Source organism: Deltaproteobacteria bacterium (assembly GCA_020845895.1).
Taxonomy (GTDB): Bacteria; Lernaellota; Lernaellaia; order JACKCT01; family JACKCT01; genus JADLEX01.
The window spans coordinates 1-48,575 of record JADLEX010000040.1 but is presented as its reverse complement, the minus strand read 5'-3'; the positions used below and the strand labels follow the sequence as shown (position 1 = coordinate 48,575).

Below are 48,575 nucleotides of genomic sequence, written 5' to 3'. Positions count from 1 at the left end.
GCGGTCGCGTCGCCCGAGTCGATCCGCGCGGTGATGCTCTATCTCGCGATCTATCTCGCGATGAACCTCGGCGCGTTCGGCGCGGTGCTCGCGGTCCGGCATGTGACGGGATACGAGACCATCGGCGCGTACAAGGGACTCGGCGCACGCAGCCCGCTCCTCGCCGTGATGCTCGCCATCTTCCTGTTTTCACTGACGGGTGTGCCGCCCTTCGGCGGATTCATCGGCAAATTCTACCTGTTCGCCTCGGTCCTGCACGCGGGCACGCCGTTTTTCTACGCGCTCGCCATCATCGGCGTGCTGAACACGGCGGTTTCGCTTTACGCCTACGCCCGCGTGCTCAAGGCGATGTATTTCGAGTCGCTGCCCGGGGTCGAGCCGCCGCGCCCGCTCACCTTTGCGCACGGCGCGATGCTCGTTTCGCTCGCGATCCCCACGCTCGTGCTCGGCATCTGGTGGTCACCGCTGATCGAGGCGATCAAGCGCTCGTCGGCCATCATCCCCTGATCGGCCGCGTCACGGCGCGAGGGGATCGATGATCTCGCCCGTGCCGGTGTCGAGATTCGTCCGCAGAAAATGCAGGATCTGATCGCGGGCCGCAGCGCCGAGCGCGTCGTCGTCAAAGATGAGCGTGTGCTCCTCGGTGTCGAACTGGTAGAACGCCGAGCCCTCGTACGGGGCGGATGCGTGCGTCGCGCCGACATCCCACACGAAGGGTTCAAGCTGCGGCCATCCGCCGGAGCGGCACAGCCAGCCGCCGGGCGGCCCGCCGATCGTCTCATCGTACGCGCTGCCCTGCTGGAGAACGGTCGGCACGATCCCGCCCATCACGTCCAGAGGATCGTCCATCGCGCGCCGTGCGAAGTTCGCCCCATCCGCGGGATCGAGAATCGTCTGCATCACGTGCATGACGAGATGGAGAAAGTCGGTCACCGGTTCGCCCGGGGCGACAAGTCCTTCGATCGCGCGAATCGCCTCGAAATACGGCGCGGCCTCGCCCTCCAAGATGATCGACGCGAACTTGGCCCCCGACGCGGCGAGTACGTTTGCGTCGAGTTCGGGATCTAGCGCCAACACGGACCCCGCGACGATGGAACCGAACGACATACCCATATTGGTGATGTGCGTCGTGTCGAAATCCGGCGTCTCGTCTTCGTCGAGATCGGTGTCGCCCAGCGTACGCAATGCCCGCGCAATCCACAGGGTATCCGTCACCGTCTCACGGAAATTGTCGCGGATGACATCGGGACGCAGCAGGTTGAAGAAGCACAGGAACTGGCCGACTTCGCCCATGCCGGGCGGCAGCCGGTCGCCGTGACACACGCCGTCCGACGCCGCGATCGCGAAACCGGTTTGCGCGGCCTGCGTGGTGAAGGGCGCGCGCATCTCGTGTTTGTCGTTGAAGATGCCGTGCTCGAAAAACAGCATTGGCCACAGAGCGCCGTCCGGGTGCGCGCCCGGCGCGGGAAGTACGAAAAACACACGAACGGGCTCGAGGTGATCGATCGCGGGAACGCCGTTCGCGTCGTAGGTCCACGCGCCGTCGGCGCCCTGAAAGATCGGCACGTCCACCGTCGCGTGCGCGGTCGCCCAGATCTCCGGAGCGTCGTCTTCGACGATCTCCCAATCGGAAAAAGCGGGCGGATGATCTTCGGCGTATTCGGCCAGCACGCGTGCGGCGGCTTCCAGATCGCGTGTGGCGTGCATCGTCGTGAATGAGGAGAACGAAAGCACGTCCTCCGGCGGGATGCCGTGTTCGGCGAGCCGACCGAGCGTGTCGGCGAACTGCTCGCCCGCGCCGTCCTCGCTCTTGCCGTTCAGGACCGACCACGCGGCGCGCATGCTCGCGGAGGCGCGGTAACACTCGCCGCCGGTCGTGAGCGCACGGGTCGCGACGAGCGCGTAACGAGTGCGTTCGCGCAGCGGCCGCCACGGCGTGATGCGCAGATCCGGCGCGCGCCACTCGACGCGGATCGGGGCGAGTTCGCCGTCGTACTCGCTCGTCGAATCGTCCACCATCAAGAAGACGGCGTCGTCGGTCGATGGGTCGATTTCGTCGGGCAGCGTCGTGGCGTCGGGCTCCTCGCCGACGGGAAGGTACGCATCGGCGAGCGGCGAGTATCCGGTCGCTTGTTCATACGCACGCACGAGAAATCCCAACAGATTCGCGCGCGCGATCTTGCCGACGGGCAGCGGCGTCGTCGCATCGAGTCGCAGGCGCACGCCGCTCGGCGACGCGGGATCGGCGGCGACATAGAAGTCGCTGGGGTAGGGCGCGACGTTCGGCGACGCGGTCAGATCGAAGGTGAGTTCCGGGCCGTCCGCACACGTTTCGGGGTAGGGCGGCGCGGTATCGTCGTCGTCCACGTCGTCGTCCGACGACGAATCATCGTCCGCCGTATCGTCGTCGGACGGAGTTTCGGCGTCGGAATCATCATCGTCATCCGACGCACAGCCCCCGAGCGCAAGCGAGACCAATGCCAGCGCGATCAGGAGCACGCGTCGGGACCTTCGACGCGCGCACCGTCCGAAGCCAACCCCGTCAGCAACCGCAGCCATCATCGTCGTCATCGTCATCGCCGCCGTTGGGCGCGGTATCGTCGTCGCCCGCGTCATCGTCGCCGGTGGAGTCGTCGTCGCCCGTGTCGTCATCGGTCGGGTTCGTGTTCACGGTTTGAGGAACGCTGATCAGCGAATGATGACCAAGTTCATCGACGCTGCGAATCGCGAACCAAAACTCGGGCTCGTCCGAATCGAATTCGATCTGGACCGTCGTTCCGCCCGGAGCGGGTGATGGGATTCCCGGCACGGCAGTCGCCTGCGTGAACGCCTCGACGCCCTCAAGGTCCTCCTGGCTCGTCGCCACACGTATGTCGTACTCGGCGGCTGTGCCGCACATCCAGTCGTCGCCGGGTGCGGTGAACGAGAGACGATATCCGCTATCGGTTTCCTCGACCTCGATGTTGGTGGCGACGCTTGGCGGCAGCGTGTCGACATTCCAGAAACCGGTGTTGCGTTCGTCGTGATGGAATGACCACCAATCCGACGCGATGCCCGTTTCGGCGCACGCGTCTCCGGCCGACTTCCAACCCCACAGCCACCCTTCGAGCGTGTACTGGTACACCTCCAGTTTTCCGTCGAGATCCGTGTCGCCGATCGACGGCGACGAGGCCGACCACTGGTTCGTGAACTTCGGCCATGTGGGCGGCTGCGCGCCGTCGAAATCCACCGCGTCCACGGTGAAGCCGCCGGTGCCGGAAATCGCCTCGGCGCGCCCGTCGCCGGAGATGTCCGCGATGACGGGGTTCACGTACCAGTTGCTGTCGCGCTGTTCGCTCTCGAAGACCTGACCACCGATGTCGGAGAGCGACCACGCCGCGAGCACGGGGCGCAACAGCGAAATCCACCCGTCGATGATGTCGAAGACGCTGGAGAGCGGTAGGACGTACTCGGGCACGTCGTCGCCGTCCATGCGCCCGAACGCGCCGTGCGCGAGGGCGTTGAAGCCCGACGCCGAGAGCGTATGCACCTCGATGTCGCCGTTGTCCCATTCGAGCATTTGCGGGAACCAGATCGCCGAGCCGACGCCGATCCACGTCTTTCCGTCGTGGCGCGCCACGGCCGGGCTCGAGGTGATGCCGATGGTGACCGGCGGTAGCGGCAGCAGATCGCTGACCGGACCGAGAATCGGTACGGGGAAGCCGGGCAGGAAGGGCGAGCCCGACGCGTTTTCGTACCCATCATGAAAGACCGCGTAGAAGCGTGTTCCCTTCAGACCGATCAGGCCGTCTTCGCAGACCTCCGATGTGCCGACGAGGATCGACGGATACTCGGCGATGTCCTCGTTCGCGGAGTCCGGATCGAAGATGCCGACGGCGGGCGTGGTGATGATCTGCGGATCGAAAACCGAATCCTCGCGCACGCACTCCGCCGCCGGGCGCACCGCGCCGGGATCGGACTTGAGCAACACGGGGAAACCGGGCATCGGATCGGCGCGGCCGTCTTCGTCGGCATCGACGGGCTTCCACGCGTACACGCGACCGTCGTAGCTGCCCGCGACGATTTCGAGCATGCCATCGTTGTCCAGATCGGCGAGCACCGGAGACGTATTGAAGACGCGTCCGTGACCGAAATCATCGGTCGTCGCGTTGTCGGGCTCGTTCGCCCAGACCGGGAAGCCCGGCAGCAGCGGCGCGGGATCGCCGCCCTCGTCGAGGTGCGCCTTGCCGTTGCGATGGATTGCCAGCACCGCGCCCGCGTAAGTTGCGATCACGATCGCGGGCTCGCCGTCGCCGAACAGGTCCGCCACGGCGGGCGTGCTGAGCGTCACGTCGCTCGGGAAATCGAGTCCATTGTACTCCATGATGTCGATGGGAAAGCCGTCCATCATCTCCCACGCATCGGTCGCGAGGTTTTGCTTGAACACCATGACGCTCTGCGATCCGCTCGCCGCGACGATCATTTCCAGTCGCCCGTCCGTGTCGCCGTCGAGGTCATAGAATGTCACCGACGAACGCCCCGACGCGTCGAGGTCCATCGGGAACCCGGGCAGTAGCCCGTGCGCGTCGTCCTGGTCGCGGTGGATCGCCAGCGTGCGCCGGTCCTCGCCGCGAACCACGCCGATACCGGGTTGGTTGTAGCTCGCGCGCAGGCGCAGCGTGACCGTGAAGTCGAACGAGGTTTCCGGCGAGCTCTCGTATGTGGCGGGATCGAGCAGCGCGGAGATGTCGACCGACGCGATCGGGCCGTCAATCGCATCCTGCCCCGAACCCGAGGCCACGGTTTCGAACGCGCCGTCCAGCGGCTCCTTGCCCACGGCGACCTGCAACTGCCAGTCGAATTCGCGGTCGCGCGCGAACATGTACGCGTCCACGTCGATCGTCGGTGTCTCCTCGGGGTCGGCCACGGTGTACCACGCGGGGGCGCGGAATTTCACCTCTGCCGGAATATGCTGCGGCACGCCGAGCTCCGCATCGCCCAGCATGTCGAGCGCGGCGCGCGCGTTGGGTCGCCCGTATCCGAAGTGCGCGTCCCATCCCGGCTGGCAACCGCCGCCGGTCCACGTGAGGCAGAAGCGCGCGATGTCGTCGGCGCTCATCGTCACGATCTGTTTCACCTCATTGGCCGAAACGGACAGTCCAAGTTCGAGCGCTCTCGAGTAGATGAGCCCGACGAGCCCCGCCACGTTGCCCGCGGCTTCGGACGAGCACGCGCCCGAGCTGCCCGCGACGTGGACGTGCTCGCCCCACATCGTGCAGTACGACTCGGTGAAGCCGAAGATCTGCATCGGCAGGAAATCGAGAAATTCAATCGGCGGAATCGGCAGGATCGCCTTGACGTTGAGAATGTCGTCGAACGCGCCGGGGTAGGCGTGGTGGTAGCTGTCCTCGTCGCTGGCGACGCCGATCAGGGTCGTGCCCGCCTCGGAAATCTCGGTGAAGAGTCGGTTGATCTCGCCGGATTGATTGAGCGATTCGCTGGCGAACACGGCGACCTGCGCACCCATCTCATGCGCGTAAACGACCCCCGCCGCCAGCATGTTCGCCTCGGTCATGACCGAGTCGGAGATGCGCACGGGCAACATCGTGCAGTAGGGGCAGAATCCGGGTTTGTCGTCCTCGCCGTTGTCGCCGATGCCGACCGCGTCGCGCGCGCGGTCCTCGCCGTGGCCGCCCTCCGGGAAATCGACCACGCCCAGCGCTTCGTTGGCGTCGCGGAAAAAGTCCCACCCGCTGATGTCGTCCACGAAACCGTTGCCGTCGTTGTCCACGCTGTCCTCGAACGTGGCGAAGAGATCCGGAATCGTCACCGCATGGCCGAGCCCGGCGAACGCGGGGTCGTCGTCGTAGTCACGCACGTTGAACTTGCCGTCGCCGTTGCAGTCATAGGCGTCCGGGAAACACGGCGTGCCCGACACGGTCGGCTCGGGCAGTTCTCCGCGGTGGATGAAGTAGTTTTCCTCGAGTTCGTCGTAGTGGTACTTCTCGATTCCGTCGTCCACCACGGCGATGATGATCTGCGGCTGCCCGCCCGTCACCTTCCACGCCTCGGTCGCAGACATGCCGGGAATCTTCTCCGTGCGGGCCGGATCGGTGTTCTCGGGGTCCACCGGGTTGTAACCCACAAGCACGTTCGCGTTGGCGAATGCGTCGACGAAGTTGAAGGGATCGCCGGGATCCCATGCCTGCAGAATATCCATGTCATTGGGGATGTTCGCGGCGAACACATCGTCAAAAGGATAGCTGCCGTCGAACGGCGAATCGCCCGTGCTCTCCACCGCGCTCGTCATCTGAAGACGCAGCCGCCGCGCGAACGGCCACCGACCGTTCGCGGTCGCCGGATCGATCACGAGCGTGTCGTTCGAAACATTCGTGGTATCGAAAGAGAAGGAGAGCGGTACCGTGACCGAGTCGTCCTCGGCGTATTCGACGAAAACCGTCAAGGCGTTCACCGTTCCGGTATCGAGGCTTGCGTCAAAGACGATGCGCATCGGCTCGTAAGTGAAATTCTGGTATCGGCCGATGCGATGGCTCTGCGCCGTGATGGAGAGAGCGGTCGCGGGGCCGGCGGCGAGGACGAGGAACGCGGCGGAGAGAAGGACGATACGGCGCGGGCGCATGTCGGGCCTCCCAAACGACGAACTTCGAAAAGCGGTCACGAGGACGAAGCTAAGATAACTGACCCTACCGAAAATTCGAGCGGCGAACAATGTCGGGCTTCGGATTGGACAAGCGGGCGTGAAATCCGTAGCGTCGCAGACGGAAGAGGGGCGACTTTCGTGACGGGGAAATCCGACAAATCGGGGTCGGTGAGTTCGGCGGGTGCGCCGCCTTCGGACCGCGTCGGCACGGTGCGCGCGGGCGAGGAGTTCGACGTCGCCGCGCTCGACGCGTGGCTCAAGGCGCGCGTGCCGTCGCTTTCGGGTATGCCCCGCGTCACGCAGTTTTCCGGCGGAGCGTCGAACTGGACCTACCGGCTGGAATACGACCGCGACGATCTCGTACTGCGTCGCCCGCCCGCCGGCACCAAGGCGAAGTCGGCGCACGACATGTCGCGCGAGTACCGCGTGCAGAACGCGCTGCGCCCCGTTTTCCCCTATGTGCCCGAGATGATCGCGCACTGCGACGACGCCTCGGTGATCGGCAGCGAGTTCTACGTGATGCGCCGCATCGACGGGCTCATTCCGCGCGCGAGCCTGGGATTCGATCTCGACCCGGCGCGGACGCGCGCGCTGTGCGAACGCGTCGTGGACACCCTGGTCGAGCTGCATTCGATCGATCCGGCGGACGTGGGACTCGACGCAATGGATCGCGGCCCGGGATACGTGCGCCGTCAGGTCGAAGGCTGGAGCGATCGCTATCGCCGCGCGCGGACGTGGAACGTCCCGAAATTCGAGTCGGTGATGTCATGGCTCGCGAAAAACGGGCCAGACGACGGCCCGCACCGCGTGATCCACAACGACTTTCGTTTCGACAACGTGGTGCTCGACCGGACTGACCCCACGCGGGTGATCGGCGTGCTCGACTGGGAGATGGCGACGATCGGTGACGGCCTGATGGATCTCGGCAACAGCATGGCCTATTGGGTGCAGGCCGACGACGACCCGATCGGTCGCGCGTTGCGTCGCCAACCGACGCACCTGCCCGGCATGATGACGCGCCGCGAAGTCGTTGAGCGCTATTGCACGCGAATGGGCATCCGTCCGGACAATTGGGCGTTTTACGAAGTCTGCGGGGCGTTCCGGCTCGCCGTCATCATTCAGCAGATCTACTACCGCTTCCATCATCGGCAGACGCGCAATCCCGCATTTCGGCGGTTCTGGCTCGTCGCGCATTACCTGCACTGGCGTTGCCGGACGGCCATTCGAAAGAGCGGCGTCGCATGAGCGTGATCTACCTGATTCGGCACGGGCAGGCGTCGTTCGGCGATGGCGATTACGACCGGCTCTCCGATCTCGGCCACACGCAGGCCAAGCTGCTCGGTGCGGCGCTGGCGCCGCGCGTCGGCGAGATTGAAAAGGTTGTGGTGGGAACCATGCGCCGCCACCGCGAGACGATGGACGGGAGCCTGGCGGCGTTCGGCGCGACCCCGGAACCGATCGAGTCACCCGCGTTCGACGAGTACGATCACAAAGAGGTGATCGCGCGCTACGAGCCGCGTTACGCCGACGAGCGCGAGATCGCGAAGGACCTGGCGGCGGTCGCCGATCCGCTGCGCCATTTTCAGGAGTTCTTCTCCCGGGCGACCGCGCGGTGGGCGGACGGCGAACACGACAGCGACTACACCGAGCCCTGGCCGCGATTTCGCGCACGCGTACTCGCCGGATTCGAAGAACTGGCCGGTGCAATTTCCAAGTCCGGCACGGCGCTCGTTTTCACCTCGGGCGGCCCGATCGCGGTGCTGGCCGCCCATTTGTTGGGCGTGGACTCCGGTCGCGTTTTTTCGTTGCAGTGGCGTTTCGTCAACGCGGGCGTCACCAAGATCGTGACCGGGCGAAGCGGCCCGGCGGTCGTCTCGCTCAACGAGCACGCGCATCTGGAGACGCGCGGTCGCGAATTCGTGACCTATCGATAATTGCCGGGAGTGTAACCATGGATTTTTCGGAAGCGCCAAAAGTCGCCGCGATGCGAGAGATGCTGCGCGAGTTCATGACGAACGAGGTGTATCCCCTCGAAGGCGCGGTTCGCTTTCACGGGTTCCGCGAGTCGCTGCCCTCGCTGGCCGCCGCGCGGGAAAAGGCGAAGCAAACGGGTCTGTGGGCCGCATTCATCCCCGCGGAGCTGGGCGGCGGCGGACTGTCGCTCGTCGAGTTCGCGCACATGAGCGAGGAGCTGGGCCGCAGCCCGCTGGGGCACTACATTTTCAACTGCCAGGCGCCGGACGTCGGGACCATGGAGATCCTGATCGAGCACGGTACACCCGAGCAGAAGGAGCGTTTTCTCTTCCCGCTCATTCGCGGCGAGATCCGAAGCTGCTTCACGATGACGGAACCCGAGTTCGCGGGATCCAATCCGGTCTGGATGGGAACGACCGCGATCAAGGACGGCGAAGACTGGGTGATCCGCGGGCACAAGTGGTTCGCCACGGCGGCCGACGGGGCGGCGTTTGCAGTGTGCATGGCGGTGACGAACCCCGACGCCGAGACGTATGGCCGCGCGAGCATGATCCTCGTGCCGACCGACACGCCCGGGTTCGAACTGGTCGGCAACCTCTCGATCATGGGTGAGCGGGGCAGCGACTGGGCGAGCCACGCCGAGATCAGCTATCAGGGCGCGCGTGTTCCGCTGGCGAACATTCTTGGCTCGGAAGGCATGGGATTCGTGATCGCGCAGCAGCGGCTCGGCCCGGGGCGCATCCACCACTGCATGCGATGGATCGGCATCTGCGAACGCGCGCTCGACATTTTGTGTCGCCACGCCGCGACGCGCGAACTCGCGCCCGGCAAGCCTCTCGGTACGCGGCAGATGGTGCAACAGTGGATCGCCGAGAGTCGAGCCGAGATCAACTCGGCGCGCTTGATGGTGCTGCACGCGGCATGGAAGATCGAGCGTGAGGGCACGTACGGCGCGCGCGAGGAGATTTCCCTCATCAAGTTCACCGTGGCGCGGACGCTCCAGCGTGTGCTCGACCGGGCGATACAGGGCCTCGGCGGGCTCGGGATGACGGATGAGACCCCGCTCGCGTTCTGGTTTTCACACGAGCGCGCGGCGCGCATTTACGACGGCGCGGACGAAGTTCATATCGACATGGTGGCACGGAGAATTCTGCGAGCATATGGGATGAAGATCAGATAGTCGTGGGGCGAAAACGAAAGGGACGCCGTTTGACAGGCGTCCCCGTTGTCGGAAATTCCGTGCGCAACGGGGTGTGGCGTTCCGGAATTCCTGACGGCGACCGTGGCGCCCTTGTCCCGCGGAGGTCCGAGATCGGGAACAGGGTGTCATGACTTCGGGGGTCGCGGTCCTTGGGAACCACGGCCGTCGTCGATGTCGTAAGCTCGCAAACGACGTGCCAACTAAAAATAACCGGTTTTTCGTGGGATTTCGATCCGCTCGCCGCGTTGCCGCCTACGATTCGTAATCATCGACTTAAAACCGTAAAGGCGTGTTCGCGTTGATCGTGCGTCGACCGTCCCCTATCATCGCCGCATGACCACAGCATTTCGAATCGCGCGGATTGTGTGCGTGGCGGCGCTCGCCGTCGCAGCCGTCGGTTGCTTCGATCTCGAAACGGAGATCCGTTTGCTCTCGGACGGGTCCGGGATCGTGACCTCGTGGGTGCGCATCGACAAACGCGACGCGCGCATCGCGACGGAATTCGCCGGTAGCGGGCTCGAAGACGAGATCGCGTCGGCGCTGGCGCAATTGCGTGCGGCCGCCACCGGCATCGACGGCCTCGATCCCCTCGACGAAAGCGTTTACGAGGAAGCGGGCAAGATGGTGCTGCGTTATCGACTGGTCTTCGACCGGCTCGACGCCCTCAACCGCTTCTGGGCGTCGGAAGCGGTGCAGGCGCTCCCGTATGTCGTTTCGTCGTCCACCCTCAACATGAAGGCTCCGACCGGACTGTGCGGCGAATTCTTCACCGAGTTCGTCGGCGCGAAGCGCGATCCCGAAAAAGTGGTGCGTCTCGATGACTCCGCCCTGGGAGAACTCGGTGAGGACACGCGAAGGCTGCTCATCGAGCGCCTGCTCTCCGGTCGTTTTCGGCTGCGTCTGACGGTGCCGGGCATCACCACCACGCACAACGCGAGCCTCACGGACGTCGATGGTTTCGCCATTTACGAAACGACGCTGCTCGATGTCATCCACAACGGCTTGACGGCGCGTGTGAAGAGCCGCGTCGAATGCGGCGAGAGCCCCGAAAGTCTCGCGCCGAAGGACGTGACGTTGGGCCCCGCTCCCGATCCCGGGGAAGTCGCGGAGGTGCTGCGCGTCCTGCCGACGCTCGCGCAGCTCAGCGTTGAGTTCACGCAGGTTTCCCGGCACGAGGCGGATGTCCGTGTGCGCATCGACTCGACGCTGGAATCCGGCGAAGCCCTCCAAACCTACTTGCCGATCCTGCTGGCGTGTTTCCCGAACGCCGCGGCCGACATGACGATGGAGTCGGTCCGCACGCCGGAAGGCCGAGTGCGCTTCGAATTCGCCACGAAAAAACCCGTGAACTTCAAGAAGATGCCGAACAACCTCGTCTTCATGGGCCGCGACGGCGCGATCGACGTGTTTCGGATGAACCTGCCGGCGTCGGTGTACGCCGATCGATCGGCCGAAGGCGAGCGCTCGCGGCGTATCCTGACGGTCAAAGCGACGATGCCCGCGAAGATCGAGAAGACCAACGCCACGGAACACGGCGATCGCACGGCGATCTGGGTGATTACCGACAAAATGCTGAAGAACCCCGTGACGTTGGAGGCGGTTTCGTATTCGGGCCTTCTCCGGCCTTGACGCAAAGGGAAATCAAACCGTGATCGCGGGGAATTCGTCAGGAATACGGCAGCCAGGTGGAAAAAGCCTTTTCTTGACGGGTCGGGTGTGGTAAGAAGAAAGGGCTCATGCGCGAAAGCGCCAAGAACCGACAGATCAGACCGAAGATTCGACCGAGAAGTTTTCTCGAACGAGGGGCAAAGCTCGATATCCATTCCACTTTCGCCGGGCGGGAGGACAAGCACAGAACCGTTGCCGCGAACGGGTCTTCTTTCGTCTCTCTCTTCTATGGCCACTCCCGCCCGGTGATTCTTTTCCGCCCCGTCTCACCATTCCGCGATTGATCTCCCAAAGCCCCCGCGCCTAGAATCCGACATGGCGAAAAAGCGCGCCGATACCGACGAGTTCGAGTCGACCGTTCGGATTTTCATGGGCGCGGCGGCCGGATTCGGTATCGTCCTGTCTTCGTGTCTGATCCGTCTTCGAACGGAATGGAGCTGGCTCGCGAGCTTCGCGGTCGGTGCGACGGTCACGTTCGTCGCGTTCGCCTGCGTCGCGTTGGTGCTGCGGCTCCAGGGGAAAGCGATCGACGGGTTCTTCGGTCGTGGACGCGAGCCCGATCCCGGCGATGGTGAATGGGAGAGTCTTCGCGACGGCGCGAAACTGGCCGAGCGGGAGAAAGACTGGGCCGAGCTCGTCTTTCATTTGAAAGCCCAACTGACGCACCCCAAGGGGGTCGGCAGTCCGGTGACGGCGTATCGAATCGCCCAGATCTACGACGAAAAACTGGCCCGCCCGGTGGACGCTCTCTATTGGTTTCGCAAGACCGAGTCGTTGATCCGCGAGTCGAACCCGGAAAATCCGGAAACGCACCCGCTATGGGAACCCGTTCGGGCGGCGCTGGCCGAGGTCACGCGCATCCGCGACGCGCACGGCGAATATCTGGGAGGGGAACTGGAGTCGGCTCGAAGCGAAATCGAACGCGGCGAGTTCGAAGATGCCGTCGGTCGTCTCAAAGAACTTGTGCGTCGTTTTCCCGGCGATGCCGAATTGCAGTTTCTGCTCGGCGTGGCCGAGGCTCGGCTCGGCAGAAATTCGCTGGCGGCGGAGCGCTACCGTGAAGCCGTCCGGCTCGATGCCGATCACCTTCGCGCGTGGTTCAATCTCGGCGCGGCGAACTTCAATCTCGACCGGCTTCCCGAGGCGAGGGAGGCGTGGAACGCGTATCTCGAGCACGCGAGGGACCGCGAGGGCGAAGAGGAGTACACGGCCCAGGCCACAGAGATGCTGCGCCGCGTGGAGGACGAACTGAGACCGGAGATCGACGGTCCGTTTTCGCCCTGATTCCGTAAGCTACTTGGTCTTTTCCCCGCGCTCGTCGATGCATTCGTTCATGTCGCGGGCAAACTGCTCGGTGCACTTGTCGTATTCGAGCGGATACTCCGCAAGCTCGGTGTCTTCGTCCTTTTCGAGCTTGTCGCACCCGATCGCATTCAGGCACGCATAGAACCCGCCGAGCGCGCCGGACCCGCAGGTTTCGCCCCGCTCGGCCCAAGCGGCGTAGCCCTCGCAGGCGACCTGCGCCCGCTCGGTTGGCACCAACCCCGGTACGCAGCCCTGCGGTCCGAACAGATGCTCGAAGGCGTCCATGCACTTGCTCACGGCCTCGTCGGGGTCGACAAACTCATCTGCCTTGGCCGGCGACGGAGTGGCGACAGCCGGTTCCGCTTCCGAAGGAGCCGACTTTTCCGAGCAGGCTGTGAACGCCGCCGCCATCGCCACGAAAAAGATGATGAAGGAGATCCGAATCGAAACGCGCATACACGCGCCAGCCTGCTTTTGCATGGGAAGCGACTCCACTAGACGAAGGAACTGATGAACAATACGGCGGCGCTGGGTAGTTCCGCTTCCATCGAAGCGACATCCTCGGCGGAAAGTCCCAGAGCCGCGATCCACGGGTGGGTGGTCAGATCGACCGTCTCGATGGGCACACCGATTCCGAACTGATGGCACAGCAGATTGGCCGATGCGGTGAGTAGCGCGGACTCACGCGCGGACTGCGCCGCATCGGGATCGTGATGAAACACGATCGCCGCGAGCAATCGGTCCGGAAAGCGCCACTGCCGGCCCATGAGCCCGCCGACGGGTCCGTGATATTCCGCGAGCAATTCGTCCAGCAATTCGTCGGTGATCGCCTTGGCGACCTCCGGCTTGCGCTTGATCATCAGGGAGACCGTGTCGATCACGAGCGTCTTGCCGATATCGTGCAGAAGGCCGAACAGGAATGCGCTTTCCGTGTCTTTTCGCGCGCGTTTGGCGATCTGCTGGGCGAGAAACGCGCAACCGACGGAGTGTTCCCAGAGGCGGGTCATCCGCTCCTGAAAGTGGCGGGAGCGAAAGACCTTCGATTCGACCGAGAGCGAAAAGATCAGGTCGGAGACGGAACGCAGGCCGATGGTCAGGATCGCGCGATTGAGGTTGGTGATCTCGTTCAGGCCCCGGTAAACCGGGCTGTTGGCGATGTTGATGAGCTTGGCCGAAATGACCTGATCCTGCTCGACGAGCGTCGCGACGTCGCGGATGGCCGTGTTGGGGTTCTGCGCCAGCGTCATCGCCTGGGTGGCGATGTGCGGCAGCATCGGGATCTCGAGGTCGTTGTCGCGAAGGCGGCGCGCGATCTCGGAACGCAACGCGGCCTTTACCCCTTCCTTCACTGGATCGGCGCCGTTCGGCGTCGCGGTCGACATGCTGGACGCATCTCCTCGATGTTCGGGAAAGCCGATCCCAACTCGGCGACCCGATCGGATTGCGCGGTCGCGCTCATTTCTTTTCATCCGCGCGCCGATAGGTTAGCATAAGGGCTCGATATTGCCAGTGGCCGTGCCTGGAATGCCGTGTCTTCGGGTAGAGAACCGTTCGATTCAGGAGGTGTCATGCGTCTTCATGGATTCGGTCCCCGTCAGATCTGTTGGGTCGTTCTTTTCGTATTCGTCGTCGCGGGCCTCGGTGCGTGTTCGACCAAGAGCCTCAAGACCCTGGACGACGTCAAGAGCCTCAAACTGGGCAAGTTCGGACAGACGGTCAACGTCGACAAGGAAGATCTCTCGAAGGCCATCAAGACGCAGTGGGGGAATCTGAATCTGTCGGATTCCGACGTGAAGAAGATCAAGAAGCTGAAGAAGAACAAGACGAACCACCTGTCGTACAAAATCGGCGGCGACAAGGTGGAGATCGTCGTGACCTATCTGGGGTCCAAGCGCTACCAGTTCGGGATCGCCAAACTCTAGAATATTCCTGCGTTTTCGCTCGAAGCGCCGCGGTTTCGACCGCGGCGCTTTGCCGTTGCGCGGGTGGAAAACAGACCTTCTCGAAAAAAAAACGACCCGTCGCGGATTGACCCCCGGGGGGCACGTTGCTATAGTCCGCGCGCGCTCTACAGCGCTTTCCGGACGAGTTCCACGCGCACCACGAATCGTTTTGGCCGACGAGGCCGCGAAGGGCGGGCGCGCACGCTCGGGCCGCGCAAGACGGGGAAACGATGGCCGAAACCGCCGCCCGTTTGGTCATGGACGCGAGACGCGTCGACACCACCATCAAACGTATTGCCCATCAAATTGCCGAAGGCGCACCCGAGATCGACGATCTGGTTCTGGTTTCGGTCGGCCAGAGCGGTCTGCCCCTCGCACGCCGGTTGGATCTCGCCCTGCGGACCATCCTCGAACGCGAGATTCCGCTCGGCGTTCTGGACATCACGCTCTACCGCGACGATCTGACCATCAACTCGCAACCGCTGATCGGTGAAACGCGCCTCGAGTTCGGCATCGAAAAAAAGACCGTGATCCTGATCGATAAGGTCATCTTCACGGGACGTACGATCCGCGCGGCGCTCGACGCCTTGATGGAGTACGGGCGACCCGATCTGGTGCGCGCGGCGGTGCTGGTGGATCGCGGGCACCGGGAACTGCCGATACGGGCCGATTTCGTCGGTCTGTGGCTCGATACCGTGCACGACGATGCGGTGCGCGTCACGCTGGACCCGATGCCCTCGACGAGCGATCGGATCGAAGTGGTTCCGGGTTGGGCCAGGGGTCAATGATGTGGACACGCAAGGACGTCCTGGGGCTGGCCGATCTGTCGGTGGACGAGATTCAGACGATTCTCGACACGGCGGAGAGCTTCAAGGAAATCAACCGCCGCGAGATTAAAAAGGTCCCGACGCTGCGCGGCAAGACCGTCGTGAACCTGTTTTATGAGCCATCGACGCGCACGCGCACCAGCTTTGAGATCGCGGCGAAGCGACTTTCGGCCGACACCGTGAATTTCACGCCGAGCTCGAGCTCCGTGGGCAAGGGCGAGACCCTGCTCGACACGGTGCGCAACATCGAGGCGATGCACCCGGCGGTGATCGTCGTGCGTCACCCCAACGCGGGTACGCCGCACCTGCTGTCGCGGCGCGTCGGCATCAGCGTCGTCAACGCGGGCGACGGTGCGCACGAGCACCCGAGCCAGGCGCTTCTCGATATGCTGATGATTCGCGAGGCCAAGGGCCGCATCGAGGGGCTGACCATCTCCATCGTCGGCGACATCTCGCACTCGCGCGTCGCGCGCAGCAACATCCTCGGCCTGAAAAAGATGGGCGCGAACGTACGCATCTGCGGCCCCGCGACGATGATTCCGCCGGCAATCGACCGGCTCGGCGTCGAGGTCTTCCACGACATGGACGCGGCGATTCACGATGCCGACGTCATCATGATGCTGCGGATCCAGCTCGAACGGCAGACCGGCGCGCTGTTCCCCAGCAATCGGGAGTATGCACGTTTCTACGGCCTCAACGAGGCGCGTCTCGAGCGGGCAAAACCCGACGCGATCATCATGCACCCCGGCCCGATGAACCGGGGCGTCGAGATTTCGAGCGACGTGGCGGACAGCACGCGCAGCAAGATTCTGGATCAGGTCAGCAACGGCGTCGCGGTTCGCATGGCGATTCTGTATCTGCTGGCCGGAAGGAAGGCGGGCGATGAGGACGCTGATCGCGAAGTCGAGGGTCATTGATCCGGCGTCCGGGCTCGACGAGCCGCGGGACATCCTGATCGAGGACGGACGGATCCTCGATCTCGTGCGTCCGGGCGAAAAGGTCGCCGACGTGGCGGAGCGCATCGACGCGAAGGGTTGCATCGCGACGCCCGGTTTCGTCGATCTTCATGTCCACCTGCGCGAGCCGGGATACGAGCAGAAGGAAACCATCGCCACGGGCTGCATGGCCGCGGTGTCCGGCGGATTCACGTCGGTCTGCAGCATGGCCAACACGAATCCCGTCAACGACCACTCCTCGGTGACCGCGCTCATCCTTGCCAAGGCGAAGGAGGCGGATCTCGCCCGTGTTTACCCGATGGCGGCCGTCACCAAGGGTCTGGCGGGCGAGTCGCTCACGGAGATGGGCGAGCTTTACGAGCACGGCGTGATCGGGTTCACGGACGACGGACGGTGCGTGATGAACGCCGCCGTGATGCGCAACGCGCTCGTCTATGCCAACTCCTTCGGCGTGCCGGTCTCGGTACACGCGATCGACGAGCATCTGGCCGGCGACGCGCCGATGAATTCGGGATTTCATTCCATGCGGCTCGGGTTGCGGGGCGTGCCCGCGGCGGCCGAAGACACGATGGTCGCCCGCGACGTGGTGCTCTCGGCCCTGACGGGGGCGCGCCTGCACATTCAGCACATCTCGACAAAGGGCGCGATCGAGATCGTCCGAATGGCGAAAGCGCGCGGCGTGCCGGTCACCTGCGAAGCCGCGCCGCACCACTTCATGTTGATCGACGAAGACGTGGGCGAATACGACACGAATTTCAAGATGGCGCCGCCGCTGCGGGGCGTGGACGACCGCGAGGCCGTGCGAGAGGCGCTCGCCGACGGCACGATCGACGCCATCGCGACCGATCACGCGCCGCACGAAAAGCTCGTCAAGGATTGCGAGTTCGAGAAGGCCGCGAACGGGATCATCGGCCTTGAGACCGCGTTTTCCCTGACGTGGGAACTCGTCGAGGCCGGCGTCATCAGCGAGATGCGCGCGATCGAGCTGCTCACCGTCGCGCCGTGCAAGGCGTTCAATCTTCCCCACGGCACGCTGACCAAAGGCGCCTTGGCCGACATCACGATTTTCGATCCGAAGGCGACGTATACGTTCACGACGGACCGCATCTACTCGCTCTCCAAGAATTCGCCGTTCATCGGCCGCGCGATGAAGGCGGACGTGAAACGCACCCTGGTCGGCGGGCGAACCGTCTTCGCCCGGGACTGAACCGCCCGCGATGACCGCGCCGCTCTCCGACTATCTGGACCGTGTCGCGCAGTTCGCGCACGACCGCTACCGCATCGAAATGACCGAAGCCCGCCGATTCTATTTCGGCCAGATCGGCGTCAAGCCCGACAACGAGGACTACTACGAAGAAGTGATGAAAGGGTACCTCGACTGGTTTTTGTTCGAGCGTCCGCTCGACGATGTGGGCCGGACTCCTCTGGCGGTCTTCGTCGAGGAGATCGCCCGCGATCCCGCCGAGCGCGACCACGAAGTCTTCGCCGGCTTCCTCCAGTCCCGGCGGGGTCTCTTTCTCATCAAGCGCGTGCACGACGATCGAGTCGAATGCCGCGATCTGTTCACCGACGAGAAACTGGTCGTCGGCGAGGACAATCCGGTGTCCTTCATCAAGGGCGAGATCTTCGACGCGCGGGTATTGCCGTTCGAGGGAGAGCTGCGATTCGGCGATCTGATTCGGTTCCACCCGCGTCGTGCGAACAAGCTGATTCAAAACGTGGCGAAGGGCATCGCGGCGGGTGATCCCGATCACGCGCGCGACCTGTATATCCGTCTCGCCCAGTGCAAGATCAAGCAATATCAGTTTCCGCGCATCGATCCCCTTCAGTTCTACAAGGAACTCATGTAAGCCGAAGTTCGACTTGATCGCATCGCGCCCTTCGCGCACACTGTCTGTTCGCGCGAGGAACGGCGGCGCGATTCCCGGGAGCCCGAAACGATGGAAAACCTTCAGAATCTGATTACCGAACTCCGCGATCTCTACACCCAGGTGCGGGCGGATCGGACCAACAACCGTCCGATCGAGCGGGTGCAGACGATCATCCGCAACAAGGTCAAGGACCAGATCGCCCGCGCCGACCTGCGCATTCCCGTCGAGGTCGCGCTGACCGAGATTCTTCACGACTTCGACGGATTCGATTCCGCGGACCAGGAGGCTCAGGAGCAGGTCCTGGGCGATACCGAAAAGCTTCTGAATCGCATCGAGAGCCTGATCGAGACCGACAACGCGGTCACCGCGGATCGCATCGAAATGCCGCCGCCCCCGGCGCTCACCGCCGATCTGGTCGAGGCGGAGATGCGAGAGGTGCGTCGCCAGGAAGAGGAAGAAAAGCGACGCCGCGAGGCCGAATCGCGTCGCCACCAACCCAAGCCGCCGGTTCAGGACGAGCAACGGCGTTTCGACGGCGACCGAAATCGGCGTCCCCAGCCGCAGCACGGTCAGAAACCCCGTTCCGATCGTCCCGGTGGCGGCCCGAACGCGCCGCAGCAGAACCGTCCGCAGGGCGGTCCCCATCCCCAGAAGCCGCAAGCGGGACCGCAGCCGCAACGGACGCAGGGCGGACCACCCTCGAATCGTCCACAAGGCCCTCCGCCGCCCCAACGACCGCAGGGGGGACCGCCCCCGCAAGCACAGCGACCCCAAAACGCACCGGCGCCGCAAGGTGATGCAGGGGCCCCGGGCGGCGAGCCGCGCGACGAACTGAAATTCCAGCGCGACGAAAAGAACGACGCGCAGCGACGGCGTCGTCGCGGCCGAAGGCACTGACCGCCCCCGACCGGGTTTGCCGGACATGGAGCTGACACGTCTTCACGGCGTGGGACCCGCCGTCGCGAAGCGACTCGCCGCCGCCGGATACGAGCGCGTCGAAGACCTCATCACGATCGTTCCCCACGGCTATGTCGATCGAACCCGCATCACACCGATCGCGGTGCTTCGCGACGGCGAACCCGCTCATGTGATCGGAACGGCCACGAGCGCTGTTTCGTCGCGCGGCTGGGGCGGACGCGGCGCATTCGGCAAGGTCACCATCATGGATGACAGCGGCGAGATTCGCGCGCATTTTTTCGGCGCGACGGCGAAGGGACTGAGATCGAGCTTTCGCGACGGCCGCCGGATGTTGCTGTCGGGGATCGTGCGAACGCATCGCGATGAGCTCGCGTTCTCCCATCCCGACGTCGTGTTTCTCGACGATCCGGACGCGTCGTATCCCAAGTATCTTCCGAAGTATCCCGAAATCGAGGGCGTTTCCGCGAAACGGCTGGCGGAGTGGGTTCTCCAGGCCATCGACCTCGTGGAGGATCGATTGATTGACGCGTTGCCGCGCGACGAACTCGGCCTTGACCTGCCGACCCTCGCCGACGCACTGCGCGCGATTCACCGACCTTCCGACGAGACGGACCCGCTCGCGCTGGCAAGTCGGAACACGACTGCATACCGCCGATTGATCTTCGACGAGCTGTTTTTTCTGCAACTCGGTTTGCTGCTGCGCCGAAAAAATTCGGAAATCGGAAAAACGGCGCGGCTTCCGATGAAATCGTCGCTGGCCGACGCGATTTTGCATGATGTCGGGTTCGCCCTGACGCCGGCGCAGGCCGAGGCGCTCGCGACCATCCACGCGGATCTATCCGCCGACCGACCGATGCATCGCCTGCTCATGGGCGACGTGGGATGTGGAAAGACCATCGTCGCGATTCTCGCGGCGGCGCGCGTGATCGAGAGCGGATATCAGGCTGCGCTCATGGCGCCGACCGAAGTGCTGGCGAGGCAGCAATACGAGCGGTGGTCGCCGATTTTCGAGCGTCTCGGCGTGGGCGTGGGTCTATTCCTCGGCGAAGCTTCGGACGTCGTGCGTGAAAGCGCCCGGCGACTGGCCGGGGGCGAAATCGGCCTCGCGTTTGGAACGCACGCCCTGCTGGGAGCGCGCGCGAAATTCGATCGCCTGGGCTTCGTGGTCGTGGACGAGCAGCACCGTTTCGGGGTCGGTCAGCGCGCGCGCCTTTCGGACAAGGCGCTGACGCCGCACGTGCTCGTCATGTCCGCCACGCCGATCCCGCGCTCTCTCGCGCACACGGCTTTCGGCGACCTCGATCTGGGCGTGATCCGCGAGCGACCGCCGGGGCGCCAAGGCGGCGAGACGGTGTGGGTCGAAGACGAACGTGATCGCGCCTTCGGGCTTCTTGCGCCGACCCTGGCGCGCGGCGATCGCGTATTTGTTGTCTTTCCCGCCGTGGAAGAATCGGAGGCGTCCGACATCGCGAACGCGGTGGGATTCTTCCGAAAAGAGGCCGAGATGCGATTCGCCGGTATTCCGATCGGCCTCCTCCACGGGCAAATGTCCGGTGTCGACAAGGAGCGGGCGCTGCGGGACTTCGCGGAGGGGCGAACGCGGGTGCTCGTCGCGACGACCGTGATCGAGGTCGGTGTGGACGTGGCCGAGGCCGGCGCGGTGCTGATCGAGGATGCGCAGCGTTTCGGCCTCTCCTCCTTGCATCAGATCCGCGGCCGGGTGTGGCGGTCCGACCGCCCGGGCCTGTGCGTTCTGTGCAGTCGCGGTCCGCTGACCGAGACCGCGAAACGTCGGCTCCAGACGCTCGTCGACTGCGACGATGGCTTTCGCATCGCCGATGAGGACTTGGCAATCCGGGGGCCCGGCGATATGTTGGGTGCTCGCCAGCACGGCTTGCCGAGACTTCGTTTCGCCAGTCTGGCGCGCGACGTGGACACGTTGGAACAGGCCCGAAACGCGGCGCGGACGTGGTGGGGCAAGCGGACGGATCTTCGCGCCGACCCCGCCGTGGAGCGAATCCTCCGCCACCGTTTTGGAGACCGTCTCGAATTCGGAACGATCGGCTAGCATGGTCAAACACCACCCGCATCGCCTGCCCGAATGGGCGAAACCGCATATCCGATCGCTGGGCGCGGCCCACGACCTGAAGGTGCGGCTGCGTCAAGCCGGTCTGCATACCGTGTGCGAATCGGCGAAGTGCCCGAATATCGGCGAGTGCTTTCAACGTCCGACGGCGACCGTGATGATTATGGGTGACATCTGCACGCGCAATTGCTCGTTTTGCGCCATCGTGCGGGATCGCCCGGGCGAACTGAACCTCGAGGAGCCGCGCCGTCTCGCCGACATGATCGTGGAGGTCGGGTTGCGGCATGTGGTCATCACGTCGGTGGCGCGCGATGATTTGCCCGACGAAGGGGCGGCGCATTTCGCGGCGTGCGTTCGTGAACTCAAGTCGCGCGACGCATCCATCATCGTCGAGATTCTCACGCCGGATTTCCATGCGCGGCCCGAATTGCTCGAGATCGTCGCGGGTTCGCCGTACGACATCTTCAATCACAACATCGAAACCGTCCGGCGGTTGCAGCGCAAGGTTCGCCCACAAGCCGAGTACGACCGTTCGCTCGCCGTGCTCTCTTCGATGGCCGCTCGCCGCCCCGACGCGCTCGTGAAGAGTGGCATCATGGTCGGACTCGGCGAAACCAACGACGAAGTGCACGCGACGCTTGCCGACCTTTACGCGAACGGCGTTCGTGCGCTGACCATCGGTCAATATCTACGCCCGCGCGAGAGCAACCAACCGGTGCACCGCTACGTCACGCCCGCCGAATTCGACGAGTTCCGCGATCACGCCCGCTCGCTCGGATTTCGCTTCGTCGCGTCGGGCCCGCTGGTGCGTTCCAGCTACCTGGCCGACCGACAGGTCGACCTCTCAGCCGTATCCTGACCGCATCAGGCCACCCTCGGAGCTGTACCCATGAGAACCATCCGCGTCGGATTGATTGGCCTCGGAACGGTCGGCTCCGGCGTTCTGCACATCCTGCGAAACCACACGGCGGAACTCGAACGCCGAACGGGAACGTCCTTTCAAATCACGCGATTCGCGTCGCGTTCGCCGGAAAAGTGGGCCGAGCTCGGCATGGACGCATCGCGGGGCACAACCGACCCCGAAGCGGTCGCGGCGGCTTCGGATGTGGATTTGCTCGTTGAACTTATGGGCGGCGTGGAGATTCCGCGTCGCGTGCTCCTGCGCGCGTTCGAGACCGGCAAGAACGTCGTCACCGCCAACAAAGCTCTGCTGTCGGAATGCGGAGACGAAATCTTCGCCGCAGCCACGCGGACCGGACGAAAGATCGGATTCGAAGCCAGCGTTTGCGGCGGCGTGCCGATCATTCAACTTCTGAAGACGGGTTTCGCGTCGGAAAACATCCGGCGAGTCGTCGGTATCGTGAACGGCACGTGCAATTTCATTCTCACCGAGATGACGCAACGGCGTGCGCCGCTCGCCGAGACGCTTGCCGAGGCGCAGCGGCGGGGTTTCGCCGAGGTCGATCCTACGCTCGACGTGAACGGCATGGATTCGGCGCATAAGCTCACGCTCCTGGCGATGCTGGCGTGGGGCGTTCGGGTGTCCGCGTCAGATGTGCGTGCGCAGGGGATCGAGGCGATCGCGACGGAAGACATCGCTTACGCCGACGAGATGGGGATGACGATCAAGCTGCTCGCCGTGGCGCGCCGGGACGAAGCGGACCGGATCGGGCTTTCGGTCGATCCCACGCTCGTACCCTCGTCCTCGGTGATCGGGCAGGTGCACGGCGCGGTCAACGCCGTGCTGATCGACGGCGAGCATGTCGGCCCGCTCGTCATGACCGGCGCGGGGGCGGGACAGATGCCGACCGCAAATGCGGTCGTCGCGGACATGATCGAAATCGCGCGCGTTGCCACGAGTACCGCCCCGTGCGACGAGTTTCCGACGGGCGTGCCGGAAGAAAGCCGCGCGCGCGCCGACATCCTGCCCCAGGACGAGATTCCGGCCGAGTATTATCTGCGTTTCACCGCGCTCGACCGCCCGGGCGTGCTCGCGAATATCGCGACGCACCTGGCGCAGCACGGCATCAGCATTGCCCAGGTGGTGCAGCACGGGCGCGATCGCCACGAGGCGGTGCCGGTCATCATTCTCACGCACGAGGCGACGACGGGAGCGATACGCGAGTCCATCGCGGAAATCGATGCGTCGCCCCACGTGACGCGCCCCACGGTCGTTATGAAAGTTCTTCGGGAGGTTCCGTGAAACCGTCGCATCACGCGTGGCCCGGTCTCATCCGCGCCTACCGCGAGTGGCTCGATGTCGCGCGCGACGAAGATGTCGTCACGCTGTTCGAAGGCAATACGCCGCTCATTCCCGCGCCGTCGATCGCGGCGGCGGTCGGGCGCGGCGTGCGCGTCCTCTGTAAGTTCGAGGGGCTCAATCCCACCGGGTCGTTCAAGGACCGCGGGATGACGATGGCGATCAGCAAGGCGAAGGAATCCGGCGCGCGCGCCGTGATCTGTGCCAGCACGGGCAACACGTCGGCATCGGCGGCAGCCTACGCGTCGCGCGCGGGCATGCGGTCGTACGTTCTCATCCCCGACGGCAAGATCGCGCTCGGTAAACTCTCGCAGGCGATGATGCACGGCGCGACGGTGCTGCAGGTGCAGGGCAACTTTGACGACGCATTGCGTCTCGTGGTCGAGGTCAGCGAGAAGTATCCCGTCACGCTGGTCAATTCGATCAACCCGCATCGAATCCAGGGCCAGAAGACGGCGAGTTTCGAAATCATCGAGGCGCTCGGCGGGCGCGCGCCGGATTACCACTTTCTGCCGGTGGGCAACGCGGGCAACATCACCGCGTATTGGCTCGGCTACACGCAGTGGTTCGAGCGCGGGCTGGTCGGCGAGCGACCGAAGATGATGGGCTTTCAGGCAGCCGGGTCCGCGCCCATCGTGCTTGGGCATCCGGTCGCGAATCCCGAGACGATCGCGACGGCGATCCGCATCGGCAACCCGGCGAGTTGGAAACAGGCCGTCGCCGCGCGCGACGAGTCGGGCGGTACGATCGACATGGTGACCGACGACGAGATTCTCGCCGCATATCGACGCCTCGCGGCGGAGGACGGCATCTTCTGTGAACCGGCGTCTGCGGCGTCCGTCGCGGGTTTGCTCAAATACGCCGACCGACTCGACCTCTCCGGGGGGGAAACCATCGTGTGCACGCTGACGGGGCACGGACTCAAGGATCCCGATCGCGCCATCGCCGTGAGCGAACCACCGATCAAAATCGACGCGGACGAAGAATCGGTCGTTCGCGCGCTGGGTCTGACATGACGAAGTACGTGGTTTTGCTGGGCGACGGCATGGCCGACGAGCCGCACGAGGCGTTCGGCGGCCTGACCGTGATGCAGGCGGCGAATACGCCGGTGATGGATGCGCTGGCGAGGCGCGGCGAACTTGGACTCGTGAATACGATTCCGCCCGGCATGTCGCCGGGTTCCGACGTCGCCAATCTCTCCGCCATCGGTTACGCGCCGGAGCGGGTGTACTCGGGCCGCGCGCCGCTCGAGGCGGCCAGCATCGGCGTGCGCCTTGCGCCCGACGAAACCGCCCTGCGCACGAATCTCGTCACGCTGCGACAAGCCGAGGGCGGCGCGCTCGTGATGGACGACTACTCCGCCGGGCACATTTCGTCGGACGACGCCCGCCCGCTGATTGAGGCGCTCAACGACGCGTTCGCGGGCGACGGGGTCAAGTTTTACCCGGGAGTCGGTTATCGGCATCTCGGCGTTGCACGGGGATTCGACGATTCGCTGAAGACGCGCGCGCCGCACGACATCATGGGCGAGCGCATTGACGGTCACCTGCCGCGCGGCACCGGAGCCGATCTCCTCAACTCGCTGATGGAACGGTCGCGCGACGTATTCGCGAATCTGCCCGAAAACACCCGGCTCAAGACGCCGGTCACGCAGATCTGGTTTTGGGGGCAGGGAAAGGCCCCGACGATTCCCACGATGCGCGAGCAATACGGGCTCGACGGTGCGGTGGTGTCGGCGGTCGATTTGGTGCGCGGGATCGGGGTTTATCTCGGGCTCAAGGTCCTTCACGTCGAGGGCGCGACGGGTTGGCTCGACACGAACTACGCGGGAAAGGTCGCGGCCGCGGTCGAGTTTCTGGAGTCGGGCGGCGACTTCGTCTTCGTCCACGTCGAAGCGCCGGACGAGTGCGGCCACGTCGGCAAGCCTGAATTGAAAAAACAGGCGATCGAAGACTTCGACACGAATGTCGTCGCGCCGATGCTCGATTACCTGCGGACGCAGCCGTCGTATCGACTCTTGATCTTGCCCGATCACCCCACGCCGCTCGCCCTGCGTACGCACACCAATTCGCCGGTGCCGTACGTGCTCGCGGGATCGACGGACGTCGGCGACGCGACGGGGCGCGGTTACAATGAATTCGACGCCGCTGCGACGGGGCTCGTGATTCCGAGCGGGCCGGACCTTTTCCGAAGGTTCCTCGCGCGTTCGTGACCGTTCGCGCTGTCCGGCTCGCGGGTCGATCAGTCGCCGACCCCGAGACACGGATTGCTGACGTACTGCAAGTCGAAGGGCTGCGGCATCTGAACGTGGCTCTGCGTGACCCACGCGGGCCACAGGAACCATTCGCCGATCCGCACGTCCTCGTCGTCCGTGTCGTCCCACGCCCATGGCGGCCGCCCGCCGCGTCGAACGCCGCCGGAACTCGCGAACCGCTCGGGATATTCGCATCCGGTCTCCATGCGAAACGTGTCCACGAACAACGGGCTTCGCTCCCCGGCCCCGCGCATTTTCCAAAGCGTGTCGAACGTCGAAACGAGACGATACGACGCGTTGCGGTCGTTCGGGCTTTCCGGTTCGCGGGCTTCGTCCGCCGCCCGATACACCACGCCGTCACCGCCGAGAAAGTTGCCGCCTGGCTCGCCCGTGAATTCGCCGATCACGATATCGGAGGAAATCAGGCAGCCGTGCCGGCCGGCTTCGAGGAACACCCGAGGATGCGTTCGGTCCTCGAACGGGACAACGCCATCGATATTTTCGGAGCGCGGAAGGATTCGCGCGTCACCCGAATACTGGAGAAACTGCCCGTCGACGTAAGTCTCGACGAAAATCGGCGGGCGGTCGGGTGCGGAACGGTCCGCCACGACGAGCAGGCCGGTCATGTTGTTTTCCGTGAACTCCGACGTTCCGTCGAGCAGGAATCCGTAGTTGACGGGATGGAAGACGGCATAGACGACGAAGACGTGCGTCGATGTCTCGACGACCGAATAATACACCGTCCCCACGAGCGGCCAAGCGTCGAGATTCTCGCGGTTGTCGCGCGCGTCCAGGTTGTCGTCGAAATCGATGGCCGCCAGAAAGTCCGCGCGCGGCGAACGGCCGACGTCCTGGTAAAAGACGGGGGCGTAGCGCCGGGCGATCGCGTCCGCCCGGGTGCGATCGATCTCCTCCGTTTCACGCGCGCAGGGAGCGACGATGTCGAATCCCACGGCTTTGGGAAAGACCCGAGACCCGAGCGATATGGCGCAGGTCGCCCGACGTGCGTCGAGCCGGGGCTCGACCCAGAAACGGTATCGGCCCCTGCGCACGGGCTGCCCGTCACCACGCGGGTTCGCTCCGCGGCACCCGATGCGAACGGGTGCGTCCAGGCTCATCGGCGATCCATCATTCCCGACCAACGCGAGTGCGATCTCGACGTCCGCGCCCGGATATGCGGGGACACTCGTTCGCAACGCCCGCGCGAACGAGCGATCGAAGTCGATCGGCGCGTCGTCCGTAGCCGGCGATCGTCCGCATCCGACCATCGCGACGAGCGCGAACACCATGATCCGAAACCGCATCGATGTATCTTCGGGCGCTCCCGCGAGCGCGTCAAATCGCGTATGCAGAGACTCCCGACGCGGCGGTCCTGTGTGACCGACGGTACGAAGGAGGCCGATGGCGTTGAAGGACCACCCCCAATCTGTTAATGAATTTCCTATCGACGGATTCGACTCCGCGCATCCGGGTGCGACGGGCACAGGCCGCTCGCTGGGGTCCGCTTTGGTCTTGGCAACCGATCATTCCGATGACTTTCGCGGGCACGCATCCGCCATCGATGCGCTTGCCGCCGCGGGCTCGACGCCGGGTTCCGGCGCGCGCGGAGCCGAAACGAACGACTTCAGGATCGAACGCCGCGACGAGCGATCGCTCGTGCTCCGATGCACGAACTATCCCGCCCGGATCGATTCCGCGGTCATCGATCGGCTCCGGGAGATCGCGCGGGATCACGTCGGTCTGGATGTGCGATGGTGCCTTCACGATCACGTGAGCGATCCCCTGCAGGAGATGGTGATCGTCTTTTCGCGCGATGTTTATCATCCGCCGCATCGGCATTCGGATCGCGTCGAGAGCGTTCGCGCCGTGTCCGGACGCGGCATCGCGATCGGATTCGACGATCGGGGCGCCGTCGCGTGGTCGATTCGGTTGGATGCGGGCTCGACGCACGCCATCCGGTTCGAGTCCGCCCGTCACCACGCGATCATTCCGTTGTCGGATGATTTCATCACGCATGAGATCGCCAACGGTCCCTTCGTCGAAGGGATGTCGACCCAGTACGCAAAATGGGCGCCCGATCGGGCCGACCGCGAAAGGGGGATCGCCTACACGCGGCGCCTGCTGAACCAATTGGGCATCGGGGAGTCGGAATCATCCCGGCACGCATTTGGACTCGGCGCGTCCGTCGCGGGCGCGGAGTCGGGAGATTGATGGCGTCGCCTCTCGCCCATCGCGATACGCCTGGCGAATTGACCCCCGAGGTATTGCCCGCGCGGTTCAACTACGTCGGCGTGTTTCTGACGCTCGATTGCAACAAGAGCTGCTTCTACTGCATCAACACGGTCGGCAAATCCCGCGTCAGGCTGTGGAAAGGCACATTCGGACTGACGGGCTCGCAGTGGGTCGAGGGACTCAACCGACTGCGGCTGCCGGACGATCTTCCGGTCACGCTTCAAGGCGGCGAGCCGAGCTTGCATCCCGATTTTCTGGAAATCATTCTCGGTCTTCGTGACGACCTGCACATCGACATCCTGACGAATCTGTCCTTCGATGTGCGCCGATTCGTGAAGACCGTGCCCGCCGATCGCCTCCGGCGCAGGGCCCCGTACGCCTCCATCCGGGTGTCTTACCACCCCACGCAGAGCCGGTTGGACGACTTGCTCTCGTCGGTGCGAACGCTGATCGATGCCGGATTTCCGGTCGGCGTCTATGTGATCGACCATCCGGCGCATGCCGACGCGAATCGGCGCGCTTACGAGACATGCGCGAAGATGGCCATCGATATCCGCACGAAGGAATTTCTCGGGTCGCATCGCGGGCGGACACTCGGAACCTATCGATATGCGGACGCCATGACCGGCGAACGGCGTTCCGTGCGCTGCCGGCCGTCCGAGCTGTTGATTGATCCGAACGGCGACGTGTATCGTTGTCACGCGGATCTGTACGCCCGGCGCAATCCGCGCGGTCACATTCTCGATGCGGATCTTCGACTGTCCGATGCGTTCGCGCCTTGCGACGCCTTCGGTTCGTGCCACCCGTGCGATGTCAAGATCAAGACGAACCGCTTTCAGGAGTTCGGCCATACGTCCGTCGAAATCCGGGAGGTCGAGTGATGTCGTCGCGCGACGCGACCGCGCCGGTCCCGGCGGACGCTCGACCGGAACAGGGCCCGTCATTCGACACCGCTTTCGACGCGCAGCGCCTGAGCCTGTTCCCGGAGCGCGTCGCCGAGTGGCTCCGGACGGGTCGGACGCCCGCGCCGATCTACACCGAATTCGAACTGACGACGGCCTGCAACCACGCGTGTCGGTTTTGCGGGGTGGAACACCTCGTCAACAAACCGGCCCGATTCATGGATCGTGACCTCGCATCCCGCACGATCGACGAACTCGCATCGATGGGAAACCGTTCGATCATGTTCAGCGGGCACGGCGAGCCGGTTCTGCACCCGAACGCGGCGGAACTGATCGAGCGGGCGTCGAAGCGCATGAGCGCGTCGGTGACGACGAACGGCCGCCGCCTGCGCGACGCGGGGATCGGATTGATCGACGACCTGAAGTGGATCCGATTTTCGATCAACGGTTCACATCCGCTCGAATACGCCCGAATGCACCGGACGCGGCCGTCGGACTTCGCGAAGGTCATGGCGAACTTCGAGGCGGCCGTCGCGCGAAAGCGGTCGCTCGAACTGGCCGTGACGATCGGAGTCCAACTCGTCCTGCTCGACCAGAGACCGCACGACGTTGAACGTTTCGTCCTTCGCGCGCGCGAGTCGGGCGCGGATTATTTCAGTCTCAAACCTTACTCCGAACATCCGAAGTCCATGCGAGGAATCGCGACCGACCTCGAAGTGTTCGAAGAACTCGCGGCGCGGATCGCGCCGCTCGCGACCGAATCCTTTTCCGTCATCGCCCGCATCGAATCGGCTCGTCAGACCGGACGCGAGAAACCCTACGCCCAGTGCCACGGAACACACTTCCTGAACTTCGTCGGCGCGGACGGACGGGTGTGGGAGTGCAACGTGTTCGCGGGGGACAACGACTTTTTCGTCGGCGACCTGAACAGCCAGTCGATGTCCGCGATCTGGGAGTCCGATCGACGAAAGAACGTTGTGGATTTTGTCGAGAATCGACTGGACCTCGCGCGCTGCCGCGACGTCTGCCGGATGCACGCATCGAACCGGTACCTCTGGCGACTTCAGAATCCATTGGCGCACGATGATTTCATCTGAGATTTGTCGAGGCGACCGGTTCCGATTCGCCTCGGGGGACGCGTGTTGACGGGGGACGGAAAGCGAAGGCTGACCCGCCTCTCGCTCACGTTGCTGCTCTGGGTCGTCCCGGTTTTGCCGTGCTACCTCGGACTCGTCGCGATCAAGTATCCTTACGCCCGGGTGCTTTGCGGCGCTCTGGCCGTCGCCTGCGTGTTCTTCGCCGCGAGTTGCTTCTCCACGCGCGACGGTTGGAAAGTCGTACTTCCGTTCGTCGTGATGATCGTTCTGGCGTGGGGGCCCGTCATCGCGATCGCCTCGTGGCTGCGGCGATTCTTTCCCGGGGTCGAAATCGTGTTTCCCGTCGTCGCCGTTTCGCTCCTGATTTCGGGACGGCTGATTCGCAGTGGCGCCGGGTGGATGATCGACGGCGCCATCTGTCTCGCCGCATTCCTCGTGTCGCATGGATGTTTTCACGAGTTCTCTTGGTCGCTGATGTCCGTCGTGGCCCTGCTGCTGGCCACCGCATTGGGACTTCACCGGATTCTCGAAAACGCGCGCTCGTCACCGGCGCCGAGGTGGGCGCACCTCTCGATCATCGCGGGTCTGGGCGTGATCGGGACGTTGAGCATTCATTCGTATTCGGCGTCCCACCCCGAGGCGGCCGCCGAGATCGCTTCGCAGCCGGGCGTACGGCAACTCGCTTCCTTCGACCGACAGGATATCAATTTTTTCATCGACGACGGCGCGGGCAATGGTTGGCGCTTTTATCACCACATTGCGGACTTTTGTGCTTATCGGGCCGGCCGATCGGACGCCTGTCGGTCGGAAACGTATCGACCGTCGGACGAAGCCGTTTGGGATGCGGGCCGGCGCGCTTACTGGTTCTTTTCGGGTCCCAAGCTTTGGTTGATGCGAACGGCGGATGCGCAACCGGAGTTCGTGGCATCGTTCGAGCCGGAGTTTCGGCGAATGAATCCCACGTTCGCCGGCGGGAACATTCGTGGTTTTCCGGCCGGGAATCCGACGAAATTCCTGGCTCAGTTCGACGAGGCGTCCGGCGTCGTCTATTTCGATCTGGAACAACGCAGCGCCAAGGCGATCGAAGTCGGAAATCGAAACACCGACTGCATCTGGTCTCCGGATGGGAATTCCATCGTATTCTTGGGCTCGAACAAGGCGAGTCTGCGCCCGCTTCGAGGAAAGTTGACGAAGACGGATCTGGATGGTCGGGTCCTGCGGGAACGATACATCGACGACGTGGTTTCCTATATCACGCAGACGGATCGGTCCTATTTCTATATCAGCTATTATTCGCGGCATCGCGTGGAAAAGGTGTCGTATGATTCGCTGGAGACGATCGACTCCGTCGAAACCGATCGCTACCCGCGCTCCGCTTATCACGATTCCGCGCGTGATCTTCTCATCGTTCCGAGTTTTCTGGACGGAACCCTGGCGTTCCATCGGTCGGAACGACTGGAATTCCTGGCCCGGATCCGAATCGGAACGAGAGTCCGGGCCGTCACCCGATCGTTGAACGACGGCGAGATTCTGATCGCATCGTCCGCCGGTCAGTTCGCGGTCGATGTCGACGAGGTGCTGCGTCAGTCCGCGCAACCGGACCGACCTGGCGCGGTTGAGGCGGGAGAGCCCCTGTGACGTCGAATTCTCGCGATGCGGCGAAGTTCATTCGGGATCGCATCCTCGAGATGCACCGCATCGGTCCCAACGTCGGATCGGCGCTCTCGATCGCGGATATCGTCGCCGTTCTGCAATTCGCCGTCATGACCGGTGTCGGAAACGTCGGAGGCGATCGGTTGATCCTGAGCAAAGGGCATGGCGTGTCGGCGCTTTATGCCGCGCTCGCTCTTCGCGGGACGATTCCGGCCCGGCAGCTCGAAAACTACATGAAAGACGCGGGCTTGCCCGGCCATCCGACGGTCGGCACCGCGCCCGGCATCGAGTGGACGACGGGATCGCTGGGTCACGGTCTCGCCGTGGGAGCGGGGATCGCGTGGGCGATGACGAGGCGGGGGGAATCGGGCCGCGTCTTCGTCGTGCTCGGTGACGGGGAGTGTGGGGAAGGCACGGTCTGGGAGGCCGCGGCGCTGGCGGGACGGATGCGCATGGCGAATCTGGTCGCCGTCGTGGACGCCAACGGTTGGCAGGGGTACGACCGCGTCGCGAACGTGCTGCCGGGCGATTTCATCCATCGCGCGTTCGAGGCGGCGGCATGGACCGTGACACAGTGCGATGGCCACGACCACGCCGCGCTCACGTCCGCGTTCGAGGCGAACGCCGACGATTCGCCGAGGGTGGTTATCGCGCGCACGATCAAAGGTCGTGGAGTGCCCGAGCTCGAGGATCGGCTGGAATCACATTACTTTTCGATCACCCCCGCCATGTTGGACGCGCTCCGAATGGATAAGGATAAATCGTCGTGAGGACCGCGTTCGTCCGCGCATTTGAGCGACTGGCCGCGGCCGATCCGCGCTGGGTCCTGCTATCCGCGGATACCGGCTTTCGCGTGTTCGACGAATTCCGTGCGGAGCGACCCGGCCAATTCCTAAACGTCGGCGTTTCGGAGCAGGCCGCGATCGGCTTCGCAGCGGGCATGGCGTCGGAGGGCTTTCGCCCCGTGCTTTACGGCATCGTACCGTTCGTCACCGCCAGGTGTCTGGAGCAGATCCGCATCGATATCTGTCTGCACCATTTGCCCGTTCTGATCGTCGGCGTCGGCGCGGGTGTGACCTATGGCGCGGAAGGTCCGACGCACTACTCGCTGCACGACGTGGGGGCGATGTCCGCTTTGCCGGGAATGACCGTGCTCGCCCCCGGCGACCCGTTCGAGGTCGAGTCCCTGATGCACGCCATCGCCACGCATGACGGACCGGCGTATCTTCGACTCGCGAAGTCGGGCGAGCCGAGCGTGCACGAACGGACTCCCGAGGCGCTTCGAATCGGCGGACTGATTCGCATTCGCGAGGGAGAGAAGATCGCGTTGATCGGGACCGGACACATGGTGAAGACGGCCTTGGGTGCGTGTGAGCGACTCTCCGAGCGAGGGATTTCGGTCTCGTGTTTCAGCGCGCCGACGCCGAAGCCGATCGACCGGGATGCCGTCGCCGCAATCGCGTCGACGCACGCCATCATCGCAACGATCGAGGAACACGGCCCGTATGGAGGGCTTCACGCCATTGTCAGTCAGATCGTTGCCGAGTCGGGCATATCGTGCCGCGTCGTTCGTTTCTCGATGCCGGATGAGGCGAACCTTGGGATCGGGTCGGGTCCATGTCTGCGTGCGAGGCACGGCCTCGACGCCGAGTCCGTCGCGGAACGAATCGCCCGGATCGCGACCGACGCACGGCCGGTGAAAGCATGATGAACACGGCGAGAACGTCGATTTCGATCATCGTACCCGCGTTCAACGAGGAATCGAACGTCGGGGCGGCGGTGGAGACCGCCCGCGACGCGGCGTCGCGATGGTTCGACGATGTCGAGATCATCGTCGTGAACGACGGGAGTTCCGACCGCACCGGCGTCGTGATCGACGAACTGGCGCATCGGCTTCCCGGTGTGCGCGCGGTCCACCACGCTTCGCCGAGCGGTCTCGGCGGCGCGTTTCGGACGGGACTTCAGTTGGCGTCGATGAACTACGTGATGCGCGCGAACGGCTGCAACGACATGACCGAGTCGTCGCTCGACATCATTTTCGGCGCGGCTGAAGGGTCTGGAATTGTCATTCCCTTTACCGTCAATACGCGGGAGCGCTCCGCGTTTCGCCGCGTGATCTCCCGGATGTTCACGTTCATCATGAGCGCACTCTTCGGATACCGCCTTCGGTACTTCAACCACTCGGTCCTCATGCCGACGCACCTCGCGCGCGAGGCCGTCGACGGTTCGTCGAGTTACGCGTTTCAGGCCGCGATGCTCGTGCGTCTGCTTGATCGCGGTACGCCATTCGTCGAAGTCGGCGCCCTGGATCGCTTCGATCCGCGAAAACGCACCAAGGCGTTTCGCTGGGCGAATCTTGTCGGCGTGATTCGCGACATCGCGCGGCTGTACGTGCGTGAACGGCTCCATCGACGGCTGCGCGGAGACGGCGTGTGGGGTGCTTCGCGGCTGGCGACATGACGGTCGGCATTCGGCGCACAATTCCCTGGTGGTGGATCGATCTGGGACGCGAGGTCGCGGACGCAGCGCGGGATGCCGTCCTTTCGCGTCATGTATCCACGGGGCCTATCGTCGCAAGGCTTGAATCGGCGCTCGCGACATGGCTCGGCGTCCCCCACGTCGTGGCGGTCGGCAGCGGCGCGGCGGCTCTGACGACGGCCCTGCTCGCGCTCGGCGTCGGGCGTGGCGACGAGGTGATCGTGCCGGGATACACCTTCGTGGCGACGGCCAATGCGGTGCTCCTTGCCGGGGCGTCGCCGATCGTCGTGGATGTCGAATCGGGCGGTCGCTCGACCATCGCCCCGCGCGCGGTGAACCGCGCCATCACCGATCGAACGCGCGCGATCATCGCGGTGCATCCCAACGGGCGCTCCGCGAAAATGACGGAACTCGCCGGGATCGCGAAAACCCACGGAATCTCATTGGTCGAAGACGCCGCACAGGCGATGGGCTCGCAGGCCGCCGGGCAATATCTCGGGACGACCGGCGAAATCGGGTGCTTTTCGATGAGCATGACGAAGCTGATCGTGACGGGCGAGGGCGGTTTCTGCGCGACGAGCGACCCCGTGTTGGCTGAAGCGATGCGGCGGATTCGCAATCACGGCGCGACGAAGGTGTCGACCGGGCGTTTTCCGTTGTTCGGGTTCAACTTCCGGCTCACGGATGTCCAGGCGGCCATGGCGCTCGCGCAGGTCGACCGGATCGAATTGCGGAAAGAAGCCCTGTTGGCGCTCCATCGTCGTTACCGGATCGAAATGAAAGGGCTGACGTCGGTTTGCCTTCGCCGACCCAAGCTGGAGCGCGGCGAGTTGCCCATGTGGATCGAAGCCGAGTGCGAGCGCCGTGACGAATTGATCCGGCACCTGCGTCGGCGGGGGATTCAGGCGAAGCCGCTAGACCCTCCGCTCGACCGGATATCCCATCTGAAAGTGATGAATCCGTTGCCGAACGCGCGGCGTTTCGCGGAAACCGGGCTTATACTCCCCAGCGGACCCGACCGTACGGACGAGGAACTGGAGCGCGTGTTTCGTGCGCTTCGGGAGTTCGACGCGGCGGCCGCTCGGCGTGGCGATTGATGGCGGAGACGGCGTGAATCACTATTCGGCCCTGAAGTTTTTCCACTTCCCGGACAAGGTGCGGGACTGGCTGGCCGATCGCGTCACGCCGCCGATTCACGTGCGTCTCAAACCCACGAACCGCTGCAATCACGACTGCGCGTACTGCTGTTATCGAAACCCCGATCTCCCGATGTCGGAGCTGTTTCGCGAGCCCGACGAGATTCCGTGGCCGCGGATGGAATGTCTGCTGGATGAACTCGCCGAGGCCGGAGTGCGCTCGGTGACGTTCTCAGGTGGCGGCGATCCGCTCTGCTATCCGCGCATCGTCGACGCGGTGGAGCGGCTCGCGAGCCTCGGCGTGAGCGTCGCGTTGCTCACCAACGGCAGCGCGCTCGGCGGCGACATCGCCGATGTTCTCGGTCGCCGCGCAACGTGGGTGCGTGTCTCCATGGACGCGGGAGATCCCGCGACCTACGCAAAGACCCGGCGCATCGGGCTTGGCGTATTCGACCACGTGTGCGAGAACCTCGAACGGTTCGCGCGGACGAAGAGTCCCTCGTGCGAGCTCGGCATCAACTTCGTCGCGACTCGGGAGAATGCCGGAGAGCTGTACGACTTTCTCGCGCGGATGAAGCGCATCGGCGTCGCGCACGTGAAGGTCTCCGAGGCGGTGGTCAGCAGGGACGACGCAGCGAACGCGGCGTATCTGGACGAATTCGTCCGGGTGCTTCGTGAGCAGGTCGATCGGGCAAAACGCGATCTCGGGCCGGACGGGTTTGCGATCGTCGATCGCATCGGAACCCATGGGCAGGGGCCGGCGTTCCATACGACGCAGTCGACATGCCCCATGGTCCACTGGCTGGTCGCCATCGGCGCCGATCTCAACGTGTACACCTGTCAGGACAAGGCGTACACGACGTCCGGGCTGATCGGGAGCTTGCGCGACCGCTCGTTCGTCGATCTGTGGCGCGATACCGGCACCCATCGTCGCATCCTGTCGCACAATCCCGGCGTCGATTGTCGCCACCACTGCGCGCAGGACGCGAAGATCGCCACGCTCGTCGATTTCCGCGGCGCGGGGCATGCGCACACGGAATTCGTGTAGGATCGCCCAAACATGGCACGTCTCGACTTCATCACGGCGCTTCACACGCAGACGCGGCGCGACTATCGCGAGCGCGTGGCCGTGCACGACAAGGCCGAGTGCGCGCGTGTCGCCAAGCGTTTCGACGCCGACTACTGGGACGGCGCCCGCAGGTTCGGCTACGGCGGGTTTCGCGATGACGGGCGGTGGCAGGGCGTCGCGCGGCGGATCGCCAACCATTACGGTCTTCACGCCGGGCAAGCGGTGCTCGACATCGGCTGCGGAAAGGCGTTTCTGCTGAACGAACTCGCGACCGCGGTGCCGGGTCTCGTCGTACGAGGACTCGACATTTCGCGATACGCGATCGAGCACGCGCCGGAGCATGTGCGGGAATTTCTCGACGAGGGGACCGCGACGAATCTGCCGTATTCCGATTCGTCCTTCGATCTCGTGCTGTCGATCAACACTCTGCACAACCTCGGTATCCGCGATCTGGAAACGGCGTTCCGGGAGATCCGACGCGTGGGGCGCGGCGCGGCATTCATTGTCGTGGAGTCCTGGCGCGACGAGCGCGAAAAAGCAAACCTGCTCGCCTGGCAACTCACGTGCGAGAGCCTGTTTTCCGTGGACGGATGGGAGTGGATCTTCGAGCGGTTCGGTTACACCGGAGACCACGAATTCATTTTTTTCGCCGGCGATGCGCCCGACTCGGAGAATGGATCGTGAAGGCCGCGGACTACGCCCACTTTCTCGAACACACGCTTCGCCTTCGATGGTCAAAGACGCACCGCGCCCCGCTGACGATGAATCTTCAGCTCACATACCGGTGCCCGAATCATTGCCTCTATTGCTCGTACGACCGGGCGCGACCGGATCGACTGACGCTCGATGTCCTGCGCGACGTCGCCCGGGAAGCCTGGCTGGTCGGCGGGCGGCGCATCAACCTGACGGGTGGCGAACCGCTTCTGCGCGACGATTTTCCCGAGATCGTGTCGATGCTCAAACGGATGGGATTCTTTATCAGCGTCGCGATGAGCGGGTATGCCGCCGCGCGCTACGCCGACGCGCTCGCCGCGTGCGACCGCGTCATGCTGTCGTTCGATGGTCCCGACGAGGTGCGGACCGCGCTGCGGGGCGAGCGTTCAATGCGCGAATCGCGAGAGGCGGTCGACGTATTTCGCGATCGGCGCATCGCCTTTTGGACCACCACGGTGCTCTGTCGCCGGAACCTGGATCAGATCGATTGGATCGTCGATCGCGCGCGGCGGAACGGCTCGATGGCCAACTGCGTCCTCCTTCACACGCAGACCGATGAGGGCGTACGCTTTCATCCGTCTCCCGATGACGTCGGCGATCTCATGCCCGAACCGACGGACCTTCGTCGCGCTCTCCGGCGAATCATCGACCTGAAGAAGAGCGGAGCGCCGGTGGGATCGTCGATGGCGTATCTCGAGGAACTCGCGGCGTGGCGCGATTACACACATGTCACGAGCGCGGAATCCTCATCGCGATATCGCTGCGTCGCGGCGCGCGCGTCGTGTGAACTCACGGCCGACGGCACGCTCTACGGTTGCGGTTGGCACCGCGCCACGCACGACGGCATCTCGATCTTCGACGGCGGATTCGCCGCGGCGTTCGCATCGCTGCCGTTGCTTGAGGGTTGCAACTCGTGCGCGAGTTCGTGCTGGCTCGAATCGAACCTGATCTTCAACCTTCACCCCGGGACGGTCTGGAACTGGATGAAGGCGCTGTGAGGTTCAGGACGCGTTGAAGACGAGGCGGAAGAGCGAATACTCGGGCATAAGGCGCATCCAGTTGCGGCGAAGCCTCATGGCGGCGATGGGCCGATAGATGCGTGCGAGCAGCCGCACGATCGCGTTGGTGTTGTAGATCTCGCTCTTGCGATCGAAGAACATCGTCAAGAAAAACAGCTGGCTGATCCGCTTCTTTCCGCGTCGCGTCTGCCACGGCACGTCGGCGCCGTCGGAGTGGAAATTCTTCCAGCCTTCCAGCGATCGCGGCGGTTCGAAACCCGCTTCGAGCGCGGTGGCGAACAGTTCCGTGCCGGGGTAGGGGACCACGCGGTAGAACGGCGAGAATAGCGCCTTGGGATTCTCGTCCCGCAGCCGCATCACGTAGTCGCGTGTCGCATCGAGGTCGGCGGTCGTCTCGCCCGGGAACCCCACCATGATGTTGTACCACGGCACGATGCCGACCTCGCCGAGCATGCGGTTCATGTTTCGAACCGCGTCGAGATCGATGCGTTTGCGAATGATTTTGTGCATGGAAGTGGAGGCCGATTCGAGACCCATGTCGAGACGCTCGCAGCCGCTTCGCGCGAGCAGGCGAAAGTCGTCGATCTTGAGGTGCGACACGACCTGGATATGCGCACCCTGCACCTGATACGACCACGGCGATCCGCGCTCGATCAGGCCCTCGCTGATGACGCGCATGCGCTTCACTTCGCCGAAGTAGTTGTCGTCGACGAGCGACAGATGGCGAATGACGGGCCAACGCCTGCGCAGGCCGTCGAATCGTTCGAGCACCCGGGACGCCGACTGCGGTCGCCAGCGTCGCAGGTGGAAGCCGGACACGTAGCAATACGTGCACCGCGAAAAGCACCCGCGCGAGGTCTCGACGTAGAGCGTCGGCTTGCCTTGCGAGTAGAAGTACGGCTCTTCGCCCATCAACTCGTAGGGCACTTCGGGCAGGTCGTCGAGGTTGACGAAGGGGCGGTCCTCGTTGTGAACGATCTGCCCGTCGCGCCGGTGGCTGAGCCCGCGGATGCCCGTCACGTCTTTCCCGGCAGACAGCGCGGCGACGAGTTCTTCGAAGGTGTCCTCGCCCTCGCCGCGCACGACGTAATCGACGGACGGCTCGCCGAGCACCTGATCGGGGAAAAGCGTCGCATGCACCCCGCCCCAGACCACGGAAACGTCCGAGACCGATCGCACGTAGCGAACGACCTCGAGCGTGGACAGGATCTGATTTCCGGTTACCGACGTCACGCCGACGCAGATCGGTTTTCGCGCGAGATGCCCCGCCAGAATCTTTCGCCACCCTCGACGGTCATAGCGCACGTCCACCAGCGCGACCTTCGTCCGCCGCGCCACGCGCGACGCGGCGGCGAGCAGGGGCAGCGGCGGCGTCGGCCGCGTCTTCGCCCGATCGAGGATGTTCGTTTCGGGCTGAACGAGAACGACGAGGTCTTCCATCGACGTCACGCCTCCGCGCCCGCGCGCGGACGCACGGAGACAAACTCGACGCGCGCGGTCTTCGGCACCGTGGCGGTGTTCTTCAGGTCGTCCAGTCGATGCGGTTCCTCGGCGGCGAGGCATCCCTTGCGGCAGGTGCCGAATCCGGCCTCGCTGCCCATGCGGTGATAGATCGCCTCGAGTCCATGAACGACGACGTTTCCGTAGTTTCGGTGGACCGCGCCGCAGGGCAGCACGTCGCCGTAGGGCGTGAGGTAGAGCTTCTCGATCCCGGCGGGACAGCCCTCGCTCACCCAGTTCGACGAACCTTCCCATCGCACCCACGAGTGCCGGAGCATCCTTTTGTACGCTTCGTAAGCATCCGGAGTGAGGTGCACGTCCTTTCCTTCCCAACCGCCGACGGCGTAGGGCAGGTTGAGCGTGAGCATGCAGCCGAGTTCCTTCACGAGCTTCGCGAGATCGTCGAGATGCCCTTCCCGCGCGAGGTCGCTTCGCACCACGGCGTTGAGCCACACGTCGATACCGAGCGATTTCGCGTTATCGACCGCGGCGAGCACACGATCGTACGACCCCGTCTTCTTGCGGAATCCGTCATGGATCGCGGCGGTCGGGCCGTCGAGCGACATGGTCATCATCGACAGGCCGCGCCGTCGCAGGTCGCTCAGCCGGTCCATGGTCAGGATGTATCCGTTGCTGGCCAGGCTCACGAAAAGCCCGCGAATCGACGCGGTGCGCTCGATGATCTCGGGCAGGTCGGGCCGCAGCAGCGCCTCGCCGCCGGTGTAGTTTATGAAGATGCCGCCGAGGCGCTCGATGGCGCGCGCGGTTTCGACAATCTGGTCCGCGGTGAGTTCCTCGCGGTCGCCGATCAGGTTGTCGCGAAGGCAATGGCTGCACGTGAAGTTGCAGTGATAGGTCACGGCGAATTCGACGCCGCGCAGCACGCGCTCGCCGCGACGGGCTCGCAGCGTGTTACGCGCCATCTTCGGGATCAGGTTGCGAAAGCGCCACGCGTAGCGAAGGTTCTTCGCCCGCCACGTGTCGTGCAGTCCGCCCGCCGTTTCGGCCATGCCGCTCATGCGCTCACGGTCTCCGTCACACCATCGGCGCAAAGCGCCGGGGATGTGCTGATCTGCTCGATCGACACGGGGTGAATCTCCGCCGTCTTGAGCGGCGAAAGGTATTGAACGAAAAACGTCGGATTCTCGGCGACGGGACAGCCCTCCTGGACCTCGTGGAAAGGTTCGGTGCCCGTCATCTCGTTCCAGATGTCATTCACCGGGCGCTGAAGCACATTGCCGAAGGTCACGTGGATGAACGGGCAGGGCATCACCTCGCCGTAGGGGCTGATGTAGAGCTTCTCAATCCCCGCGGGGCAGCCTTCCTTGTGGTAGTTGGAGTGTCCCTCCCACCGGACATGCTCGCGTTCCATCAGCTCGCGATGGAGGACCTTGAGTTCCGGCGCGACGCCGACCGGCTGCTCGTGCCACGCGCCAACGGGGCACGAGAAGTTGATCGTGAGCGTCACGCCCCATTCCTCGGCTTGGTCCACAAGGCGAAGCATGTCGCCGTTGATCGCGTTCTCGTCGGTGAGGATCGTGCACCAGAACACGTCGATGTCGCGCTCCTGAAAGAGGCGCGTCGCGTTCATGACCTTGTCGTAGCTGCCGGGATGCCGGCGTGAACGGTCGTGCGTTTCCGCATCCGCCGAATCGAGCGAGATGGTGACGATTCGCACGCCCCAATCGCGCAGGTCGTCGGCGATCTTTGCGTCGACCATCGTGGCGGCGGTCGCCACCGATACGACGGTCGATTTCGGCCGGGCCGCGAGGACGAGTTCCCGCAGGTCGGGGCGAAGGATCGCCTCGCCGCCCGTGAAATTGATGTTCATCACTCCCATGCCGTGCAACTCGTCGAGAACGCGTGAAATCTGCGCGGTGTCCAGCAGCGGCCGTCGCTTCTGGCCGAGGAACTCGACCGAGCAGTGAGCGCACTGGCACTGGCAGACGTAATTGACCGCGAACTCGACAGCGCGCAGGCGCTTCTGGCCCAGCACCATCATCCGGAAATAGTTCTCGGCCGCCCGGGGGATGATGCCCGGGTATCGGACAGGATATTTGAGGTGCTTCAGGATGCGACCCATGCGTCTGCCCCTTTCCGGCGAAAACGCCGAACGACGATGGCGGCGAGGGATACGAGACTCCCGGAACGAACCGAGGAGCGAATGGCGGACCACCACGATCGTGGATCGCGGTAGAAGTCCCGATGGGCGGAGCGTGTATGAATGCCGACCCGCGAATCGGTCGGCACGCCCGCAAAAAAATCGACCCCCTTCGCCAGCGCCGTGCCGGGTCGGGGAGTGAACGCATTAAACGACGCGTAGGCGAGACCGGCGCCCTTGGCCCATCGGAGCGTTCGGCGAAAACCGATCTCATCGTCGCCGGGGAGTCCGAAGACGAAGTGCGCGCCGTACGCGACACCCGCGTCGCGCAGCCGCGCGACGCCTTCGTTGACCGCATCGAGATTCGCCGCGGGCTTGTTCGCGCCCAGCACCGCGTCGTTCGCGGTTTCGATGCCGATTTGAGCCATGCGGCACCCGGTCTCGCGCAGGAGCGCCGCGAGCTCGACGTCGATCTTCTCGCCGCGGAAAAACCCCGTCCACGTGAACCGGTAGCCGCGACGACGCCATTCGCCCAGCAGTCGTTTGGCGCGTGGGGCATCCGCGTTGAACGAGAAATCCTTGACGTAGATCGAACGAAAACCCTGCCGTTCAAGCTCGTCCAGTTCGCGGAACAACCCGTCGTCGTCGCGCTGCGCGAAACCGATGGACCCCGAGTTGCAAAACGTGCACGCGTACGGGCAGCCGTAGGCCGTCAGAATCGACGCGAACGGCCGGGTGAGAAACGGCATTCGATACGCGTTGTTCGTGAAGAGGTCGTGCCGCGGCATGGGGTAGTCGAACCGCCCGCGCTTTCGCTCAACGGCGGCATGCGTGCGCGTGGCGAGTCCGGCGGACGCCGCCGATCCGTGGACAACGGCGTCGCACAACCCGGACGCGGTGAAGTCGGTGACGGCGCCAAACGCGTTCGGAAGCCGTTCGAGCGCTTCGCGCGCGTGGAACTGCGGCCAATCCCCACCGATGACGAGTGTGGCGTCCGTGACGCGCGTGAGCCGCTCCGCAAATGCGAGGTCGTCGCCGAGCGCCACCGATCCCACCAGCGCGTAAATCAGCGACGGACGCATGGAGGCGACGGCGGACAGCGTGCGTTCGACGCTCCAGCGCAGCGAGGACGCGTCCAGATGACGCAGTTCGAAGTGCGGATCGAGATAGCCGCTCTGGCAGATGAAATCGATGGACGGCCATGCGTAGCCGACCTTGCTGAACGATGAGCAGATATCGTCGCGCATGGTGACGCGCGCGCCGGGCGGATTGAGGAAGAGCGCGACGGGCTTCACGTCGTCCCCCAGCCGAGCACGTAGCGCCCGAAGACCTTCATCACGCCCGGAAACTGCCGAAACTTCGTGCGACGCATCAGGATCGAGAGCGGTCTTGCCCGCAGATAGAAGCGCAGGACCGCCCATCGCTGAAGCGATTTCCAGTTGATCGTCCAACGCTGGTGGTTGACGGGATGCACGGTGAAAAAATTGAGGGCGGAAAGGTCGTCCTCGCGGATGCCGTCGCCGTCGCGCGAGCCGGGGAGCGGAACGTGGAGCCCGAAGTGCGCGAGATCGAGCCCCATCGACACGGCATCGCGGACGGTGTGGCGAAACTCCTCGTCGGTGTCGCCCGGCAATCCCGCGATGAAGAGTCCCTGCACCTCGAGTCCGGCCTTCTTGGCCATGGACACGACCGACCGAACACGTTCATTCGGCAGGTATTTTCGCTCGGTGGGCATCAGGTCGGGCGATGTCGTCTCGATGCCGAGCGAAATCTGATACATGCCCGCCCGCTTCATGAGGCTCAGCAATTCCCGATCGAGCGTGACGGTCATCAGGCCATTGGGACACTTGAGCCAAAGCCCGGGCTGTTCTCGGATGATCGCCTCGAACAGGCGCACGGCGTCGCCACGATGCAGCGTCAGGTTGTCGTCCTCGAAATGCAGTTCGCGGATTCCGAAGCGGCGGCGCAAAAAGTCGATTTCGGCGATCACGTCGTCGGCGCGCCGCCGGCGGATCTTCTTGCCGAACACGCGCGTGGTGGCGCAAAAAGAACAGTTCATCGGGCAGCCGCGCGTGGTCATGATCGGCGCGACCGGAAACGCCTTGACGAAGAGCTGGTGCGGAATCGGCGGGTAGCGGTCCGGCGCGAGCTGTTCCCACGCGGGCCACGGCAATGGATCGATTTCGCCGATCGGCTCGGGAGCAAGCCCCGTCCATCGCCCGCCGCGATTCGCGTACACGCCGGGAACGCGGCCGACGGGATCGTCGCCGCGCGCGAGATCCTCGAGAAAGCGCGGAAACGACGCCTCGGACTCGTGAACGAACGCGTAATCCGCGCCGAAATCGCGGACGGTCTTTTCCGGGTAACAAGTGACGTGGATGCCGCCCACGACGAAGGGCACGTCGGGCCGCGCCGCTCGAATGCGCGCGGCCGTGTATGCGGCGGTGTGCAGATTGGGCGTCGACACGGACAGCCCGATCAGGGCATGGCGAGCGCGGCGAAGGTACTCGTCGAACTGCCCCCACGACATGTGGCGGCGGCTCAGGTCGATGATCTCGACCTCGAAGCCCGAGCGCATCGCGACCGAGGCGAGATAGCCCACGCCGAGCGGCGGCATGACGGTGAGGCCGGGTGTCGGCGGATAGACGAGGAGGATTCTGCGATGGTCGATTCGCGGCACGACGGCGAGTTTCGGCCGTTTCGACGCGGAGGGCGCGGAAAAGGTCGGCGCGGCGTCGGTGGGCAGGGGGTCCAGCAAACGTCCATCTCCCGTGGTGCCGGTGCGTCCTCAAGGATACTCTTTTGCCGTCGAAACAAGCTAACGTAAAGCGAATGCGGGCAAAAGACGTCCCCATCACAAAAGAACAACGCGCGTCGTCGTCGCGCCGAATCAACAGGTCCCGGGTGGTCGCCATCCTGAATGTCGGGCGTTGTCGTCACCGGGGATCTTGGTTAGCGTGACCGGATCACGGAGATGGGACTCAGGTGACCGGCGGACCGCAGAACTCGCTCAATCGGCGTCGATGGACGTCCACCCTCGAATCGCGACCGGGCGCCTGGTGCGCGCTGTTTGTCATCTCCATCGTCCATACCGCGTCCGCACTCCGCATTTTTCAGCCATTCGCCGAATTTCTGCGTTCGCCGGATTTCCACGCCTTCGACTTCTGCGTGCTCGAGCAGCAGATCGAAACGGCGCGACTCGCGTTCGACGCGTCGGGTCGCCTTTGGGGATACGATCCCCGGTTTCTCGCGGGTTACATCGAGACCTTCCTGTGGAACAGCAACGTCGCGCTGCAGGTGCTGGGGATCGTCCTGAGGCCGTTGTCGCCGGGGTACGTCGTCAAGCTGGCGACCGTGCTGTCCGCGCTGGTGCTTCCGTCGATGTTCTACCTCGCATGGAGATGGTTCGGCGCGGATCGGCGTTCGTCACTCGTGGGCGCCGTCGTCGGGGTTGTCTGGTTCCGCGCCACGGAGGTCTTCGCGTTCTGGGCTACCGGAATGACGATGGCATTTCTCGTATTTCCCGTTTCCTTGGCGGGGATCGCCGCGCTAACCGCCTTGATTAGGGGAGACCGGCGAGGAATCTGGATCGTCGCAATCGCGCCGGCGGCCCTGTTGATCCACAAGACCGCAGTGGTCACGCTCGCGATTCCAGCCTTGGTCGTTGCAGCCCTGAACTTGGAACAACTTGGACGACGAGGGTTGTCGATCATCCTAAGTGCGGTGGTTGTCACGCTCGCGTTCAACGCCTTCTGGTTGTTTCCGCTAGTCGGATCGATCCCGAATGCGGCTTTCGATTCAGTTGGATCACACTGGGTTAACCACGATCCCTGGCCATTATTTCGGGATTTGACTGATGCGTCCGCCGCCTGGGGCCGCTTCGAACGACCGAACTGGGTGACCGCATTGGTCGCGAAGCATTTGGCGATTGTTTCCGGTGTTGTCGCTTGGAGGCTTCGGCGACGGATTGCGATGGCGCCAAAAGGCTACCTGCTCGCCGTCCTAATATTAGCAGTTGGATGTTATTCAGGAAATTTTCTACCGTTTCTGAGACCCCTCGATCCCAGCCGCTACCTCCCTTTCGTGGTACTCGCGGCGTTGATTCCCGGTGCCGACTTGCTGATGACCGCAGCGCGTTCAGAGCGAGCATGGCGGCTTGTAGCGGTCGCCGTATTAATCCTGCTCTTGGTTCCGAGTTCGCCGTCATCGACATTTCGGAAATCTCCGATACCAACCGGCTCACCCCCAGAACTCGAATCCCTGACGAATTGGATCAATGGCTTGCCGGGCGATGCGCGCGTCCATGTCGAAGGCTTTAGCGCGTTTCGTGACTTGCGACCCGATTGGCAATTGGAATTCGCGAGACTGCCTCACCTCCTGGCGCCAAGGGTCCGTCGTCCTATGCTCGGAGGGTTCTATGCAGAGTTCTTCAATACATATAACTTCTCCAATTTCGCGTCGGCGACTTGGCAAGGACGTCCATTGGATAAATGGAGCGACGATGATCTTGCTGAACAACTGCGGAAGTACGCAGTGGAATACGTCGTCACCTGGTCTGCGGACGCCGGCGAACAACTCGCGAATCGCGTAAGCGTTGTAGAAGAAATCACTGCGCCGCAACCGTTCCGAGGCTGGAGGGTGAAACATCCGGCGACATACTTCCTGAAAGGCGCTGGGCGCATCACCGCGTTTGGCATTGACCGCCTGGAGATCGAAGTCGACGAAACCGCTGACGACTTAGTCGTACTTTCCTTTCATTGGTCGCCGGGGCTTCGCGCTGAGGGAGCCGAAATCCAGTCCGTCGAAGCGAAACCGGACCCGATTCCTTTCATCGGCTTGCGTCACCCGAAGAATCACGTGTTGGTGACCAACGAGGCGGCATGGTGAACCCAAAACGCGAACAGATGAGAATTCACGAGCGTGCCCAAATTGGTTGCGCAGTCATTGAGGATTGCGACTCCATGATATACCGGGCTGGACTCGCATTATGCGTGATAGGCTCCATGGTGTGGCGCGTCACTCTGTTCAGGATATTTCTCCCGGTCGGTGTCGAAGCAGACGGTTTGGGGATGGCCGTACTGTTCTGGGATTCGAGTGTGCTCGCCTCGGAAATTCCGAATTGGTGGTTTCGAATCACCCGCGAAATCTCCGGAAACTGGCCACCGGGGTATCCCTTGGCCATCGCGTCTTTAAAGCCTTTGTTGGATGATCCCTTGATGGCGGGTCGGTATCTGAGCGCCTTCGCGTCCGGGGTGCTGACATTCGTGGTCGCTTATGCGTCAAAAACCGTTTCAGGACGACGCGACAGTTCGTTGTTGGCTGCGGGGCTGATGGCCACCGCGCCGCTCTCCGTGGCTTGGGATGTTCGGGTTCGTCCGGAGACCTTGTTTCAGGTGTTTTTCTTCGGTTCCATCGCATCCACGTATGTTTTTCTGATGAGGCGCGACTTAGTGGCCTTGCGAGTTCTGATTCTCTCAGCGGGAATCGCGTGCTGCATTAAATATGATGGATTCCTGCTCGTGCCCGGAATCATCGTCTCCCTTCGCATCGGCGAACGAGAAAAAGGACCTCTCGAACTCCTCGCCTGTCTCCCGTATTTCGCGGGATTCGCAATCGCGATCGCATGGGCTTGCGTGAGCCCGGAATACAGAATGGAATATTATACCGCGACTTCCGTGACGAAGTTGGCGTGGCAAGGCGTGCGTTGGGCTCCAACAACGATGGCCGCGTGGGCGGTCGCGTCATGGTGGCCCATCAGCCTGTTATCCGTAGTAGGGATCGGTGTGCTGACACGAATTCGAGCGGTCCGGTCAATTTCGCTGTATTCGGTCAGCATGTTGGGGTTGATTGCGGCAGCGATATGCATCAATCGAGACTGGAGCGCCCGTCACATCCTGATCGCGATACCCCTGACCATCACCTTGGCGAGCGTGGGCTTTCAGGTTCTTCCATGGAAGCGCGCGATTCGTTTTGCGATCATTCTCGCGTTATGGGCTGGCAGCGCGTACGTGTCGGCGGATTGGGTGGCGGCCGAAAAAGAGATATGGAACGAGACGATCGGTTCCGGTCGCACAATTGCGGAGATTCGACGGAGCAACCCCGAAGCCGTCGTCTGGACGGACGACACATATCTGACCCCATATTGGGCGCGTTCGGACTTGCAGCCCCTCAACGATCCTAGGTTGGTAAAAAGCGGCGATTATGTTCTGTTGCACGATGTGTACGGGCCGTTGAACCGGGGAACGAGTCTAGATGAGTTCCGCGAGGCAATCGGCGCCGCTGTCGCTGTCGCGGAATATTCTTCCTCTTTTCGACCTTTGGCGGGCGGTCTGATCGACCCCAGCCTACTTGCGGAGCGGGAATCCCTTGCGGATATAGGTCCAGCTCCGTTTTGGCATCGTGACGAATCCGTGACAGTGAGGGCTTTACTGCTGAGAAAGGATTGAAACACGCCTGTATACTGTCCCCCTCTGGCGGCGAGACAGTTGAAAGTTGGTAGAATTGAGCCGCCGCGTCCGGCGTCGCCCCTGAAAATCGCCTTAACTGATTGATATCGCTGGATAAAAAGTCGTTTTCGTGCTAGTTCTGTTTTCCGGGAATCGGGCATATCAACCTCCAAAACCCGGTGAAAGATGACGCCGAAACAAACCCCGCCGCTCTCGGATTTCGACCTCTACCGCAGCCACGTCAACCAGATCCGAAAACCAGCGCCACGAGCTGATTCCGCTCGGCAAGGCGATCGACTGGTCGATTTTCGACCGGGAGTTCGGC

At 63.8% G+C, this 48,575-nt stretch carries 40 protein-coding genes; 30 read left to right on the top strand and 10 right to left on the bottom strand.

All coding sequences use genetic code 11. From position 1 onward, the window contains the following. Window positions 1-507, top strand: a 507-nt coding sequence (locus tag IT350_05030; GenBank protein MCC6157395.1) for an NADH-quinone oxidoreductase subunit N, incomplete at its 5' end; no start/stop codon positions are given. A gap of 9 nt (window positions 508-516) precedes the next feature. On the opposite strand, the gene IT350_05025 is transcribed toward IT350_05030, so the two are convergent. Next, window positions 517-2,499, bottom strand: coding sequence for a hypothetical protein (locus tag IT350_05025; protein MCC6157394.1), 1,983 nt, complete (start codon window positions 2,497-2,499; stop codon window positions 517-519). Between the two features lie 43 nt (window positions 2,500-2,542). Further along, window positions 2,543-6,619, bottom strand: coding sequence for a hypothetical protein (locus IT350_05020; GenBank protein MCC6157393.1), 4,077 nt, complete (start codon window positions 6,617-6,619; stop codon window positions 2,543-2,545). Here IT350_05020 and IT350_05015 point away from each other — a divergent pair. The 5 genes from IT350_05015 (at window position 6,527) to IT350_04995 (ending at window position 12,767) form a co-directional block, all read left to right on the top strand. Continuing rightward, complete coding sequence (locus tag IT350_05015) at window positions 6,527-7,885, top strand: phosphotransferase family protein (GenBank protein MCC6157392.1); 1,359 nt, start codon at window positions 6,527-6,529, stop codon at window positions 7,883-7,885. The two genes, IT350_05020 and IT350_05015, sit on opposite strands and share 93 nt — an antisense overlap. Further along, complete coding sequence (locus IT350_05010; protein ID MCC6157391.1) at window positions 7,882-8,574, top strand: histidine phosphatase family protein; 693 nt, start codon at window positions 7,882-7,884, stop codon at window positions 8,572-8,574. Before IT350_05015 ends, IT350_05010 begins: the two co-directional genes overlap by 4 nt. A 17-nt stretch (window positions 8,575-8,591) precedes the next feature. Next, complete coding sequence (locus tag IT350_05005; protein ID MCC6157390.1) at window positions 8,592-9,794, top strand: acyl-CoA dehydrogenase family protein; 1,203 nt, start codon at window positions 8,592-8,594, stop codon at window positions 9,792-9,794. 390 nt (window positions 9,795-10,184) lie between these two features. Next, window positions 10,185-11,444 carry a hypothetical protein gene (locus tag IT350_05000; protein MCC6157389.1) on the top strand — a complete coding sequence of 420 codons (1,260 nt, stop codon included), beginning with the start codon at window positions 10,185-10,187 and terminating at the stop codon, window positions 11,442-11,444. A 354-nt stretch (window positions 11,445-11,798) separates the two neighbouring features. Beyond that, window positions 11,799-12,767: a tetratricopeptide repeat protein gene (locus IT350_04995; protein MCC6157388.1), complete on the top strand. Its 969-nt coding sequence runs from the start codon at window positions 11,799-11,801 to the stop codon at window positions 12,765-12,767. Window positions 12,768-12,776: 9 nt separating this feature from the next. Here the strand turns inward: IT350_04995 and IT350_04990 are convergent, their stop codons facing one another. After that, window positions 12,777-13,268 (bottom strand): hypothetical protein, encoded by a 492-nt coding sequence (locus IT350_04990; GenBank protein MCC6157387.1) that lies wholly within the window; start codon window positions 13,266-13,268, stop codon window positions 12,777-12,779. A gap of 14 nt (window positions 13,269-13,282) precedes the next feature. After that, window positions 13,283-14,170 (bottom strand): HDOD domain-containing protein, encoded by an 888-nt coding sequence (locus IT350_04985; protein MCC6157386.1) that lies wholly within the window; start codon window positions 14,168-14,170, stop codon window positions 13,283-13,285. Between the two features lie 186 nt (window positions 14,171-14,356). Here IT350_04985 and IT350_04980 point away from each other — a divergent pair, with 186 nt between their 5' ends. From IT350_04980 to IT350_04930, 11 genes are all read left to right on the top strand, one after another. Beyond that, the gene (locus IT350_04980) at window positions 14,357-14,710 is read left to right on the top strand and encodes a hypothetical protein (protein MCC6157385.1); all 354 of its coding nucleotides are present in this window, start codon (window positions 14,357-14,359) and stop codon (window positions 14,708-14,710) included. A 278-nt stretch (window positions 14,711-14,988) separates the two neighbouring features. Then, complete coding sequence (gene pyrR / locus IT350_04975; GenBank protein MCC6157384.1) at window positions 14,989-15,519, top strand: bifunctional pyr operon transcriptional regulator/uracil phosphoribosyltransferase PyrR; 531 nt, start codon at window positions 14,989-14,991, stop codon at window positions 15,517-15,519. After that, a complete protein-coding gene (locus IT350_04970) occupies window positions 15,516-16,475 on the top strand; it encodes an aspartate carbamoyltransferase catalytic subunit (GenBank protein MCC6157383.1) in 960 nt (319 codons plus the stop codon). The genes pyrR and IT350_04970 overlap by 4 nt, the downstream gene beginning before the upstream one ends. After that, entirely contained in the window at window positions 16,441-17,721 is a 1,281-nt protein-coding gene (locus IT350_04965) for a dihydroorotase (protein ID MCC6157382.1), read from the top strand. The genes IT350_04970 and IT350_04965 overlap by 35 nt, the downstream gene beginning before the upstream one ends. A gap of 10 nt (window positions 17,722-17,731) precedes the next feature. Then, window positions 17,732-18,364, top strand: a complete 633-nt coding sequence (locus tag IT350_04960) for a hypothetical protein (protein ID MCC6157381.1) — start codon at window positions 17,732-17,734, stop codon at window positions 18,362-18,364. Window positions 18,365-18,454: 90 nt separating this feature from the next. Further along, a complete protein-coding gene (locus IT350_04955; GenBank protein MCC6157380.1) occupies window positions 18,455-19,282 on the top strand; it encodes a hypothetical protein in 828 nt (275 codons plus the stop codon). Between the two features lie 25 nt (window positions 19,283-19,307). Then, window positions 19,308-21,371, top strand: a complete 2,064-nt coding sequence (locus tag IT350_04950) for an ATP-dependent DNA helicase RecG (GenBank protein ID MCC6157379.1) — start codon at window positions 19,308-19,310, stop codon at window positions 21,369-21,371. 1 nt (window position 21,372) lies between these two features. Then, on the top strand, window positions 21,373-22,248 hold the full coding sequence (lipA, locus tag IT350_04945; protein MCC6157378.1) for a lipoyl synthase: 876 nt from the start codon (window positions 21,373-21,375) through the stop codon (window positions 22,246-22,248). A gap of 30 nt (window positions 22,249-22,278) precedes the next feature. Further along, the gene (locus IT350_04940; protein ID MCC6157377.1) at window positions 22,279-23,592 is read left to right on the top strand and encodes a homoserine dehydrogenase; all 1,314 of its coding nucleotides are present in this window, start codon (window positions 22,279-22,281) and stop codon (window positions 23,590-23,592) included. Next, complete coding sequence (locus IT350_04935; GenBank protein ID MCC6157376.1) at window positions 23,589-24,665, top strand: threonine synthase; 1,077 nt, start codon at window positions 23,589-23,591, stop codon at window positions 24,663-24,665. Before IT350_04940 ends, IT350_04935 begins: the two co-directional genes overlap by 4 nt. Beyond that, complete coding sequence (locus IT350_04930) at window positions 24,662-25,861, top strand: cofactor-independent phosphoglycerate mutase (protein MCC6157375.1); 1,200 nt, start codon at window positions 24,662-24,664, stop codon at window positions 25,859-25,861. Before IT350_04935 ends, IT350_04930 begins: the two co-directional genes overlap by 4 nt. 29 nt (window positions 25,862-25,890) lie before the next feature. Here the strand turns inward: IT350_04930 and IT350_04925 are convergent, their stop codons facing one another. Continuing rightward, entirely contained in the window at window positions 25,891-27,207 is a 1,317-nt protein-coding gene (locus tag IT350_04925; GenBank protein ID MCC6157374.1) for a hypothetical protein, read from the bottom strand. Between the two features lie 208 nt (window positions 27,208-27,415). Between IT350_04925 and IT350_04920 the strand changes: the two genes are divergently transcribed. Genes IT350_04920 through IT350_04870 form a run of 11 tightly spaced genes read left to right on the top strand, consistent with a single transcriptional unit; the run spans window position 27,416 to window position 38,182 of the window. Continuing rightward, window positions 27,416-28,114: a cupin fold metalloprotein, WbuC family gene (locus IT350_04920; GenBank protein ID MCC6157373.1), complete on the top strand. Its 699-nt coding sequence runs from the start codon at window positions 27,416-27,418 to the stop codon at window positions 28,112-28,114. Next, window positions 28,114-29,016, top strand: a complete 903-nt coding sequence (locus IT350_04915; GenBank protein MCC6157372.1) for a radical SAM protein — start codon at window positions 28,114-28,116, stop codon at window positions 29,014-29,016. Before IT350_04920 ends, IT350_04915 begins: the two co-directional genes overlap by 1 nt. After that, window positions 29,016-30,134, top strand: a complete 1,119-nt coding sequence (locus IT350_04910; protein ID MCC6157371.1) for a radical SAM protein — start codon at window positions 29,016-29,018, stop codon at window positions 30,132-30,134. Before IT350_04915 ends, IT350_04910 begins: the two co-directional genes overlap by 1 nt. A gap of 45 nt (window positions 30,135-30,179) precedes the next feature. Further along, window positions 30,180-31,772 (top strand): hypothetical protein, encoded by a 1,593-nt coding sequence (locus tag IT350_04905; protein ID MCC6157370.1) that lies wholly within the window; start codon window positions 30,180-30,182, stop codon window positions 31,770-31,772. Then, window positions 31,769-32,557: a transketolase gene (locus IT350_04900; GenBank protein ID MCC6157369.1), complete on the top strand. Its 789-nt coding sequence runs from the start codon at window positions 31,769-31,771 to the stop codon at window positions 32,555-32,557. Before IT350_04905 ends, IT350_04900 begins: the two co-directional genes overlap by 4 nt. Continuing rightward, the gene (locus tag IT350_04895) at window positions 32,554-33,495 is read left to right on the top strand and encodes a transketolase (GenBank protein MCC6157368.1); all 942 of its coding nucleotides are present in this window, start codon (window positions 32,554-32,556) and stop codon (window positions 33,493-33,495) included. Before IT350_04900 ends, IT350_04895 begins: the two co-directional genes overlap by 4 nt. Further along, window positions 33,495-34,247 carry a glycosyltransferase family 2 protein gene (locus tag IT350_04890; protein MCC6157367.1) on the top strand — a complete coding sequence of 251 codons (753 nt, stop codon included), beginning with the start codon at window positions 33,495-33,497 and terminating at the stop codon, window positions 34,245-34,247. Before IT350_04895 ends, IT350_04890 begins: the two co-directional genes overlap by 1 nt. Continuing rightward, a complete protein-coding gene (locus tag IT350_04885; protein MCC6157366.1) occupies window positions 34,244-35,362 on the top strand; it encodes a DegT/DnrJ/EryC1/StrS family aminotransferase in 1,119 nt (372 codons plus the stop codon). The genes IT350_04890 and IT350_04885 overlap by 4 nt, the downstream gene beginning before the upstream one ends. 13 nt (window positions 35,363-35,375) lie before the next feature. Continuing rightward, the gene (locus IT350_04880) at window positions 35,376-36,449 is read left to right on the top strand and encodes a radical SAM protein (GenBank protein MCC6157365.1); all 1,074 of its coding nucleotides are present in this window, start codon (window positions 35,376-35,378) and stop codon (window positions 36,447-36,449) included. A 12-nt stretch (window positions 36,450-36,461) separates the two neighbouring features. Next, a complete protein-coding gene (locus tag IT350_04875; protein ID MCC6157364.1) occupies window positions 36,462-37,154 on the top strand; it encodes a class I SAM-dependent methyltransferase in 693 nt (230 codons plus the stop codon). Beyond that, entirely contained in the window at window positions 37,151-38,182 is a 1,032-nt protein-coding gene (locus IT350_04870; protein MCC6157363.1) for a radical SAM protein, read from the top strand. Before IT350_04875 ends, IT350_04870 begins: the two co-directional genes overlap by 4 nt. Before the next feature lie 3 nt (window positions 38,183-38,185). On the opposite strand, the gene IT350_04865 is transcribed toward IT350_04870, so the two are convergent. The 5 genes from IT350_04865 to IT350_04845 are packed head-to-tail and all read right to left on the bottom strand — an operon-like array spanning window position 38,186 to window position 44,562. Next, window positions 38,186-39,652, bottom strand: a complete 1,467-nt coding sequence (locus IT350_04865; protein ID MCC6157362.1) for a B12-binding domain-containing radical SAM protein — start codon at window positions 39,650-39,652, stop codon at window positions 38,186-38,188. Continuing rightward, window positions 39,649-40,722, bottom strand: a complete 1,074-nt coding sequence (locus IT350_04860; protein ID MCC6157361.1) for a radical SAM protein — start codon at window positions 40,720-40,722, stop codon at window positions 39,649-39,651. Before IT350_04860 ends, IT350_04865 begins: the two co-directional genes overlap by 4 nt. Beyond that, entirely contained in the window at window positions 40,719-41,786 is a 1,068-nt protein-coding gene (locus IT350_04855; GenBank protein ID MCC6157360.1) for a radical SAM protein, read from the bottom strand. Before IT350_04855 ends, IT350_04860 begins: the two co-directional genes overlap by 4 nt. Continuing rightward, window positions 41,771-43,099: a radical SAM protein gene (locus IT350_04850; GenBank protein MCC6157359.1), complete on the bottom strand. Its 1,329-nt coding sequence runs from the start codon at window positions 43,097-43,099 to the stop codon at window positions 41,771-41,773. Before IT350_04850 ends, IT350_04855 begins: the two co-directional genes overlap by 16 nt. After that, window positions 43,096-44,562: a B12-binding domain-containing radical SAM protein gene (locus IT350_04845; protein MCC6157358.1), complete on the bottom strand. Its 1,467-nt coding sequence runs from the start codon at window positions 44,560-44,562 to the stop codon at window positions 43,096-43,098. Before IT350_04845 ends, IT350_04850 begins: the two co-directional genes overlap by 4 nt. Window positions 44,563-44,789: 227 nt before the next feature. On the opposite strand from IT350_04845, the gene IT350_04840 reads away from it, so the two are divergent. Both IT350_04840 and IT350_04835 read left to right on the top strand, forming a co-directional pair. Beyond that, complete coding sequence (locus tag IT350_04840; protein MCC6157357.1) at window positions 44,790-46,691, top strand: hypothetical protein; 1,902 nt, start codon at window positions 44,790-44,792, stop codon at window positions 46,689-46,691. Between the two features lie 116 nt (window positions 46,692-46,807). Next, complete coding sequence (locus tag IT350_04835; GenBank protein ID MCC6157356.1) at window positions 46,808-48,250, top strand: glycosyltransferase family 39 protein; 1,443 nt, start codon at window positions 46,808-46,810, stop codon at window positions 48,248-48,250. The last annotated feature ends 325 nt before the right edge of the window (window positions 48,251-48,575 follow it).

What these genes read in the sequence shown, in the direction of transcription:
- IT350_05015 (MCC6157392.1), top strand. Translation starts at nt 6,527, where the DNA reads ATGGCTCTGCGCCGTGATGGAGAGAGCGGTCGCGGGGCCGGCGGCGAG.
- IT350_05020 (MCC6157393.1), bottom strand. Translation starts at nt 6,619, where the DNA reads ATGCGCCCGCGCCGTATCGTCCTTCTCTCCGCCGCGTTCCTCGTCCTC.
- IT350_05010 (MCC6157391.1), top strand. Translation starts at nt 7,882, where the DNA reads ATGAGCGTGATCTACCTGATTCGGCACGGGCAGGCGTCGTTCGGCGAT.
- IT350_05005 (MCC6157390.1), top strand. Translation starts at nt 8,592, where the DNA reads ATGGATTTTTCGGAAGCGCCAAAAGTCGCCGCGATGCGAGAGATGCTG.
- IT350_04995 (MCC6157388.1), top strand. Translation starts at nt 11,799, where the DNA reads ATGGCGAAAAAGCGCGCCGATACCGACGAGTTCGAGTCGACCGTTCGG.
- IT350_04990 (MCC6157387.1), bottom strand. Translation starts at nt 13,268, where the DNA reads ATGCAAAAGCAGGCTGGCGCGTGTATGCGCGTTTCGATTCGGATCTCC.
- IT350_04985 (MCC6157386.1), bottom strand. Translation starts at nt 14,170, where the DNA reads ATGTCGACCGCGACGCCGAACGGCGCCGATCCAGTGAAGGAAGGGGTA.
- IT350_04980 (MCC6157385.1), top strand. Translation starts at nt 14,357, where the DNA reads ATGCGTCTTCATGGATTCGGTCCCCGTCAGATCTGTTGGGTCGTTCTT.
- pyrR (MCC6157384.1), top strand. Translation starts at nt 14,989, where the DNA reads ATGGACGCGAGACGCGTCGACACCACCATCAAACGTATTGCCCATCAA.
- IT350_04970 (MCC6157383.1), top strand. Translation starts at nt 15,516, where the DNA reads ATGATGTGGACACGCAAGGACGTCCTGGGGCTGGCCGATCTGTCGGTG.
- IT350_04965 (MCC6157382.1), top strand. Translation starts at nt 16,441, where the DNA reads ATGAGGACGCTGATCGCGAAGTCGAGGGTCATTGATCCGGCGTCCGGG.
- IT350_04960 (MCC6157381.1), top strand. Translation starts at nt 17,732, where the DNA reads ATGACCGCGCCGCTCTCCGACTATCTGGACCGTGTCGCGCAGTTCGCG.
- IT350_04955 (MCC6157380.1), top strand. Translation starts at nt 18,455, where the DNA reads ATGGAAAACCTTCAGAATCTGATTACCGAACTCCGCGATCTCTACACC.
- IT350_04950 (MCC6157379.1), top strand. Translation starts at nt 19,308, where the DNA reads ATGGAGCTGACACGTCTTCACGGCGTGGGACCCGCCGTCGCGAAGCGA.
- lipA (MCC6157378.1), top strand. Translation starts at nt 21,373, where the DNA reads ATGGTCAAACACCACCCGCATCGCCTGCCCGAATGGGCGAAACCGCAT.
- IT350_04940 (MCC6157377.1), top strand. Translation starts at nt 22,279, where the DNA reads ATGAGAACCATCCGCGTCGGATTGATTGGCCTCGGAACGGTCGGCTCC.
- IT350_04930 (MCC6157375.1), top strand. Translation starts at nt 24,662, where the DNA reads ATGACGAAGTACGTGGTTTTGCTGGGCGACGGCATGGCCGACGAGCCG.
- IT350_04925 (MCC6157374.1), bottom strand. Translation starts at nt 27,207, where the DNA reads ATGCGGTTTCGGATCATGGTGTTCGCGCTCGTCGCGATGGTCGGATGC.
- IT350_04915 (MCC6157372.1), top strand. Translation starts at nt 28,114, where the DNA reads ATGGCGTCGCCTCTCGCCCATCGCGATACGCCTGGCGAATTGACCCCC.
- IT350_04910 (MCC6157371.1), top strand. Translation starts at nt 29,016, where the DNA reads ATGTCGTCGCGCGACGCGACCGCGCCGGTCCCGGCGGACGCTCGACCG.
- IT350_04890 (MCC6157367.1), top strand. Translation starts at nt 33,495, where the DNA reads ATGAACACGGCGAGAACGTCGATTTCGATCATCGTACCCGCGTTCAAC.
- IT350_04885 (MCC6157366.1), top strand. Translation starts at nt 34,244, where the DNA reads ATGACGGTCGGCATTCGGCGCACAATTCCCTGGTGGTGGATCGATCTG.
- IT350_04875 (MCC6157364.1), top strand. Translation starts at nt 36,462, where the DNA reads ATGGCACGTCTCGACTTCATCACGGCGCTTCACACGCAGACGCGGCGC.
- IT350_04860 (MCC6157361.1), bottom strand. Translation starts at nt 40,722, where the DNA reads ATGAGCGGCATGGCCGAAACGGCGGGCGGACTGCACGACACGTGGCGG.
- IT350_04855 (MCC6157360.1), bottom strand. Translation starts at nt 41,786, where the DNA reads ATGGGTCGCATCCTGAAGCACCTCAAATATCCTGTCCGATACCCGGGC.
- IT350_04835 (MCC6157356.1), top strand. Translation starts at nt 46,808, where the DNA reads ATGGTGTGGCGCGTCACTCTGTTCAGGATATTTCTCCCGGTCGGTGTC.